We start from the raw sequence: 57,059 nt of genomic DNA, 5'->3' as shown, positions 1-57,059 counted from the left end.
GTTCTCCGCCAGGTTGACGAGGCCCCGGGAGAACACGTTGTTCGGGTCGTAGAGCCGCTTCGCCCTGGCGAGACGGTCGTACTTGTCGCCGTAGACGGAGCGGGCCATCTCCTCGTCACCCGCCACCGAGGTGAAGTTGATGTAGGTGCCGTTTCGGTAGGGCTCCAGCTCGTTGTCGAACCTGCGGGCCCAGTCGACGAGTGGGGCCTTCTCCGACGGGTACCGCCAGTCCGCGCCGATGTTGACGCTGAGCACCGACTCGATGCCCGCGGTCGAGTCGTTCGGGCGAGGCCGCGGCTGGTGGGTGCCGGCGATGAGCTCGAACGGGCAGAGCAGCTGGTGCGCGATGTGGGCACTCGAGTTGAGGCTGCGGCCCGGGTACTCGTCGACGAACCTCAGCACCACGTCGATGCCCTCGTCGTCGAAGTTGTCGAGCGAGGTGTGCTTCCAGTAATGGCCCAGCCCGTAACGGAACTCGTCGTCGGTGCTGTGCTGGAGCGTGACGTGCGGGATCGTCCGCAGGCTGGTGTGGATCGGGTCGGCCAGGGCGAACATCGGCGCCGTGGCCTCGGCCTCCCCCGCCGGGTCACCGTAGAAGATCGTGGCCACCGAGATGATCTGCTTGCCGCGATGCTCGGCGGGAATCTGTGACCAGTACTCCGGCGCCCGTAGCAGGCGGATGTAGGTCCCCATGTTGCCCGGAGCCGCCGGTCCCCATTCGTGGAAGAACCGCAGGATCGCGCGCCGGTCCGAGGCGCCGAAGAGCTGCTGTCGGATGGTGACCAGGCCCGGGAGGGCAATCGTGCGGAAAACGAAGCGGGTCACGATTCCGAAGTTGTGGCCGGCACCCCGCAGCGCCCAGAACAGCTCCGGATGGTCCTGCTCGGTGACGGTCAGGATTCGCCCGTCGGCCACGACGACCTCGATCTGCTCGACGTGGTCCACGGTCGCGCCGAACATCCGGGACAGGTAGCCGAGACCGCCGCCGAGCGTGAGCCCGGCGACCCCGGTGTGCGAGACGACGCCCGCGGGCACGGCCAGGCCGTGGCCGGCCAGCGCCTGGTCGACGTCGCCCCAGCGGCAGCCGGCACCGACGGAAACCCGTCCGGTCCGCTCGTCCAGCTCGACCGACCGCAGCAGACCCGTGTCGATCATGACGGCGCCGTCCAGGACGGCGGTGCCCGCGAGATTGTGCCCGCCGCCTCGAACGGTGATCGGAAGGCCGGCCGCCACACATTGTTGGAGGGCGGCGACGACGTCCGTCGCGGACGTGGCGCGGACGATGGCGAGTGGGTGGCGGTCGATGTCGGCGTTCCAGACCCGGCGCAGCACGTCGTACCCGGCATCGCCCTCGGCGATGACGTCACAACCGACGGCGCGGCGCAGGTCGGCGACTCGTGCGTCCATGGTGGTGGGGGCAGCGGCGCTCACGCGCATTCCTTTCGTAAGACAGGCACGCACCTGGCGGGGCGGGGTCAGGTGGTACTTCCTGCACGCTCGGCGGTCGGTCAGGCGCTGAGGTCGATCTCGCGGCCGACGCCTTCGGCGCGGGCGCGGTCGATCAGGAGGCGGGCGGTCGCGGTGTCCTGCAGCGCGAGCCCGATCGAGTTGAACAGGGTGATCTGGTCGGGCGATGTGCGACCCAGGGTGCGGCCGTCGATGACGTCGCCGAGCTCGCGCAGGGCCTCCTCGGCCTTGATCGCGCCGTCTCGGATCGCCAACGCCGTGTCACCGGACTTGGCGAGGCTCTCGTCGGCCGAGTCGACGACCACGTAGGCCCGAGCCATGGCCTCGTTGTCGACCTCGCGGTGGTCGGCGCGTGGCGGGGCCCCGACGACGTTGACGTGCAGGCCGGGGGTGAACCAGGCTCCATGGACGAGTGGCTCGCGAGACGGCGTCAAGGTGCACAGGACGTCGGCCGCACGGGTGACGGCCTCGGGCGACGAAAGCGCTCGCACCGCGAACCCCAGCGCCTTCGCCTGCTCGGTGAAGGCATCGACGGTCGACGCGGAACGCGACCAGACGACGACGTCCTCGACCGGCAGCACGTGCGCCAGCGCGCGTAGGTGTTCGATCGCGAGCCGGCCCGCGCCCACCAGCCCAAGCGTGCGGCTGGACGCTCGGGCCAGGTACTTCGTCGCGACGGCGCTGGTCGCCGCGGTGCGCACCGCGGTGATCAGCCGGCCGTCCAAGAGCGCCTCGCACTCGCCGGTCACCGTCGAGCAGACCAGGAGCGTGGTGCGCTGCACCTTGCCGCCGACGCCCACGAGGTCCGCGAGGAACTTCACGGTCGCGGTCCGCAGGCGCTCGTCGACGGCGAGCATCGGGAGAAACACCGCGTCGCCAACCATGACGGCGGACGCTCTGCCATTGGCGGCCTGGCCCGCGGCCAGACCACGGTGCGCGTCCTCGACCGCGCCGATGACCGCGGTCCTGTCGATGAGCGACTCGATCTCCGAGCGGCTGAGCAGGAGCGTCATCGCGGCCCGGGCTTCCCGGACCGCGCGATCAGCCGGCCACTGGAAGCGACCGAGAGATCGTCGGCGGCGCCTGCGATCCATGCCATGGGCTGTGACCTTCCTTCCGGGCGCGGGACGTGCGACGACGCGCCGAGCAACTGGGCATGCCGGCGGGAACCGTGACGGATCAGGGCGCGGTTCGGACAGCCCACGTCAGACCGATCGCGGGACGGGGCGGTGCCGGTCGCCAGCGGGTCAGGCCTGGCCGGCCGATCGGAGGGCGGGCGTGCGCTGGAGGACGCGCGTCGGGCCGCGCGAATTACCCGGCCGCGCCGCGGCGGCGAGTCCGCACCGAGGTCACGGCGCCGCACTCAACGGACGGGTCGAGTACGTGGACTCAGCCGCAATCCGCCGTTGGACGTGATGGGTCTGGTCAGGTCCTCAGCCAGCGGCGGGGAGGATGGAACGCAGCGCCTCGATCGAATAGGAACGTCCCCGCTCGACGTGCGCGATGGCTATGGCCGCGGCGTACTCGGCGTTGCCGTCCCAGATCGCCTGGCAGAGGTCCTGGTGCTCCCGACAGAGCGCGCCGGCGTCCCGCTCGGCGGTAAGCCGGAACAACCAGCGGACTCGACCGTTGATCGGCCGCATCAGGTTCGCCAGGGTCCTGTTACCGCTGAGCGCCACTATCTCCTCGTGCAGAGAGGCATTCGCCGTTGTGATCGCCATCGTGTTGCCATTCGCCGTCGCCGCCTCAGCAAGGACGAGCGCCCGGTGCAGGCGGTCGGTCGCGCCCCTGCCCGACTGACGGGCGGCGAGCCGGGCGGCGAGCGACTCCAGGCTGGTGCGTACGTCGAAGAGCTCCTCGACATCGCGGAGCGTCAACTGGGTCACCACCGAGCCGCGACGGGGCTCGGAGACGATGAACCCCTCCGCTTCCAGCTGAGGGAACGCCTCTCGCACCGGGATCCGGGAGACGTCCAACGCGAGCGCGATCTCTCGCTCCCGCAGCCTGGTTCCCGGCGCCAGCTCACCGTTGATGATGCGTTCACGGATGTTCTCGTAGATCTGCTGGACCAGTGACCGGTCGGCGACGCCCAGGGGTTCGGGGGCGAGCCGGCTCGGCGGGTCGAGCGACGTGATCTCTACCTGGTCGGCTGACCCAGGCGTCGTCATCGCCCCACCCCCGTGTCGATCTCCGTGGCCGCCACGATCGTACGGAAGCCCACGCGCCTGCAGCCTGAGACGCTCGCAGCCGGCACGACTGAGTCCTCCTGACGCTTCGTGACACCAATTTCGGACCGTCTGGTATACCGCGTGCGCCTGTCTGGCGCAGTCCGAACCCGGTTCGACTCGACCGCTCGATCCGGCACCCGACCGGACCTCTGAGCTTCGTCGCGCCGGCCCATGAGCTCTTCGTTACGGATCGCGGCACCACAACAGCTGTCGCGGCGGGCACCGTTGGGCCCGACTCGACTCACGCCAAGGCAACCTGCGCCTAGGAATCGATCTTCATCTGCTGCCCTCCGAGGAGATCGAGTTGCCTGTTGTCGTTCCGAACGTTCCCGACATCAGGCATACAATCTTCCAAATGTTGCGATCGAATGAACGCTGCCGTCCGACTTCGTTACGGGGCTCAGGCAGCCCACTAGTGCCTTGCTACCAGGGAGAATGGTCGCGATCTCGAGCCCTGGTCGCCGGGGCGGCTCCGACCGCCGATCGCCACTTGGCATACCAAGAGGCAGATGATCTCGCCGTCGGAGGCAGACCTGAGCCCGTTGACGAGCAGGCGACGAGACGGAGATCCTTCTCCGACCTTCGCGGTCTATGGCATGCCACCTGTCCCCCAGGCACGTAGACACCGGTTGATCGCCGCGACGGTGCAGGGTGGCATGGTGCGGCGACGACTACCGTGACTGGGACGGACATGACGGAGACCAACCTTGATCCCGAGGACGGCCGCGCGCCGACCGGCCGCGGCCGGGGCCGGCCGCGCGGGCTGTCCGAACGGGTGCGCCGCGACGTGTTCGGCGCGGTCCGTTCGATGCTCGCGACCTCCGGCTACGAGGCGCTGCGGCTCGACGACGTCGCCGCGGCCGCCGGCGTCCACAAGACCACGCTCTACCGGCAGTGGTCCAGCAAGGCCGACCTCGTGCGCGACGTGCTGATCGCCGCGGAGTCCGCCGCGCTTCCGCGCCCCGACGAGGGCAGCTGGGAGCGAGACCTAGAGAAGCTCCGCGAGGGCCTGCTCCTGCTCTTCAACCATCCCACGACCATCGCCCTGATCAGGACGAGAGCCACCGCGAACGACGACGTCCTGACCGGTGGCCTGCGGCTCGCGAGCCAGGAGATGGCGTTCCTGCGGCTCCCGTTCGAGCGGGCCGTCGCCCGGGGCGAGATCGACCCCGACGCGGATGTCTCGATGCTCGTCGAATGCCTGATGTCCGCGTTCACGACGCGGCTGTGCGTGACCAGGATTCCCATCGACGAGGCGTTCACCCGCAGGCTCATACGCCTGATCAAAGCCGCCGCCGGCGTGGGCCCGGCCGCCCCCGGGGCCGGCGGGACCGAGCGGTCCACCGGCTAGGACGCCCCTCAGTTTTCTGCTTCGATCTGTTGCAGAAAATCCGGGCATCGGGGTAACGTCCGGATCGCCGGCCCCCCACGGCGCACGGCACGCTCATCGGCGTCGATCTCAGGACCCAGGCGTGGCGGACGAGGAGTTCAGACTTGTATCCCGGATCTCACGCGACCACTCGCCCCGACAGGGCCGCCGTGGTGATGGCGGGCACCGGTGAGACGGTGACCTACCGCGAGCTGAACGAGCGTTCCCTGCGCCTCGCGCGGCTGCTGCGCGCACGCGGGTTCAACCAGGGCGACACCGTCGCGCTCATGGCCGAGAACCACCCGCGGTATCTCGAGGTCGTGTGGGCCGCGCTGCGCTCGGGCCTGTACCTGACCGCGATCAACTGGCATCTGTCGCCGAGCGAGGCGGCCTACCTCGTGGCCGACTCAGAGGCGAAGGCGCTGATCACCACCAGCCACCTCGCCGCGACGGCGGCGGAGGTCGCGAAGTTGAGCCCGGCCGGCTGCGGCGTGCGGCTGATGATGGACGGCGCGCAGGCAGGGTTCGAACCGTACGAGGCGGCTCTCGCCACGCAGACCGCTCAGCCGTTGGCCGACGAGCCCCGCGGCGAGGTCATGCTCTATTCCTCGGGGACGACGGGCCGGCCCAAAGGGATCCGGCGCCCATTGTCCGGCGAGTCGGTCGCCCAGCCGTCCGGCGGCGGTATCGCGACGATGGGCCGTTTCCTGTTCGGGATGGACGAGAACACGATCTACCTGTGCCCCACTCCCCTGTACCACGCGGCGGGCCTTCAGTGGTCGGCCGGCGTCCACCAGCTGGGGGCGACGCTGGTCGTCATGGAGAAGTTCGACGCCGAGGGCATGCTCGCCGTCCTGGAACGGGAGCGGATAACCCACGTCCAGGTGGTGCCGACCATGCTGGTGAGGCTGCTGAAACTGCCGGCCGACGTCCGCTCGAAATACGACCTGTCGAGCCTGCGCCGCCTCGTGCACGCCGCGGGTCCCTGCCCGGCGGACGTGAAGCGCGCGACGATCGACTGGCTCGGTCCGGTAGTGGACGAGTACTACTCGGGGACCGAGGGGTGCGGCCTGACCTACATCGGGTCCGCCGACTGGCTGGCGCACCCGGGCTCCGTCGGCCGTCCCCTGATCGGGACGCCGCACATCTGCGACGAGGCCGGACGGGAGCTGCCGACCGGCGAGGCGGGACTGCTGTACTTCGAACGCGACGAGCCGCCGTTCGAATACCACCGGGACCCTGGAAAGACGAAGGACAGCCGCCACCCCGACCACGCCAACTGGACGACCTGCGGCGATCTCGGCTATCTGGACGGCGAGGGGTACCTCTATCTGACCGGCCGAAAGAACTTCACCATCATCTCGGGCGGGGTGAACATCTACCCGGCCGAGATCGAGGCCGCGCTCATCACGCACCCGCTGGTCGCCGATGTCGCCGTCTTCGGACTGCCCGACCACGAGATGGGCGAGTACGTACACGCGGTCATCCAGCCCGTCGACGCCGATACGGGCACCCCGGAGCTCGCCGACGAGCTGCGCCGTCACGCCCGGGCCAGCCTCGCCGGCTACAAGGTCCCCCGGGTCATCACCTTCCGCCCAGAGCTGCCACGTATGCCCACCGGCAAACTCGCGACGGCGGCGCTGCGCGCCGAATACCTCGCTCCGCGCACTGATCAGCCGGCCGTCCCGACGCCGCGGCTCTGATCCCGGTCCTCGTCCAGTCGCCACGTTCGCGAACGTATATTGTATCAAGTATCTCATTGTGGATGTGACTTGACCCCATTCCGTTCCCCAGGACCGTCCCCAAGGCCGGTCCGGCTGCTGAAGGAGATACCGATATGAGGCATCCCGGCCGGGTTGCTCTGGTCTTATCCGTCGCCTGCGCCGTCGGTGTAGCTGGTTGCTCCACCAGTTCGAGCGGCGGCGCGGGTTCCGGCACGGTCACGGTCAATCCGGCGTTGAGCAAGCTCGGGCCGGACCACGGCTGGAGCCAGACCAACGTCACCGTCGATCCCGCCAAACTCGCCTGCGGCTCCAAGGCGCCGGATCCGAACCGCGGTATCACCGCGACCTCGATAAAGATCGGCTCACTCGCCACCGTCACCAGCCCCGGCGGGGTCGCGTTCGGCGACTTCCCCACCGGCGCCAAGATCCGCCTCGACGCGGCGAACGCCGCCGGCGGCGTCGCCGGACGCCAGTTCGACCTCGCCAGCACCCGCGACGACGGCGCCGACCCAGGCCGCGACGCCGACCAGGCCAAGGCCATCGTCCAACAGGACCAGGCCTTCGCCACCCTGGTCGGGACCACCAACGGCAGCTACATCGACGCGTTCTGCACCGCCGAGATGCCGTTCTTCGGCTGGGGCAACAACACCGGCTTCTGCGGCAACGCCATCGGCTTCGGCATCACCGGCTGCCAGACCCCCAAGACCGGCGACCCGCGGGCCTACGACACCGGCGGCGCACTGACCATCGCCAACGCCCTCCCGGCGGGCACCGCCAAGACCGCCGCACTGATCGGCCTCGACAACGACGCCGCCCGACAGGGAATCATCACCGTCGGCCAGGGCCTCCAGTCAGCCGGCTTCAAGATCGTTTATAACAAGTCGACCATTCCGGTGTCCGGCCTGACCGACGCCACCGCGATCGTCAACGCCGTCATGACCGCCGACTCCGGCAAACCCCCCGCCGTCGTCTTCTACGTCGCCCAGTTCGGCGACGCGGTCAAGCTGTCCGGATCCCTCAAGGCCGCCGGCTTCAAGGGCGCGCTCGTCTCGCCCATCTACGACCCACGCGTCTCGACCGTGCCCGAGCTCGAAGGCACCTACGCACTCCTGCAGTGGCAGGGCGGCTTCGCCACCGACATCCCCGCCGTCGCGCAGATGGCCGCCGACTTCGAGAAGTACGCCCCCGGCACCGCGCTCAGCCTCACCTCGATGGCCGGCTACTGGTCCGCCGACATGCTCGTCAAAGCACTCGAGAAGACCGGCCAGAACCTCACGGTCGACACCTTCCTGAAGACCCTCAACACCGACTACACGAACTACGTCGCCGCGGCCGTGCCCGAAACCCGCTGGCCGCTCAACCACATCGCACCAGCACCGTGCGAAACCCTCGCCCACCTGACCAACGGCAAATGGAGCGCTCCCGCTCTCCAGTGCGGCGCCATCGCCAAGGCGTCCTGACCCACGTACCGGGCCCGGCCAGTCAGTTCGGCCGGGCCCGGTACCTCGCCCGCCGCCCGTCCGCCCCGCCCGGAGGACCGCATGTCCGTGCTGCCGACCATCGACGTCTATGACCCGGTCCGCTATGAGTCCGGCATTCCGCATGACGACTTCCGCGTGCTGCGCGCGCAGGCTCCCGTGTTCCGCCACCCCGACCACGAGCGGCCGGACGGCCTTTGGGCTGTCACCCGGCATGCGGACGTGATGCGGGTTTCACGCAGCCCGGAGCTGTTCTCGTCGAGCCGGTGCACCGCGATCCTGGCCGAGATGACCGAGGAACAGCACGCCCAGCAACGGCTGATGATGCTCAACATGGACCCGCCGGAGCACAGCCGCCTGCGCAGCCTGGTGAACCGGGGCTTCACCCCGAAGGTGGTCAGCCGCATGGCCGAGCGCCTTCAGGACGCCTGCGACACGATCGTCGACTCGGCGCTGGCCGTCGGCACGGGTGACTTCATCGATCTCTGCGCGGCCGACCTTCCGCTGATCGTCATCGCCGAGCTGATGGGTGTGCCGATCGAGGACCGGCACAAGCTTTTCGACTGGTCGAACCGGCTCGCCTCCGCGACCGATGGGCGGATGGACCAGAACGGCGACGCGGCGGTCGCCGTCATTGAGGCCTACTCCTACGCGAACGACCTCGGCGCGGCCAAACGAGCCTGCCCCGCCGACGACATCGTCAGCCGCCTGATCGCCAGGGACGACGAGGGCGAGGAACTCTCCGAGCTGGAGTTCGACCTGTTCTTCCTCCTGCTGATGTTCGCCGGCAACGAGACGACGCGCAATGCCATCGCCGGCGGCATGCAGGCGATGATCGACCACCCCGACCAGTGGGAACGGCTCCGCGCGGACCCCGACCTCGCCCCCCAGGCCGCGGACGAGATCGTCCGCTGGGTCAGCCCGGTCAACGGGTTCCGCCGCACGGCCACCCGCGATGTCGAACTCGGCGGCGAGCTCATCCGCGAGAACGACAAGGTCGTCATCTTCTACGCCTCCGCGAACTTCGACGAGTCCGTCTTCGAGGACCCGTACACGTTCGACATCGGCAGAAGCCCGAACCCCCACCTCGGCTTCGGCGGCGGCGGCCCACACTTCTGCCTCGGGCGCCACCTCGCCATGCTCGAGATCGAGCTGATGTACCGCACCCTGGCCGCCCGAGTACGCCGGGTCGAACCCCTGCGCCCACCCAGCCGGCTCCGCTCCAACTTCGTCAACGGCGTCACCTCGATGCCGGTCCGCCTCATCCCCGCCTGACAGGGGGCCGCGGCCTCGCCGATCCTGCTCCGGACCGCTGCCCGATCACGGCTTTCTGTCATTTCCCGGGCGTGGGTGCTGGCGCGAACAGCAGCGTGACACGGTCTTCAACAGGCTCGAAACCGAGCCGTTGATACACGCCGTTGCTTGTCGGATTAGCTAGATCGGCGAACAGCAGAACCTCCTGCGTTCCCCCGTCCAGCGCGGCCTGGCTCACCGCCGCCGTGACAGCCCCCGCATAGCCCGTTCGCCGGAGACCTGAAGGCGTGTACACGGGCGCGATACGTGCCATCCCACCCACCGGACGGGTAATTCCCGCCACGGAGACCGGCTCCCCGTCAACCTCCCACAGGGTGAAGCCGTCATGGCTGAGGCGATCGTCGACCCGTCCCGCGGCAGCGCGGTGGGCCATAGCCGGGACCGTAACCTTCGACCCGACTCAAAGGTCAAGGCCGCCGACCAGGCGGGCTGCACTGGCACGAGCGCGCCTGGTCCTGCGCCGAGGGTCTGCGGCGCCCGGCTTGTCGTAGCTGACTACAGGTCGGAACCCCCTTACCGCTGGACCATGGCGGTGATACGGGCGTAGCCGAGGACATGGCTGGACAGGGTAAAGGCCACGATCGCGGGCGGCGTGGCGCCCGGCAAGCCGAGGGTGGGAATGTCCAGGGCGTACACGGTGAGCTGGTAGCGGTGGGCGATGTCGCCGGCAGGCGGGCAGGGCCCGAGATAGCCGGCGACGCCCGCGTCGTCGGTGCCGGACACCGCGCCGGGCGGCGGCGTCGGGCCGAGCTGTCTGGCGGTGGCCGGAATGTCCCAGATCAGCCAGTGCCAGAAGCCGGACCCGGTGGGTGCGTCCGGGTCGAACATGGTGACCGCGTAGCCGCGGGTACCCGCCGGTGCCCCGGTCCAGGTAAGCCGCACGGGCTGGTTGGGGGCGTCGCAGCCGAATCCGTTCGCCCAATGGCTGGCCGGGAGTGCGCCGCCGTCGCGTACGTCCGGGCTGCTGGCCAGGAAACGGACCGCCTTGTCCGGGATGTCGCGGCGGACGACCGTGTACCCGTAGCCGTCAGTGTGAGCGGGGCTTGGGGCCGCGGCGGCCGTGGTGACCATTCCCGCGGCGCAGAGTGCCGCGAGCGCGACAGCAGTCGCGACGCGAACCGGTGATCTCATCGGTGCCTCCCGCTCGGTGGTGTGCGCGGACCACGATGCGGGCGCCGGCGCGGGCTCGGGAAGGCGTCGCGCATGCTGGCATCCGGAATACCAGGGTCGCCGCTGGAACCTGTCCCGACGGAGGTCGATCATGGGGACATGGCGCACCGGCGAACGATGCGACGCCCGGAACTGGCGCGGTTCCTGCGCGCGAAGCGGGCACAGCTGCGGCCGGAGGACGTGGGCCTGCCCTCCGGCGACCGTCGCCGCACGCCGGGCCTGCGGCGGCAGGAGGTCGCGCAGCTGGCGACGGTCAGCGTCGACTGGTACATCCGACTGGAACAGGGTCACGTGGGCACCCCGGGCGCCGAGGTGCTCGACGCGATCGCCCGCGCTTTGCTCCTGTCGCCGTCCGAGCGCCGCCACCTGCACCTGATCGGCCGCGGCGAGGAACCGATCGACGCGGATGTGCCCACCCCGGGCAGCGGCTCGCTGCTGACCCTGCTTGACCGTATGCCGCTGGTGCCCGCCTACCTCATGGACTTCCGCTGCGACGTCCTCGCCCGCAACGCCGCCGCGGCGGCGCTGTTCGGTGAGGATTTCGGCATCGGCGAGGCGGCCAACAATGCCTACCAGCTTTTCCTGGACCCGAGGACCCGGGAAAGGCAGCTCGACTGGACACGTATCGCGCGGGAGACCGTCGGGAACCTGCGCGCCGATCTCGCGCGTCACCGCGATGACGCGCGGCTCGGGGCAGTCGTCGCGCGCCTGCGCCGGGACAGCGTCGAATTCGCCGCCTGGTGGGATGACCACACGGTGAAGGAGCGCTCCCATGGCGTCAAGCGCATCCGTCACCCGGTGGCCGGTGAGATGACCGTTGCCTATGACATTCTCGCCACCTTTGACGGCTCCCACCAGCGCCTGTTCGCCATCACTCCGGTCGACGCGGCGACCGACCGCGCGCTGCGCGGGCTGATCACGGACCGCGGCCAGATCATGACCGGCAGGCCACGCCGTTTCACCCAGGAGCCAGCAGCCGACTGGGTCACCCAGCAGGCCAGAAACCTGACCCACCAGCTCGACGAGGCGGGCCGTACAAGTTCGGCGCGCGGGCCTCGCGGCCGAAGTTCGACCTTGTGATGCAACTGCCGGGCGCCGGCGCGTACCGCCCGGTTCGGGCGACTGGTTGGCGGTATGCGCTGGTCAACGGCGCTGGCGCAGGGCGGTCAGGCGGTCGCGTAGCGCGGGCTCGTCGGCCGGCGACGTGACGATCTCCACGAGTTTCGTGCGGCTCGTGGCGCCGTGTACGAGGGACACATCGGCACGGCGCAGGCCGAGCGCGTCAGCGAGTGCGCGCAGGGCCGCCTCGGTCGCCTTCCCGTCGACCGCCCGCGCTGAGACACGCACCACCAGGCTCGGCTCACCGTCCGGGCCGCCCAGCTCACCGCCGACGGCGGTCCTGCTGGCCCCTGGTCGCACTCTGATCGTCACCCGCACGCACCCCATCGTCGACGGTGCAGCCCCCGGCCGGGAACGCGCCACCGCCGCGCCAGGACTTCGATGAGTTTCGCGGGACCCAAGGGTCTAAGTGATCGTGAGTGTCCGCAAGACGCGCTGGACAGCAGGAGGATCAGGCCATGAACTCGACGGCACGCCGGATGTTCGAACTGGTCGAGCCGATCGGTGTCATCCCCTACGCGGCCGACGAACCCAATGAGGCGATGTTCGCCCTGGGGTTCACCAACTACTGGGATACCTACTTCGCCGGACGGGCGGCGCCCCTGGGTCTCGTCCCGGCGGAGGTGGTCGACGCGCTCTTCTACAACTTCGCTCCCGGCGAGGTCGCGCGCCACATCCCGAAGGTGTGGGACACGACCACGCCCGAAGCGGCGATCGCCGCTCGTCAGACGGGTTGCGTGAAGGCGTTGCGGCGGATCCTCGCCGATCACGTCGACTCGCCCACCTTCGCACGGGCCGCCGAACTGTTGCTCAGGGCCGCGACCAGCGCACCGTTCGAGGGCCGGCCCATGTACGCCGCGCTGCGCGCGATCCCGATCCCCGATGACGTGGTGGCTCGCCTCTTCCATGCGGCTTCCATGCTGCGCGAGCACCGCGGCGACGGGCACATCGCCGCCCTGATGACCGAAGGGGTCGGCGGCCTGGAGGCTCACGTCCTGCTCGCCCTCGACATGGGCATGCCCGCGCAGAAGTTCGGACGGATCCACCACCTCCCCCCAGCGCAGCTCGCCGCCGTGATCGACGGGATGCGCGATCGCGACCTGATCGGAGACGACGGTTGGCTCAGCGAAACGGGCCGCGCCATCAAGCAGCGAGTCGAACAGCTCACCGACGACCTCGCCGCGAAACCGTACGAGAGCCTCAAGCCCGACGAACTCGACGACCTCGCGACCGCCCTCGAACCACTCGCCAAACTGCTACTCGCCGACCAGGACTGGTAAACGGAAAGCGGCCGCTCTGACCAGGCCAGTCGTCTGCAAGATTTTTTCGGCTGCAATACCGCCCGTGTCGCAAGGGGGTTGGCGTCACATTCGTTGACGGTCCTGGCGTCGCGGCTGGTCACGCTAACCAGGTGGTTCGCAGTCGAGGCCGCTTCGAGATCGCGCTCTGGACCGCCGAAACCGGCGACACCGCCCGCGCCATCGAACTCTGGCAGGCCCTCATCACCGATGCCACCCGTGTCCTCGGACCAGCCCACGACCTGATCCGAGACAGCGAGGCCAACCTCACCGAACTACGCGGACAACCCGGCGACGCCACACCACCGGCGTAACAGCCGCAGACGCCAGCCACGCGTCACCCTGTGTGGTCGGCATTTCCCAGCAGCAGGCAGGCCAGCAGGAGGCGGAACAGGGCCGCGCCCGGCGCGTAGCGGACCCGGCCCGCCGATATAGCGGCCGGCCGTGGCCCGGAGGCCGACAGACGGACTAGTGAGGCATGCGCAACATTGGCTCAGGAGCCCGCGGGACCGAGGCCCCAGCCCGGTGTGGCGAGGGCGCCGGAGAGTTGGTCATGGGCACCGGGCGCGGGGGCCGACGGGTCGGTGCCAAGGTCGACGACGCGGTTGCGGGTGTCCACGTGTACGACCCGCGGATGGAACGTGCGGACCTCGCGCTCGTCGACCTGGCGAAACGCCATGATGATTACCAGGTCGCCCGGGGCGACGAGGCGGGCGGCCGCGCCGTTCATGCCGACGACACCCGATCCGAGGGTGGCCGCGATGGCGTAGGTGGTCAGGCGAGCGCCGTTGTTGATGTCGACGACCTGGACCTGTTCGCCTTCGACCAGGTCCGCCGCGATCATTAGTTCCTCGTCGATCGAGATTGAACCGACGTAGTGCAGGTCCGCGTGGGTGACCGTGGCGCGATGGATCTTGCTTGACAGCAAGGTTCGGTACACGGGGATGGCTCCCTGGGTGAGGCGTTGCGCTGCCGTGCTCTATACCTACCGGTGGGTTAATGGATTGAGGCGCCCTCGTCCAGCCGCACATCGTGGCGGTAGAGCGCCACCGCACAGTAGCCGCTGCGACTTGCCGGTAGCGCGCCGTGTGACCGGCGTGATGCTGCATCCGTGCCGACGTGATCGTTTCAGATCACCTCGATGATCATTTCTGTGGCCGTGCCGCCGCTGGCGCACATCGAGACACAGCCGTGGGTGGCGCCGCGGCGGCATAGTTCGCCGGTCATGGTGACGACATGCGGGCACCGGTGGCAGCGATGGGGTGGCCGAGGCTTTGCGCCGCTGCCGCTGCCGTTGACGATGACGATCTCGGGCTTGATGCCGAGCGTGTCAGCCGTTCCGCAACCGGGTCTCGCTGTCGCCCCGCGCGACATTGGATGGCACGACGTGCCACTCATGTCATGTCTTGACAGTCGCGGCGTGACATCTTACGGTTCCGTTTCATCCACGTTTCGTTCGCGAGTGGCAACGGCAGCACCGGCCATCCCGCGTTGGTCGTCGCCGCTCTCGGTACATGCAGCACAACCAAGGAGCGCGGTCGGATGAGGAAACGTCGTCGGGTCGTCTTATCAGTGATTCTCACTTCGTTGGCGACGGCGCTCGCCGTGGTGCCGGTCGCCTTGTTCGGCACGGCCGCGGCGTCAGCCGCAGGGCCGAGCCCGACCGTGAGCGGCCCGGTCGCGGGGGGCACTCCGTCCGAGTTCATGTTCTCGACAAACTTCGACCTGGCCACCATCGGCTACCGGGAGTCGGAGTTCTTCCTCTCCGGCAACGCGAGCAGCTACACATCCGCCAACCCGCTGACCAGCGACGGCAAATGGTCGGTGACGCCGAACGGAACCGCGCCTTATACGACCCGAGCGGTCGTCCGGCGGCCCATCGACCCCAAGAAATTCAACGGCACCGTCATCGTCGAGTGGCTCAACGTCAGTGGCGGCGTCGACGCCGCGCCGGACTGGACGATGACTCACAACGAGCTGGTCCGGGAAGGTTTCGCCTGGGTTGGTGTCACGGCGCAGTGGATCGGCGTCAACACCGCCAAGGGCGGCAACCCGACGCTGCTGCCGGGGAACCCCGTGCGCTACGCGCCGCTGTCCCATCCCGGTGACAGCTACTCGTACGACATCTATTCGCAGGCCGGCCGGGCGGTCCGCGACAACTCCGCGCAGATGCTGGGCGGTCTGAAGCCGCGCGAGCTGATCGCCGCCGGCGAGTCACAGTCGGCGGCCCGACTGATCACCTACATCGACGCGGTACACCCGCTCGCGCGGGTCTACGACGGGTTCCTCGTGCACAGCCGCGCCGCCACCGGTTCAGCCCTCTCGCAGGTGGCCCCGCCCGCCGCGACACCCATCGTGCCCGCGCCCGCGACGGCCCTGATCCGCGACGACCTCACCGTCCCCGTCTTCGTCTTCCAGACCGAGACGGACGTCGTTTTCAGCAACCTCGCCGCGCGCCAGCCTGACACGAAACGGTTCCGCACGTGGGAGGTCACGGGCACGGCGCACTTCGACGACTACGGGCTGCAGATCGGACCCGCCGACACCGGTGACGGGCAGGGCGCGGTTCAGAGCCTCGCCGCCATGCAGAACCCGCCGACCAACACGTCGGCCGGCGTGTGCGACCTGGCGGTCAACACCGGTGGAGCGCACTGGGTGCTCGACGCGGCCGTCTACTGGTTGAACCAGTGGGTAACGAACCGGGTGGAACCGCCGCGCGGGCAACCCTTGCAGACAACGAGCGCGTCGCCGGTGGTATTCGCCAAGGACGTCAACGGCAACACGCTCGGTGGCGTGCGGTCCCCGCAGGTCGACGCGCCCATCGCGGCGCTCGGCGGGATCGGGAACTCTCCCGCGACCTGCATTCTGTTCGGAACGACCGTGCCATTCAGTGCCGACCAGATCGCTGGCCTCTACAAGAACCACGGCGCCTTCGTCGCGCAGTGGAGCAAGGCGGCGGTGTCCGGCGTTGCCCACGGCTACCTGCGCCCCGCTGACGCGGCGGAGCTGGTGAACGCCGCGGCGCGTTCGCGGATCGGAGGGTAGGAGGCGGAACGTGCTGGAGCCGGGCGCGTCGGCGCGTCCCGCTCCAGCACGTCCTCCCGCTGCCGACGTGCATGGCCACCCGACCCTGACAGCCGGCGACCCGTCCGCGTGATCAATCGAGGAGCGCGTCGGCTGGTCTCCCCTGTCAGGTAACTTGGACCGGCTTCCGGCGCCGTCGCGGCTCGCGAGCACGCGGCGAGCCATGCGCGGGAGGTGACGGGAGGCAGGCGGTGGCATCCGATTCGCTCGCGCTGCGGCTGAGCGAGAAACGCTCCGAGATGATGAGTTCCGAGCTGGAGGACGTCGCGCTCAGACTCTTCGAGCAACGCGGGTTCCACGAGACTACGGTCGAAGAGATCGCCGTGGGGGCGCGGATCTCGGTTCGGACCTTCTATCGCTACTTCCCGTCGAAGGAAGACGTCCTGCAGCTGAGCATCGAGCGGCGCAGCAAGTCGCTCCAGGCCCGGCTCGCGGCCCGTCCCGCCGACGAGCCCCCGCTGCGCTCGTTGCGCGTCGCGCTGACGGAAGAGTTCCGCGCCCAGGACGCCGACCTGCTCAGGCGCTGGATAGCGGTCATCGCGGCCACTCCATCTCTCGTGCGCGGAGTGCTCGGCGGGATCCAGCTCAACACGCACCGGGTGGTTGCGGACTTCCTCCGCTCCCGGCTGGACTTGCCCGCCGACGCTCTGCTCCCCACGATTCTGGCCGGAGCGGCGGGCGGCGTCATCCAGGCGGCCCAGACGAACTGGTTCCTAAACGGCGGCGACCTGTCGCGCGCGATCTCCGAGGGCCTCGAAGTACTCGAGAACGGAATGAACGCCCACCCGACCCTCGGGGCCGCAGGAAAAGACACGAATCCCGCCCCGGACATCGACTGAACGGCGCTTGAACCGGCGCGGTCACACCTCGCGGCCTCGGCGACGACCGGCGGCGTCGGGCGACGTCCAACCACGACCTGGACGCATCAGGACCCCGCTGGGGTCTCCCAGACTGTGCGCAGGGTGCGGTCGAGGGTGGCATGCGTTTCCCAGTCCGCGCGGACGGCACGGGTAAGCAGCTTTCGGGAGCTGACAAAGGGCAACTGGGCGAAGACGAGGCCCCAGATCCGTTCGCCTACCTGGCGGAGGATCTCCTCGGCTCCGAAGCCCGCCAGCGCTCCCAGCGCGGCGCCGAGCGGTCCGAATAGTCCGGCGATGGGAGAAGCTCGCCATTCCCGTGATCCGTCCGCTCCCGCAGAACGTCGAGCGCGGCTGACTTCGAGGCCGTGTACGCCGCGAAGGTGACCTCGACCTGGTCGATGATCGGGACCCGCCGGTTCACCACATCGAACACCGGGTCTCCGCTGTCGAAGCCACCGGGAAAGGTCACCGCGTAGTTGAACGCAGGCAGGCGGTCGTGCAACACGAGGAGGTCGAAGAACGAGACGAGCCCGCCGAGGTCCCGGGACACGTGTTCCCAGATCCAATCCCCCTGCCCGCCCTGGAGGAAGAGCTCGCCGAGCCGATAGATGAGCGGGTCCACGATCACCTCTGGCCGAAGCGCCGCCCAATCCGTCGGGTTCGCGATCGTGTAGTCGGCCACCAGCCCCGCTCCCGTCACCGCTCGGGTCCTCGTTGGCACTATCCCACCCGCCGAAGCCCTCAGCGGGGCCCAGCCTCCCGGCGTTCAAGGGACCTATCAGGCCCGCTGAGGGCACAGCCCAGCTTCAGCCAGGCCACCCTCTCGGCTAGGTCTCACACGCGCCCGAGCCCGCGGCGCTCAGAGGGCGAGTTCGATGAATGCTCGCGCGAGCCGGTGGTGGGGTTCGGCCGTCGGCGTTCCCGTTCCTCGCCGACAGGTCCGTGAACGCTGCTATCGTCGCCGACGGCGATCTGGCAGGCGGTGGCAGCGGGTTCGCCTCTACCGCCCAGAGGGTCGCCATGTTGATCAGGGGGATCGGCGCAGGTTCCCGGTCGTGGGGGGGGGGGGGGCCCCCCGCCCCCGGCGGGGGGGGGGGGGGGGCGGGGCCCGGGGCCGGGGGCGGGCGGGGCGGCCCCCGCCCGCGCGGCGCACGGCCCGGGGACGATCGCAGCCATGGCGTGCCCGCGTGCGCGACCTCCCAGAGCGTCAGATGACGGAGGTCGGAAGTGCCCATCAACGTCAACGAGATGATCAGCCTTCTTCTGGAGGGAGTCGCGCTCCCCCTGATTGACGTGCGGGATCGGCAGAAGACCCTCGATCGTCTCCACACGCGTTTCTTCCTGGAAGAGTTCGCAGCGCGGTATCCGCAGCACCAACACAACAACCCCGCCGTGTCGGAAGCCTTCATCACGAGGGCGATCGCGGCAATCAACCAGAATCCGCGGATCACGCCGGCCGTCGTCGCGGCCGCGGTGGGCACCGCCGAGGGCGCGCTCGGGCTGGCACACACGGCGCGGCCAGCCCCGCCCGCCCCACAGACCCCGGCCGAACACCTCGTCGCCTGGCTCGACCAGCGCCAGGGAAACTTCACCTGGCAGGGCGAGCCCGAACAGAACGCGCAGAGCAAGCTCGGCGTGGTGAGCGACTTCCGCACCTGGCTCGGCAATCCCGGCCCGCTCGCCAACCCACCAGGCGCCAACACCAGGATGATCTGCTGGGAGGTCGTGCTGCTCGCGGCCGCGAGCGTCCAGATCTACACCGTCGCTCAGCTGCAAACGGCCTACGCCGGCAACCTGCTCAACGGTGTGTTCACGCTGTTCACGACCCACGGCGTACAGCAGATCAACAGGCATGCCCAGTCTGGTTTCAACGTGCCCAACCAGATACCTCGCGGGAACATCATCATGATTCAGTCGACCGCCGCGAACATCGATCACGTCGTCGTCGTCGCCACGCCGAACCCCGCGAACATCTCCCAGATCGAGGTTCTCTCGCTGTGGAACACAGGCACCGGAGGTGTCCTCGGCCGCACCCCGCTGGATCCGCTGCTGTTCGAGGCCAAGACGATCCGCTACGCCACGCTCTGACCTCAGCGCCGGGTGGTTTCTCCACGTATCGGCAGCCCTGCTCGGCTGTCGGTTTGGCTGTCACGTCAGGGGATCAGCGGCCGCTGCCGGATGCGAACCAGACGGTCGGTGAGTACAACCATGCTCCCGATCTTGAGCGCATCGGCGAGTTGGTCGAGGTTGGCCAGCAGGAGGCGCAGCTGTTCCGCGGGACGTCGTCCCCCGTCACGACGGAACAGGATGACTGACGGGCCGCCCGCGCCGCTCTGCGCCAAGATGCCGCCGAAGTCGGTGTCAGCGGAGATCGGAGTCCGGTCTTCTTCTCGCGCAAGGAGAGAACGGTGTTGTCGTCCGTTGCGCCGAGGGCGACGTCTCGTACATGCAGGACATCGTGGCCAGCTTGGCGTAGACCTTCGGCCAGGCTGTCGGACAGGTTGTTGTCGAGCAGGAAACGCATGCCGGGGTCAGGCAGGGATGACGAGCGGGAGCTGGCGCTCGAGTGGTCGATCCGACGGGCCCGAACGCGTCCCTCTTCCTGAAGATCGATTCCTGCATGGGCAATACCGTCGGCACTCCGTCGGCCGTCGCAAGCGGGCCTCGTCTGATCCAGCAGTCAGGCCAGGCCGTCACCAGCGTCAATTCGCAAGTGGAGATCGTGACCCCTGAGCAACGCGCCGGTCACGTCAAGGAGCTGCGGGATCAGCGCCTGACCGGCTGCCTCGGGCAGCCGACACACGGCACGACTGTGACATGTGGCCTACACCGGCCGTAGCGAGAGCCAAGGGGTCATGGTCGAGGTCAATCTGCACATCGTCTTTGTCGACACCGGCCGGGTGGAGACTCAGCTCATCTTCGTCACGGCGAACCGCGAGACGGACGCCGCGCTGATCACGTCGGCGACCGCCCGCGTCGTCCAGCAGATGGACAACCAGTGAGCCGGCAGTCGCGAATCTGGCCAGCCTACGGCGCCATGGGTAACCGGCCAGACAACAGCTGTCGCGGGCGCCACCGGGGGCGATGCCGCGCCCGCCGCGGCCGACGCCAGCTGATCCAGAGCAGGGGTAGACGGAGATAATGGTGCGGCGGGCGCGCGCCGTCGGTGCAGCGCGACGAAATCCAGGCGCTGACGGCACAGCAGGCCCGTCAAATCCTCAAGGTCGCGGCCGGCGACGGCGACCAGGACGAGCGGGGGTCCTGAATCCGGGCTGTTCGCCGGGCTGGACTGCTCGGTGTCGGCAGTCCCTGACCGTGACGTCGGCCGCCGCAGCAGGCACGCATGCTGATCGGGTTGGGACGTGAAAGGGTCGATCGGTGGCGCTTCGCATGATGGTCGACCGTGACTCCCTCACGCTCGACCGGATCTCGCCGCTCTTCGTCGGCGGCAGAGTCTGGCTCCAGGCGGGGAACACGGCCTTCCCCTGTCATGGCTGGACAGACGAGCCGCTCTCGGTCATCGGTTCGATGGGCACCGCCATCGACAGCATCCGCTCGGGCGAGGAAGAGGAATGGGACTTCTACTTCTTCGATGGCTCCTACTTCGTCAAGCTACTGCCTGATACTGCGGAGGATGGCTCTGTTCAGGTCGTCCGGGTCGTGGGACTCGACGACCACGACGAGGACAACCCCGTCATCGGTGTGGACGTCCGGGTCCCGTTGGTCGACCTTCAGACCGCATTCGCCCAAGCCGTCCGGACGCTGCGGGACTGGGCCGACAGCACCGGCTCTCCTGAGCTCATCGCCGCCGTCGCTCGCACAGGCTCGCCGCTGGACGGATGGGGATCGGACGTCGGATGACCGCATGGAACTGACCACGATCACACGACACACGGGCTGCCGCATCCGTGCGGGTGGCTGGTCTCGGGCATCACGTCGCGCATCCGAGCGGTCAACCTGACCCGTCGGAAGGTCTTCAGGCGGTCCTTTTTGTGATCGACCGCGGTTTCTGAGGACGCGAGCGCGCGTGGTCGTGCGCCGAGGTTCTGTGCCGCCCGGCTTGGTGTCTCTGCCTATGGGCGGTCGGTCCAGGGGTTGACGAGTGGGACCTGCATCGGCGCGAAGTCGGACTCGTTGCGGGTGACCAGCGTAAGGCCGTGGACGTGGGCGGTGGCGGCGATGAGTGCGTCGTGGGCCGGGCGCCGGTCGGGCACGTGAAGACGTGCTGCCGAGTCGGCGACGGCTTGGTCGACGTCGAGCAGGCGCCCCACATATGCCGGGAGGACGTTCTGATCGAGCCACGAGTCCAGGACCGCGGCTTGTCTGGCGTCGTGCCGTCGCTTGTTCTCGATGCCAGCCCGCAGCTCCAGCAGGGTGATGACGGAGAGATAGGTGTCCGAGGGCGACAGGGAATCGGACCAGGCGTTGAATCGGTCATCTCGACGTTTCGCGGGCTTGCGGAGCTCGGAGATGATGTTGGTGTCGAGCAGGAAGTTCACAGGTCGACCTCGCGCAGGGAGTCCTGCGGACGCACAGGCTCGAAGTCGATCTCCTCTTCCAGGACGAACGCGTCTCCCAGGCTGCCCGCGGTTCCAGTGAGCCGCTGATACTCGGCGAACGAGAGCAGCACATGTGACGGTCGTCCGTGATCTGTGATGATCACGGGACCGCTGGCGGCGGCGCGCTTGACCGCGCTCACGTCCCGGTTGAACTCTCGCGACGAGACCATCGTCATCGCGACCACCTCCCCGGTAGGTACGTACCTACACTACCCGCTGCGGGGTTACCCCACTCGGTGGTACGTGGCGATCGCGTCCACCGACCGACCGCGTCAGCTCAGCCTGTGGGGCAGAGGAGGCTAATACGAACGCCACGAGACTCCGACCGAGAGCGATGGTCGGGAGCTATCCGGCCAGCGCACGAAGTCGTTCCAACGTGGCCTCGTCGGTGTGGACGAGTCCAACCGTGGGGTGTCTCGGCAGTCGCGGGCCACGGGTCGCCAACGTGACCGCGGTCGCCGCTGCCCGGCGAACGGTCTCCTCGTTGCCGACCATCTGCGCGTAGCGAATAAGGTTTAGATGCCACCGGAACAGATGGTTGTCGAATTTAAGCCCGGCGCGATCGATCCACGAACTCAAAAGTGCGAACGCCTCGTCTGCGGCTTCCTCGAAACCCTTGTCGAGCAGGAGTTCAGCCAAAGCGATCTCAATAGTTCCTGTCGTTCCAGACGACGATGGCTGCTCCGCTTGAACGCGCCGGTACAGCCGCTCGGCCAGCTCCCGCTCGCCGCGCTCGACAGCAAGCTCGGCCAGTTCCTCCCAAGCGCTCGCCTTCTCGCCCAGGGACCCGCCGGGAAAGTCGGCGACCCGCTCGAACAACGCGCGAGCCGCTTCGGCGTTGCCGGCCCTACGCAGGCACACGGCCTTGATCCGAAGGTACTGCGGCCGACTGTACTCGCGAGCACGCGCCAACCGCGTCTCGAAGGCCGCCTGCGCCGAGTCATCCCACTCCGCACCCCGGAACCAGTCTCGATCCACACCCGCATCGTCCCAGGCCAGGACAGAACCCGGACAGAGCGGCCACAACGACCCAGGCCTAAGAGCCCGGTTGTCGCCGCGACCACCGGAAACGATCAAGGCCCGCCGGCTCTGACCCACATCGGTCCGTTGGGCCGCAACTTGCGAGTCCCCCGCCGTACAGGCGCTGTCCAGAGACGCACCGCATCCTGCCTGATGGCGGCACGTGCAAGCCTCGAAGCCACCGACGGAGACTGGCTGCCAACCGGCCGCCCGAGCCGGTCTCCGGCCGACGAACTGATCCATATCAGACGTGCTGACCTGCGGAAACATCAGAAGTGAGCGTGGACCATGTGTACCAGCATCCGAACCGTTTGATCTTGGTTGCTGGTCCTGAAATTGCCGTCCGACCGGTCGCTACCCGCGCCCTGACCAGGGACGATGCCCAGTGACCGCTCGGGCTACGGCTCGGCGTGCCGATATGGGTGGCGCCGCTCGTCGCGCCCGCGGTCGACCTGTCGGTCGTCGGTCTGCTACTCGGCAGCCGGCAGCTCGCTGTGAACGGTGGCTCGGTGGAAGTGCTGCGCTCGGCGCGAAGGCTCCTCCTCTTCGCGAGCACGGTAACGCTCGCCTTGAACATCGCGGAACCCCTGATCGCCGGCCGCTACGGCAAGCAGCCTTCGACGCCGTCGGACCACTGCTCCTTATCGGCTGGGCGGAAATTGACCCGAGTCTCCCATCCTGAGCCGCTGAAGCGGCGCGCGCATTGGGACGGCGTCTACGGCCGATCGGCGGTGAGCGACGTCAGCTGGTTCCCGAGCCGGCCTGCTCGCTTGACCTGGTCGCAACCGCGGGACCAGCGCCGAGCGATCCGATCGTGGATGTCGGCGCCGGCGCCTCGGTCCTCGGCGACCGGCTGCTGGAGCGCGGCTTCCAGGACGTCATCGTGCCGACGGCCGCGATCCGGCTGGTTCACGCCCGCCCGGCCGGATCACGAGGGTTGTTCAGGTGGTGTCGAAGCAGCCGTCGAAATCGAAGACCGGGTTGGTGACGTTCATGCCGTTGGCGGCGCGGATCGTGATCGGGCCGATGACTTTGGTGGGTCCGCCGGCTTCGTAGCAGCCGTTCGGGTGGATGGTCAGTTCGAACTTTCCGGTCGTGGCCTTGCGGTGGATGTCGGTCCAGGTGACCTGGCAGATCCAGTCGCTGCCGGCGCCCTTGTTGTGGGCGGCGGGGTTGGTCCGCGAGCAGGTGGTGCGTGGTGCGACGGCGGCTGCTGTCAGGCCCGGGTGGCCGAGCAGGGTCTGCTGCTGGACATAGAGGTTGGCGAACGTCGGGCCGAGCGCGCGCTCGACGCGGGGTGTGGTCACGTCCGTGGAGCAGCCGCCGAGGAGCCCGGCGAGCGCGCCGGCTGCGCCGAGCGCGACGAGGGCCGCGCGGGCAGCGCGGGGTCGGGTTCGGGGTCGCATGGGTCAGCCTCCGGTGATGTCGCGGCGACGCAGCACGAGGTGGGCGACGGTCAGGCAGACGACGACGTAGCCGGCGCTGACGAGCGCGCCCTGCCACAGCGGCCCGTAGTAGGGGTGGTCTCGGGCGAGGCCGTGCCAGGCGTCGAACGGCGTGACGAGCAGCAGGTGGCGCACGCCGTCGGGGCCGTTGAGGAAGGTGTAGACCTGCATGACCAGCCCGATCACGAGCGGTCCGGCGATACCGACGGCGCTGTTGCGGCTCAGGACCGACAGCATGATCCCGAGCGCGGTGAAGCCGAGGAGCGGTGGCAGCGTGGTGGCCCAGGCCGCCAGGACCAGGTCGGCGGCGCGACCTGAGGGCAGCACGGTCCCGGACAGCCCTTCCAGCGGCTGGTGCCCGACCAGCAGCAAGCCGGCGGCCAGGGTCGCGAGCCCGAGGACGACGATGACGAGCACCGCGAACGTGGCAGCGGCGAGGGTCTTCGCGAGGAAGATCTGCGTCCGGCTATGGGAGCGGGTCAGGATTGTCTTCCAGGTGCCGTACTGGTCCTCGCTGGAGAAGATGTCGCCGGCGACGATGCTCGTCAGCAGCGGGAATACCCACTGGCTGGCGAAGCCGAGGATGAACAGCGGGGTGGCGAAACCGCTGGCATGGATCCATCGGCCGAACAGCGTGTCCTTGGGTACCTGGCTTTGCTGGTCGAGCAGGACGACGAATACGAACGGCGCGACCAGGCAGATCGTGAGGGTCGCGCGGGTGCGGGCCTGCGCGACCAGCTTCGCGGCCTCCCAGCGGTAGGCGGCCCAGACCCGCCCACGGGCCTCGGCAGCCCTGGTGGGGGCGTCGGCCGTGACGGTGGCGGTCATGAGCGCGCTCCGATCGGATGGGCTGGTGCCGGCACCGCGGGGAGCGGCGCAGCCGGGCCGGTGTGGTCGGGGTCGGTGAGCATGAAGAACAGCGACTCCAGCGGTGCCACCTCCAACGCGAGCGCGCGCACGGCGACGCCGGCCTGTCCGAGGGCGATCAGGTAGGCGTCGGTGCCGTCGAGCTGGGCGCGCAGCGCGAGCGCCCCGTCCGGCCGGCGGGTCACGGTGACGTCGCGATGTGCCGCGGCCAGGGCGAACGCCCGCTCGTCGTCGGAGGTCACGAGGCGGTGGGCCGGGTCTGGCGCCTGGGAGCGCAGCGTGTCGATCGAGCCGTGGAACGCGACCCGACCGGTCCGCATGATCGTGACGTTGTCGCAGATCTCCTCGACCTCGTCCATGTTGTGGCTACTCAGCAGCACCGTCAGCCCGCTACCGGCCAGGCGCTTCACCAGCGCGCGCATGTCACGGATACCCGCCGGGTCCAGCCCGTTCGCCGGCTCGTCGAGCACGAGCAGGCGCGGGTCGCGCAGCAGCGACGCGCCGACACCGAGCCGCTGACGCATCCCGAACGAGTAGCCACCGACCTTGTCACCCGCCCGCCCAGCCAGATCCACGACGTCGAGCACCCGGTCGACCGCCTCAGGACCCGCGCCGGCGCCGTCGAGCCCGGCCAACAGCTCCAGATTGCGACGACCAGACAGGTACGGGTAGAAGCGCGGGCTCTCGATGAACCCCGCGACCCCTTCCAACGCCGCCGGCCCGTCGTCCGCCCAGCCGCGGCCGAACAGCCGCAGCCGGCCGGCATCCGGCCGGATCAACCCGAACAGCATCCGCAGGAACGTCGTCTTCCCGGCGCCGTTCGGGCCGAGGAGCCCATAGACCTCCCCGACCTCGACCCGCAGGTCCACATGATCCACAGCCGCCAGGCCGCCGAACCGCTTGACCAGGCCCGTCGCCTCCACCGCCGGCGTCGCTGCCATAGGCCCTCCCACCCCAGCCTCGATCTACTATTGGGCGAATAGTAGACGAGGGTTCCTGTGAGAACGCAAGGACGCCCGGCCGGCTGGACGTGGCGGTACGTGAAGCCGTGGGCGTATGGGAGGCGCGGTACTACTATCGGCTTGATAGTAGGAGGTGGCGTCGAGAGTGTCGGGGCAAGCTCACCGCGGGTCGGGAGCGCTGGAGCGGGAGCTGTTCGCCGCGCTCGCGGCGGCTGGCCGGCCGTTGACCCCGGCCGAGGCGCTGGCGGCGCTCGGCCGGCCCTTGGCCTACACCACGGTGATGACCACGCTCGCCCGGCTGCAGGAGAAAGGAGCGCTCGTCCGGACGCCCGCCGGCCGTTCGTTCACCTACGCGCTCGCGGTCGCGCCGGACACGCTCGACGCGACGCTCACCGCCCGCCAGATGGCGCGCGTCCTGGACCGCGGCACCAACCGCGCCGAAGCGCTCGCCCGGTTCGTCGCTGACCTCGGCCCCGACGATGAACGTCTGCTCGCCGAGCTGCTGCGCGCCCAAGCCGGCCCGAACGACCACGTCACGAGCAACGACGCCGACAGCGTCGGCACCCCCACCGCCGGAACTACCGTCCTCGGTTCCGAGTCCGCGGAGACCTCGCCATGACCCTCGTCGCGCTCGTGCCGTTCGTCTCCAGCGTGCTGCTCGCGGGATTCGGGCCGCGGGCCGGCCGGCGGCTGCCCCCCGCGAGCGCAGCCTGGCTGCTGACCATCGCCTGCCTGACCACCGCGCTGGCGATGGGCTTCGTGCTCGCCGTCGCCGGGTTCGTGCTGCTGGCACGGCTGCCCGCGTTCGTCGCCGTGGGGCACTGGTCGGCCGGCGTCGTCCGTGGCGGCGACCCGCTACCGGCGAGCGCCGGCCTCCTGCCCGCGGCGGCGATGGTCTTCCTGCTGGCCGCGGCGCTCTGGCAGGCGGTCGGCATCGGGCGTGACCTCGCCGGCGCCGAGCGGGCCTGCCGGCGGCTCGGACCGGCTCCCACTGGCCTCATCGTCATCGACGACGAGCACCCCGACGCCTACACGCTGCCCGGCCTCACCGGGCGCATCGTCGTCTCGACCGCCATGCTGCGCGCCCTACCCGCCGACGAGCGACGCGTCCTGCTCGCCCACGAGGACTCGCACCTGCGCCACCGCCACCACCTTTTCACCCAGCTCGCCGACCTCGCCGCCACGGCGAACCCTCTGCTGCGTGGACCAGCCCGCGCCGTGCGCCTCGCCGCCGAACGCTGGGCCGACGAAGACGCCGCCACCGGCACCGGCGACCGAACCGTCGCCGCCCGCGCCCTCGCCCGCGCTGGCCTCGCCCGCGCCGCCGCCGCCCGCGGCCACGGCGTCCTCGCCGCCGTCGACACCGAAGTCGGCCACCGCACTCGCGCACTTCTCCAGCCAGCGCCGCCGCCTCGCCGCATCCTCGCCGCGGGGGTCACCGCCCTGATCGTGGTAACGGTCCTCGCCGCCATCGACACCGAACACCGCACCGAACGCCGCTTCGAACACGCCCGCACCGAATACGCCCGCCAGCGCTGACGCGCGTCCGATACCGCCCATCCTTCCGGCCAGCCAGCCCGCGTACTGCAACATCAGCGTGGGAGGCATGCATGGTCGCCCACGCGCATGGAATGCTCCTCTAGTCGTCGTCGGGAGTGGCTGGGCTGGAAGCCGCAGGTGACCCTCCAGGGTCTATCTGTCCCGATGGGCAGGCGGCAGCGAGCGGGTTGACCCGGTGGCCTCGGCCCGTCCAGCACCTGCGCTCCAGCGCGAGTCGCCGCATCCTGAAAGGAGGGAGTGCGGAACGGGCCCCAATTCGGCCGTCCGTCCGCTCGCCTCGGGAGGTGACCGTGATGATGTACTGGCACTATGGCCATGGCATGGGGGGCTGGGGCTGGCTCGCCATGTCTTTGGGCATGTTGGTGTTCTGGGCCGTGCTCATCGTCGGGGCGGTACTGGTGGTACGTGCGCTGACCAACGCCGGCGATCGGGGTCGTTCCGAGATGCGGCCACCCGCCGCGCCTTCAGCCACCGATGGGCCTGTCCGCCCGTCGCCCGAGCAGGTACTCGCCGATCGCTTCGCCCGGGGTGAGATCGACGAGAAGGAGTACCGCGACCGCCTCGCCACCCTCCGCGAGACAGCCGACCAGCTTGTCAAACACTGACGGCCAACTGAGGCGCTGACCGGTTGCGGCACGGCCCACCATCCAGGGGCGTGATCGGCGTGCCAGTCAGCCCCTCTGCGGGTCGGACGTGCCTCCCGCTTACGCGGGATGGCGAGCTGAACCTCGCTCGGCGGGCTCACCGGCCGTTCTCGGTAGGGCGGGCCGCCAGGCGGAGTCCGCCAGCAGGCGTAGCCCGTTGAGGCCGACGATGACGGTGGAGCCTTCGTGTCCGGCGACGCCCACCGGCAGCGGCAAGGTGCCGGTCAGGTCCCAGATGACGAGTCCGGTGATGAACAGGGCGGCGATCAGCAGGTTCTGTGCGACTAGGCGGCGGGGATCGCGGTGAGTTCGTCGCGGACGATGACCGCGTCAGCTGTCTCCAGGGCGAGGTCGGAGCCGGCGCGGCCCATTGCGATGCCAGCGTGGGCGGCGGCGAGCGATGTCGGGCAGTGGGCGGTGTGGTCGACGAATGCGGGGACGGTCGGTAGAGCGATGGGTAGGAACAGGAGGGTGATGGCGCCGGCGGCGGCGAGGTAACGGCCGGCGGGGCCGAGCGGTGGGTGCGGAGTGAGCAGGCGGCGCACTCGTTCGGCCGTGCCGACGCCGGCCATCGCGAGCAGGGGCGCGGGTGGCTGGCCGGCGACCAGGTCGAGTAGTGCGCGGGCGACAGTGTCCGGCGTGGAGCGGCGGGCGGCACTGTCGTCGGCGGCCATCTCGACCAGGCGGTGGATCTCGTCTTCTGCCGCGGTGAACAGTGGCAGTCTCGGGAAGGCTCGGGCGAGAACTGCGCTGACGGTGGTGATGAGGTAGTGGTGTCCGCGCAGGTGGGCGTGCTCGTGGGCGATGACAGCGTCGAGCAGCGGTGGGTCGAGCAGCGACAGGGCGCCTTCGGAGACGACGACGAGCCGGCCTCGGGCGGGTAGGCAGTAGACCGCTGGGACAGGGTGCGCAACGACGAGGACACCGTCGTGGCTGGGATGGTGGCGGCCGAGCAGGCGCAGCGTGGTGGCGTGTTGTCGGCGCAGCCGCCGTCTGGGTAGCGCGACGGTGGCTGTCGCGTACAGCAGGCGGGCGGCGACGGCCGCCAGCGCGCTGGCTCCGGCCGCGTCCATCGCCAGCGAGGCCGCGGTTCGGGACACATGGTGCAGGGAGATCGCGCACGTCAGGACCAGCGAGATGATCGCGTGGCCGACGGTCGTCACCGGTAGGACCAGCACGACGCCGGCGAGGCAGAAAGCCGCGATGGTGGACAGGCAGGCTGCGAGCCACAGGCCGATGCCGAGCCGGGGTGCCCGGCGCGTCCAGGAGGCGCCCCGCAGTAGCCGCGGCGTGAGGAACAGCATGGTGAGCAGGTAGCCCAGGAGCAGGGGGGTCACCACGTCAGCGGGTGCCCTTTTCCTGCGCTCGCCAGCGCAGTGCGTCGCTGAGCGCTTCGGCCTCGGCGGTGTCCATCGCCCGGACGAAGTGCAGGAGCGCCATACCGCGGTTGTCGGTGGTGGAGAGCACCTCGCTCAGCTGCCGGGCCGTGTATTCGCTGCGCGAGAGGGTCGTGGTGTAGGCGTACCCCCGGCCGGCGCGTTCGCGGGTCAGCCAGCCCTTCTGAAAGAGCCGGTCCATCACGGTCATGACGGTGGTGTACGCGAGTGGGCGGACCGGCTGCAGTTCCCCGAGGATGTCGCGCACGGTGGCGGGCTCGATCCGTGCCCACATCCGGTCCATCACCTCGGCCTCCAGATCGCCGAGCAGCTCCATCCCACCTCCATGCCACCGCCCGGGTGCACCTGACGAAATCCCCGGCCCGAGGCCGCCAGGTCCGCGCTCACTACCGACCGTTTTTACTATTTTCCATAGTAGGTCGATCTGCGAGGAAAGATGCGCCCAGGCGGCGGGCCGCTCTGCCGAGAAGGCCCACCGCCTGGGCGACGCGGTCAGTTCTTCTGGAGGAGCGTCTGCATGGTGGCGATCTCGGCGGTCTGGCTGGTGGCGATCGAGGTGGCCAGCTGCTTGGCCGGGCCGTAGCGGCCGTCGCGCTGCTCGGTGGTCGCCATGGTGATCGCGCCCCGATGGTGCTGGATCATCATGGTGAGGAACATCCGGTCGAAGTCACGGCCCGCGGCGTCGCGCAGCTTGGCCAGGTCTTCGTCGCTCATCATCCCGCCCATCGACATGCCACCGATCGACGCGGCCGAGGTGGCCATGGGCATCGAAGCCATGGGCATCGAGGGCATGGGCGTCATGGGCATGGATGGCATACCGCTGTGGGGCATGTTCATGCCGCCGCTGTGGCTGGGCGCGGCGGTCGGTTCGCCCCAGCTGGTCAGCCAGCCGGTCATCGTGGTGATCTCCGGGGCCTGGGCTTCGCGGATCTTGTGTGCCAGCGTCTTCACAGCCGGTGAGGACGCCCGGGTGTCAGCGAGGTCGGCCATCTCGATGGCCTGCTCGTGGTGGGCGATCATGTCCTGCGTGAAGGTCACATCGGCGGCGTTGTGGTCCGCGCCGGCGGTCCCGCTGCCCATGGTGGTCGTGGCGGCGTTGGCGGTGTTGCCGGTCGAGGTGCCGCCGCAGGCGGCGAGCACGACGGCGGCCAGCACGCCGCCGAACAGGAGAACGAGTCGTTTCATGAATTCCTCGCAAGAGGTCGTCTGGGTGTCCGTTGGCCGGACGGGACGCGTCGTCGCCCGCGCGTATACGGCGCCAGCCGCCCGGCGTGAGCGCCAGGAATCTGGTCATGCGGAATGTGCGAGGCGCCAGTTTGAGGGCACGTCAGCCGGGAGGCGTCGCTGAGTCCGAACGGATCCCGGAGGTCCGGGGACCGTGTAAGGGCAACGCGTCGGGGGGCTTTGGCGCGGGCGTGCGCGTCGGTTTACAGACGGAGCACGCAGAGAGAGGACAGTAACGGCGCGTTCGCTCGCGGCGGGTGCGAAGGCGGGTTGTGGCCGACCGCAGAAGGTCTCCCCGTCGCTTCGCCGCACCGCCTGACGGTAGAGAGCAGAAGGACCGTCAGGCCTGCGAGCAGCGCCAGGGAACGCAGTACGCCCAGGCACATCTCGCCGACGTGACCGTCACAGCCCGCAAAGGCCCTCAGTGCCGCAGGCAGGCCCGTCGGGAAGGCTGGCAGTCGCGCCATGCCCTGCTCCGGCATCGCTGCTGGCCTAGCCATGCCCACGGCGCCACGTGATCCCGGCGCCCCGGATGCCGGTTTCATCATCATGCCGGCACCGGTGTGGATGCCCAGCCCGCCGTGCATCAGCAGGATGCCGAGCAGGACCGCACTGACCAGCACCAGACCGCCGACCCCGCCATGGGGAGCGGCCAGGCCGCGACGGCGGCTGGCTGGGCTGGTCACGGCGTCATCCTTCCAGATTCGCGGTCGCGCGCGGACCGTCGCGCCCGTCCCGTCTGCAGATACGCCGGGATGTCACTCATGCGGATCTAGAGCACTCGGCCGACGTAGTACCGGCTGGTGTAGATCGGCTCCAGCTTGACCACGTCGCCGGTCTGGGGGGCCGCCCACATGTAGCCGTTACCGGCGTAGATACCCATGTGATAAATGTTGTTCGGCGTCCCGAAGAAGATCAGGTCACCCGGCTGCTTGGCGGACTGGGGCACCCGCAAGGTCGCGTTGAACTGCTGCTGGGCGGTCCGGGGCAGGTAGCGGCCGAGCTGTTTGAAGATGTACTGCGAGAAGCCGGAACAATCGAACGCGTACGGACCGGTGGCACCCCAGACGTACGGCTTGCCCTTCTGCAACGACGCCAGATAGACCGCTCTGGCCCCGATGGTGCTCCCCGGGATCGCCGACACATTGCCGCTTGCGCTTCCCGCGATGGTGGAGCTGGTCACGGTGACGGTGGTGGCGTTCGCCACCGAGGGGCGCAGCGCGACCGAGCCGTCGAAGACGGCGGTCACCGTGGTCGTCGAGAGCAGCCGTGCGCCGATCTGCGCGGCCCCATGCTCGTCGGTCCGCAGCGTCGCGCTCGTCGTCCAGCGCGTTCCAGTCACGACGACGACGTTCACGTCCTCATCCACGACCGGCCTGCCCGACAACGCGTCGCGGACGGTAATGGTGAACCGCGCCTCGGCGTTCGGGCTGATGGTGGACTTGGCGGCCTCGATCGTGGTGCTGGTGAAGTCGGGCGTCGGGTTGGCGAGCGCCTCGGCGAGCGAGGCGGCCGGGTGCGTCGAGACCGGGGTTGCGGCACCTGCGAAGGTCGACGCCTGGGTGACCGTGCCGGCGTCGGCCGGGCTGCTGTCGCTCCCGGCGCCGGCGGTCGAGGTCGTCGCGGCGAAGCCCGCGGTCGACACCGCGAGGCTGCTCGTGGCCAGGGCGACAACCGTGGCCACCTGCCGTCGTCCCGTGAAGCGTGGCCGCCAGCTCGCGGTCGGGCGTACGCCGTCGGCTGACGGGCGCCGGGGCGACTGGCCCCGCCTGGGCCACGCCGTGTCGACCGGCAGCTGATCTCTGTGGAGAGCAGGCAACGCGCTTCCTTCCGTGAGCCCGCCGCCCAGCTCGCCCGCCGGGTCGGCGTCGGCTCTTCCGGGAGCCGAAGCCGCCGAGCGCCGCGAGGCCAGCCCAGCGCTGGCACGGCGGTCCCGCCTGGCCGCGATGGTTGGAGACGCTGGACTTGGGGGCGGGACTGACGGGGTCCAGCGTCGCGTGCCAGGTCACCTTAAACCACTATGGCGTGTAGTAGATAGAGGTGGTCCATTTCGCGGTACCGACGTTGGCGGGCGCCGCCCTTACGGTCGCGCGTAGTAGATAACAGTGCGGTGATGATCGGTCGTCAGGTCTTGCCGGGCTCGTCGAGGCCGTTCTCGTAGACGAAGGTCACGGCCTGGATGCGGTCGCGGAGGCCGTGCTCGGCCAGGACCCGCTTGGCGTGAGTGCGGACGGTGGACTCCTCGACGACCGGCTGTCGCGCGATCTCGCGGTTGGACAGGCCGCGGGCCATCAGGTCGAGGACCTCGCGCTCGCAAGACGGCGCTCACCCACCGGGTGGAGACGATCGGCGCCCGGGAAGGACTGGGACTGACCTGTAGAGCGGGCGCGGCCACCACCGGGCCGTTCCGTCGGCGCCTACCGCCCAGCGCGGTCTTCGTCACCGGCGTCGGGATTGTCGGCACTGCTCTCGTGCGCCGCCGGGCCGGCCTGGTGCCCACCGCTCTCGTGACCCTTGTGCTGCGCGTCGTGATCGTGGCCGGCCATGTCGTTGGGGCCGCCGCCCATCATCGCGAGCATGGCCGTCCCGCCGGTACGCACGAAACGCACGACGAGGGCGGCGGCGAGCGCCAGGAACGCGATGTTGAGGAACGTCGTGTAGTTCCACGACAGGTGCGCCATCTCGACCCTCGCGTGACGTCCCGACGGGATGAGACCGGCGACGCCGAAGAGGATCTCGACGAGGTAGCCCGCGATGACCATGGAGGCGTAGAAGGTGACGGCCAGGAATGCCGTCATGCGGACGCCGTAGTACCTCCGGTAGATCGTCAGGATCGGGAGGATCAGCAGGTCAGCGAAGATGAAGCTCGCGACCCCGCCGAAGCTGATCCCGCCGTTCCACAGCACCGCGGCCAATGGCACATTGCCGATCGAGCAGACGAAGCTGACGACCGCGACGAGCGGGCCGACGAGCGGGCCCCAGATCTTGGCCAGCAGCGGATGGTCGGTCAGGAAGAAGTGCTGCCAGAAGCTGTCGGGCACCCAGGCGCCGATCGCGCCGGCGATGAGCAGGCCGATCACGATGTCTCGCAGCACCGCCGCCCATTCCATGACGAAGATGTGGCTGACCGCGGTGCGTCCCCCGGGCGACGAGAGCCGCCGCCAGAACGAGCCCTGCTCCTGGACGCTCATGTCCATCGCGGCGTGGCCCTCCATCGACCCGGCCAGCCCGCGGTCCGCCTGCCGGCGGGCCTGGGCGACCAGCGCCGGCCGGAGGAACAGACGGAACAACGCCGCCAGGGCGACGATCATGATCGGGCCGCCGACGAACTCGCCGAGGGTGAACTGCCAGCCGAGCAGCAGCGCCAGGATGATGCCCAGCTCGATCACCAGGTTCGTCGAGGCGATCTCGAAGGCCATCGCGGCGGTGAAGTTCGCGCCCTTGCGAAACAGCGAGCGCGCCAGGGCCACCGCCGCGTAGGAGCACGACGACGACGCCGCGCCCAGCCCAGCCGCGACGGTCAGGGTCCTGGGCCGGTCGTCGCCGAGCAGGCCGGTGATGGTCTGTCGACGGACCAGGGCCTGGACCGCGGCGGACAGGAAGAACCCGAGGACAAGCGCCCAGGTGATCTCCCACGTCATCGCGAACGCCAGCTCTAGCGCGTGACCGAGTGCGGCTAGAAGAGCCATCAGTTGCCGCCTCCGCGGGTCGGGCTGGCCGCTGTCAGCCGCGTCGCATCAGCCGTGCGACGGAGGCCATGAGCTCGTCGGTCTTGTCGACCCGGTCGGCACCATCGGCGCCCATCACGCAGTGGCGAGCGTGATCGTCGAGCAGGCCGAGGGCGACCTTGTCGAGAGCGGCCTGAATGGCGCTGATCTGGGTCAGCACGTCGATGCAGTAGCGATCGTCGGCGACCATGCCCAGCACGCCGCGGACCTGCCCCTCGATCCGCTTCAGCCGCGCCAGCAGCCCCTCTTTCGTGGCGCTGTAGCCCCGCGCCGGGGTGCTGGCTGGGGCGGTCTCGCTGGTCGACATCGCAGTTCTCCTCATCGGCAGTCGAGGCCCGACTATACCCTCCCCCCGTATGGTACCTTCGCTCCACAGATACCCCCACCAGGTATGAAGGAGATCAGGATGACGGTGCCGAGCGAGGCCGGTCAGACCCGCGACTACACAGTGCGGGGCATGACCTGCGGCCACTGCGTGGCCTCGGTGCGCGAGGAGGTCGGGGAGGTGTCCGGCGTCGGCGCCGTGGAGGTCGATCTGGCGTCCGGCCGGATGACCGTCTCCGGTGACAGCTTCGACGACGACGCGGTACGTGCAGCGGTAGCTGCGGCTGGCTACGAGGTTTCGGGGGCAGTGCTGTGACGATGGCTCCCGGGTCGGCCACAGCGCACGTCGAGCTTCCGGTCAGCGGGATGACCTGTGCGTCGTGCGCCAACCGCATCGAACGCAAGCTCAACAAGCTCGCCGGTGTCACCGCGACGGTGAACTACGCGACCGAGAGGGCCAGCGTCGACTACGACGCCGCAACGGTCGGGCCGACCGAGCTCGTCGCCGTCGTCGAGGCCGCCGGCTACCGGGCCGTCCTGCCGTCCGCGGCGCCGAAACCCTCGGCGGCCAGCACCGACGATGGCGAGGCCGCCGAAACCGCGTCGCTACGGCAACGGCTGCTGATTTCACTGACGCTGATGCTGCCGGTTCTCGCGTTGGCCATGATTGCGCCGTTGCAGTTCGAGGACTGGCAGTGGCTGTCCCTCACGCTGGCGGCGCCGGTCGCGGTCTGGGGCGCGTGGCCGTTCCACCGGGCCGCCTGGGCGAACCTCAGGCACGCGACGGCGACGATGGACACGCTGATCAGTGTCGGGGTGCTGGCCGCGTTCGGCTGGTCGCTGTACGCACTGTTCCTGGGGGACGCCGGGAAGCCCGGCATGCGGATGCATTTCGAGCTCATTCCCGAGCGGGGCGCGGGTGGTGAGGAGATCTACCTGGAGGTCGCCGCCGCGGTGACCGTGTTCATCCTCGCCGGCCGGTACTTCGAGGTGCGGGCCAAGCGCCGCGCCGGCGCCGCGCTGACCGCGCTGCTGGAGCTCGGCGCCAAGGATGTCGCCGTCCTCGACGCGGCCGGCGCCGAGCGTCGCATCCCGGTGGAGCGGCTGGCGGCCGGCGACCGGTTCGTCGTCCGCCCCGGCGAGAAGGTCGCCGCCGACGGCCTTGTCGAGTCCGGCACCAGCGCCGTCGACCAGTCGCTGCTGACGGGCGAGTCGATTCCGGTGGAAAAGCGGCCGGGCGACGAGGTCACGGGTGGCGCCGTCAACGTCGGCGGCCGGCTGGTCGTGCGCGCCACCAAGGTCGGCGCCGACACCGCGCTCGCGCAGATCGCCAGGCTTGTCACCGCCGCCCAGACCGGCAAGGCGCCCGTGCAGCGACTCGCCGACCGCGTCTCCGGCGTGTTCGTCCCGGTCGTCATCGTCCTGGCCCTGGCCACCCTGGCCTTCTGGCTCGCCGTCGGCGCGGACACGACGTTCGCGTTCACCGCTGCGGTCGCGGTCCTGATCATCGCCTGCCCCTGTGCGCTGGGGCTCGCGACACCGACGGCACTCCTGGTCGGCACCGGTCGTGGAGCGCAGCTCGGGCTGCTGATCAAGGGCCCGGAAATCCTGGAGTCCACCCGCCGGGTCGACACGATCGTGCTCGACAAGACCGGCACCGTCACCACCGGCCGGATGAGCCTCGTCGACATCGCCCTCGCCGACGGCCAGACCCGCGGGGAGGTGCTGCGCCTGGCCGGGGCGGTGGAGGACGCCTCCGAACACCCGATCGCGCGGGCCATCGCCCGCGCCGCCCGCACCGAACTCGGCACGCTGCCCCCACTGGACGGCTTCGCCAACCGGGAAGGCCTCGGCGTCGAGGGCGTCGTCGATGGCCACGGCATGCAGGTCGGCCGCCCCTCACTGATGGCCGCCTGGAGCCTCACCGTCCCCGCCGACCTCGACGCAGCCCGTCAGACGGCCGAGGCAGCTGGCCGCACCGCCGTACTCGTCGCCTGGGATGGCGCGGTCCGCGGCGTGATGGTCGTCGCCGATACGGTCAAACCCACCTCGGCCGACGCCATCGCGTCGCTGCGGGCGCTCGGGCTGCGGCCGGTGCTGCTCACCGGCGACAACCACACGACGGCGCGGGCGGTCGCCGCGGAGGTCGGCATCGACGAGGTCATCGCCGAGGTCCTACCCGCCGACAAAGCCAACGTCGTCCGCCAGCTTCAGGCCGAGGGACGGGTCGTCGCGATGGTCGGCGACGGTGTCAACGACGCCCCCGCCCTCGCCCAGGCCGACCTGGGCATGGCGATCGGCACCGGCACCGACGTCGCCATGGAAGCCAGCGACCTGACCCTCATCTCCGGCGACCTACGGGCCGCCGCCGACGCGATCCAGCTGTCCCGAGCGACGCTGCGCACCATCAAGCAGAACCTCGCCTGGGCGTTCGCCTACAACATCGCCGCACTGCCACTCGCCGCCGCCGGGCTCCTCAACCCGCTCCTCGCCGGGCTCGCGATGGCGTTCTCCAGCGTCTCCGTCGTCACCAACGCACTACGCCTGCGCCGTTACCACCCCCACCACCCAGCCGACCCCACACGCCACCCGAACCCGGCGACCGCGACCCCCGAGCCGGCGACGGTGTGAGCAGGCGCGATCCACGAACGGCCCGCCACGCCGCCCGATCCGGATCTTCCCGACTCGGCGGCTGAACATCCGCTCCGGCCGCACAGCCGGGCAGCGAAATCCACACCCAGATCGATCGCGCTATCGGCCTGGCCAGCGGTGAGCCTCGGGAGGCTGCTTGATCGACGGGAAGGCGGCGATCCTCGCGCGCGCGGAGCTTGGCGCCTCCGTCGTCGCGGGTGGCCGCTTCGCCGGCACGTCCGACGTTGGCTACTGGTTGTCGGCCCGTGAGTCGGCGGTGGCGGCGCGCAGGGCGACCAGGACGTGGTGGTCGGGCGGGCTGCCTTGCAGGCCGTCTGCCGTCCGGTAGACGCGGCATTGCAAGCCGTAGCCGGTGGCGCGCTCGGCGGTTGGGTCGACGTCTCGGCCGTTGATTCGTAGCGTCGGGGAGCCGAGGAACTTCTCCGTCTGCGCGGTGCGGTCGTCGTCGATCTGCTGTAGTCGTATCGGCTCGGACACTCCCATCGTGTCGAGCAGGCCGCGTAGATGGCCTGCTGGTGCAGGTAGTGCGCGCAGGGCAGGCAGATTCCGACCTCGGGATGGTTGCCCAGCCGCACCAGGTCAGGCTCGGGATAGCTGGTGTCGAGCAGGCGGGGCAGATGGTCCAGGAACTGGTCATGGCTCGGGCCGCCAGCCACTGATCTTGGCAGTCACGTCGACGGACCGCCGAGGCCCGACGACATCACACTGACTGGCCGGTTGTCGCTGAGGTCGGAAGGGCGCCGATGATCGCGACGCAACGACCGTAGGCTGTGTCGGCGCTGGCGCGGCTGATCGCAGTGAGAGCAGGCCGACAGCCCGCAATGTCAACTCTGCCAGGCGGACGGTTCGGTCCGCCCGAGCCCGCGACCTCGACGCCACTTCGCCTCGCGGGCCCCACGCTCACGGTCAGCCGACCGGTCCGCTCGACGCGGGTCCGAGCCTGGCGGGTCCGTTTGGCCGGCCCGCTGATCTTAGTGGGATAATGGGAGTCATGACCGAGGAGGTCGCGATGGACGAGCAGGATCGCCGACGGACCGAGGCGATGCTCCCCGACCTGGCAGGACTGCGTTGAATCTCTGGTACGTCGCTGCCGGCCTTTTCTTCGGCGCCGTTTTCGGAGCAGTCGCAGGATGGTTGACACCCCCGAGCCTGCCCGCCCGGGTCCTCTGGACGATAGCGGTTATCAGCCTCGCCGGGGCCATATTATTCGGGGTGCTCGCGGCTGTTCCTGCTCGTTCGAACACGAATGACGGCTCAGCGCGCTGCCCGAGCGGGACGACAGCGCAGAAGCCATCAACGGCTCCCATCGCCGACGTGCAGATAACGCCAATAAATTCGGTGGAGGTGTGCGTCTCCTGGGAGAACCCGGCCGATCCGATGGTCGCTGGTTTCATCATCACGGAGTACCCGCAGGACGCGACCAGTAATGCGACGCCGAGCGGCGCCCCATACCCTAACCCCAACCTGTCGGCGCAGCTCATCAACATCGAGCAGTTCGAAGCGTCGATGCGGCCGTCGCCCGGCGAGCACTGGAAGATGTGCGTGACCCCATTCGGACACGGTCTCGACCAGAACGGGCTCTACCCCGAGTTCGCCGCCCGCCAGGGCTGCTCCGCCGCCTTCACCTGGCCCTGATCGACTGACCGGGGACGCCTTGATCTCCAACGTGTCGAATCTTGGAGATCGTCCTGCGCCATCACCTGTGGGAGCCGGCGGCAGTCCGGTTCGTAGGGGCACCGCCGCGGACCTCGTCGGTTGGGTCGACCTTTTCGACGGGGCAGTGCGATGGCTTGTGGGTCAGTGGGGTGCCACCTCTTTCTCGGCTCGTCCTGACGTCGTGGACCGCCTGCGTGCCTGGCTCGATCGGGGTGCGGCCCGGGTCGCGCATGTCGACGGGAGGGTTGTTGGCCCTCGCGGTTGGCCCCGCGCCGGGATACGTGTCGGCCGCGGACCGGCCTGAGTTCTGCCTCGAAGCGTTCGTGACTTCCCGGTCGTATGCCGGCCGTGGGGTCGCGCGGCAGCTCTCGCCGCGGTCGTCCGTGAGGCGACCTCCGACGGCGCCGAACAAGTACGGGCTGACTGCCGCGTCGGCGGCGACGGACGACTCGTGCGCTACTACGAGCAGCAAGGCTTCACGCCGGCCGAGACCTTCCACATCGGCACCCGGTCCGAACAGCTACTTGCACTCCCGCTCGCCCCACAGCCATGACCAGCGTGGCGCCGAACCGATCGAGACGATCCGCGAGGCGTTGAGAGGTCAGATCGCGTCGGCGGGACCCGCACGAGAAACACTCGCTGATCGCACGATGACCTCGACCCAGCGAACGTGGCGACACACCGTGCGCACCGGTCCCTTCTGGGCGGGCGACGTCGGGAGCGCCGCGATCTCGACAGATCACACCGTGGTCAGCCGTAGACGCCTGCCAGGCACATCGACACGACCTGCTACATCGGGCCCGCGTCGACGGCGTGCTCCGCGGCGCCAGCGGGCGGTCCGATGTCACGTACAGCAACCAAAGCGTGCGGTCGAGCGGAGACCAATTTTCCGTACGAACCGAATGATCATGCGACCTAGCTGTGCGTTTAGGTAGCAGTCGCCCGTCGCGGCGGGTAGGTGCAGCTTATTTGCCCAGGTCAGAGGCTATTTACTCTCCGTGGTGGGGCGGGTGGGGCTCGAACCCACGACCGGAGGATTATGAGATCTTCGGCCGGCTGTCCATGGACGTCCACCGGCGTCCACGGACGCAGGTCAACGGCGGTCGTGCTTCCATGAGCTTCCCCGCTCGTCCGCAGATGTCCATCGGCCTGGCTGCCAGCGTGGCTGCCACCGCTTCCAGGAGCCCCTCCCTGGTCCTCACCGGGCGACGTTACCGAACGTGACTGCCAGCCGAGGCGCGCTGAATTGGCGGACGTCGGTCGGCCATCGTCTCGGTTACCCCCGAAAGTGCCGAACACGATTGCGTGGGCAGCGAGCTGGGCCACCTACCGATACTGGACCGAGGCGACCTTCCTCTCGAACCACCTGGCCGACGAACCGACGAGATCCAGCTTTCCTCTCGATGAACAGCAGTAGGAAGCGCCATGTACCGGTGACAGCCAGGCAGAAGAGTGCGCTGCCGGCCCCTTAGGTGCGCTGTTCACGCATAGTCACTCGGTCCACACGGTCGGTTGCCTATCCTCTGTGTTCACTGAAGTCCACCGCTGTCCGCGGACGCCCGTCAGCACGTCTGGCCTTCCGGCCAAGCCGCTGACCAGGCGTGTCGAGGTCGAAGAAGCGCCTGATCCGCCATGGCAGCGGGAACAGTCGTCAGGGTCGAGACATCTCCGGGCAGAGGGGACGCACGGTGCGGTTGATCGGGTGGCCAAACCGCCTACTTTCCCACGGGCCACGACTCCCCGCATAGGGCACTGATGCTGGGACCACCATCGAGCTAAATCTGGCGCGAGTTCCACAAGACCGCAACCAGTCGCAAGCTGGCGGAGAGCCGGGTCATACACTGTGATCTCCGGTCCGGTCATCCATCGAGCGCAAGCTCACTCCGACGGGGCCGTGGGGATCACGATCTTGTTATAACGCCGGAGGGCGCCGTGGCTGAACCGTTGGACCCGACGAGCGGCACGACTGATCACATCCTTCGCCTCGCCGCGGTGCAATGGACGTACGTCCCTAACATTCGCACGCGGCAAGGTGAATACTGGCTTCCAGACGAGCCACTTCTAACATCGGATTTCGTGTCTGGGGGCGCGGGCGACACGGCCCTCACAGACCTCGATCTTGGTGATGAGTTCGAGCAGCAGACCGACGACGCGCTGGCATCTGCTAGCCGAGATCGAATACGGTCTTCCGAGCTCAAATTGAAGCAGACTCTTGAATTTTGCGCCGACCACACGATCGACATTGCCGTCTTTCCTGAGTGCTCGGTCTCTACAGACCTAGTGAAGGTACTGATAGGCTACCGCAACCGGTTAGCTATTTTTGCAGGCGTTGGACAGCTCCGTGACCGCGACGCGACAGAACTTGAGTCGCAAGGTTTCGTAGGTGCCGAAGAGATGGTCGGCTGTAACTGCGCAGTCTTCGTCTCCGACGTCGCACTTCTTCTAGTGGCAAAGAGAGACCCGGCCGCCGGCGAGAACATCACTCGAGGCAGCGGGCCCGTGCGGACAGAGTTCAGAAAGGGGCGGCGCGCGTACGAGCTCGGCCTCGCAATCTGCATGGACTATGTCAACTCTCGCCGAGACTTTGACGGCGCTGATCGTGCGCCCGACGTCGTCCTTGTCAGCGCCCTGACTCGTCCGACCGAAGACTTTCTCAAACGACCACGCAATTTCGCGACCGTATTCGCAAATCATTCCGCCCGGGGCGGAAGTTCAGTTATTGCTCCTGACGTTGCGGGCATATTTGTTGATTACGACCTGGGAACTGAGCCCCTGCCTCCCGGGGAGGCTATTGTAGCGGCCGACTACGCAGGCTTCGCAAGTAAGCCAACGGCCACCAAGACTCCGTCGAACCGGATTCATCTCCGTGCCGCTATTGTCTATGACGAGTCCGGCGCAAGCGACTCCTCAGGCACGGCGAGTGGCCTAGCTGGACCGATGAAAAGCTGGTCGCTCGACCAATACAACAGCGGTCGTTATAGCGAATTCCTTGCTACCGCGGAAAAGCGCCTCGCCGAAATGCGTCACTCGACGATCTTGCTTGATTCGATCAAAGTACTCCGGAAACGTCAGAAGGCGCAACTCATTCTGGAGTCAGAGTTTTCACTTCTCAAGACGCATCTTATTTTGTCTAACGTCGAGTCCGAAGACGAGTTACGCTATGCGGCTCTAAGCAAGCTATATGAACATTGGCATCCATTGCTTGGAAGCGCTGACGTAGACGGTCTCGGAACTCTGATTGACGAAGTAAACCGTATACGCCGCACACTTGAGCCGCATATCCGTTCCAGGTACCAGCGGATCACGCCTCCAACTCGGCTGGGTAGCCAAACAGTCGGAGAGACGGCAGAATTTACCACATTCTACTCGGCACGTCTGGGGCGCTACAGCGTCGAAAACGCGGTACAAAGTCTTCCACGCCAACTAGGCGTTCTCAGAACGCTGGCGTCCGTCGACGATCTGAGTGTCCGTGTTGTCTATAGACTCTCGACCGCGCGACAGACGAGTGGGAATTTGATCCCTTTCTTCGACGTTTTGGGAGTAACCGAAAGTACCGATCCGGGTGTTATCGATGACCTTTCTGAAGGGGTAGGCCAACAACTAGGTGTAGCATTTAGCCCGAGCTGGGAAATTTCTTCGACTCCGACCCACGGTGTTTTGGATTCGCCTTTCATCGTAGAATTCAGGCCACGGACGCAAGGCGTGCCGCTCGTCCAAGAAGACTGGGGTGAGCTCATTGACTATCTGCGCGCGTTGAGACCTCAGGTTACAGTCCAGATGACCTGCCGGCGAGTGCCTGAGGAAGAGCGAGTTGCAACGCTCGTTACTCCCGCTATTGAGACAGGCTTCTTCACCTCGCAGGATCGCGACGCCGCGTCGTTTCTCGCGCGCGCAGGAAGCGAGAGCGTCGACCCAGCGAGTCTCTCAATTCAGATTCATGTCGGGTCTGACGAAAAACTCGGAAGCTCGGTGCTACGTGGCATCGGCCTTTGGTTGTTCAAAGGCGTGCCATTCGAAATCATAGATGCTGAGGCAGCTCGATCGACACTCTTGCCTGGGAGTGCAGTGCCGTCAACGAGCGTCGTGCTTACCCCAGCGGAAGCACTTAGGATCTTCCACCCGCCTCATGGCAGGATGGAAGGTCGAGGACTAGTAGACCGAGTACCACAGTCGATTCCGCTCCCGGCAATCTCTCTCCCCGTAGACGGGATCGGTTTGGGGACCGCTAGATCGACACAAGGCCGGAGCGATCAACGAGTCGACGTACGATTGGATGATAACGCTAGGCGACGCCATACATATATCGTCGGGCGTACGGGCTCGGGTAAGACAAATATGCTCAAACTCATGGCAAGGCAGGATATTCGTGAGGGCCGATGCGTCGTCGTAATAGACCCCCACGGCGACCTCGTTGATTATCTTCTCGGGCACACAGCAGGGCGTGAGGACGAAGTCCTGCTTCTAGATTTTGGCGATCCTGACTATCTTCCTGTCCTGAACCCGCTCGACTTGGACGTGAAAGGGAAGGCGGACCTAGAACTCGCAATCTCGGAATTCATTCAGCTCCTCATTCGTCAATCCTACCATGAATTCTACGGTCCTCGCTTCGAGGAGATCGTTCGTCTCACCCTTGAGTCAATCACTAACGATCGGTATCCGATTAAGCCGCCCGGCGTGATCGATTTGGTGCGAGTTCTTCGTAGTAAGGAGCGAAGGACCTGGATCAGAAACCTTCTAACTGATTCCGACCTAAAGGAAAGATGGGCAATTTTCGAGCAGCAGCCTGATACGGCAATCGGTGAGGTCCTGCACTGGGCGCTGTCGAAATTCAGCGAGATGCAACAGGACGGCGTCTTGGGACAGGTTCTATCTGGTGGGGCTTCAACGATCTCAATCGCTGACTGCATCGCTGACAGTGGGATTCTGCTGGTAAAGCTCCCCGAGTGGGAAATGAGCCGCCCTGCCGCGGCCTTTCTCGGTTCCTTCGTCCAGGAACGTGTTCGGAATGCCGTCTATGCGCGGTGGCGGCAAGACGGTCGTCGCTCGAGCACTGTTCACATGTATGTAGATGAATTCCAAGCGTTTGCGGTGACAGGCTTCGACGAATTGGTAGCTGAGGCCAGGAAATTTGGGCTCGCTCTGGTGCTGGCGCACCAAAACACTGCCCAACTGCACGCCTTTTCTCGATTTACTGGTTCAACATCGGATAATCTTCTTTCGGCGATCTTGGGTAACGTCGGAAATCGTATGGTTTTTGGTGTCTCGCAGCGAGACGCAAAGGTCCTTTCGGAAGAGCTCGATGTGGCTCCGGCGCAGCTGCGCAGCCCTGGCGCGTTTCAAGCTGTGGCTCAGATCCTTCAGGATGGCGACGCTCACACGTTCACCCTGCAGCCACCTAATGCGGACTCCGACACTGGTCTCCCGATCGATCGGGTCGCCGTCCGACGCCTCATGATCGAGAAGCGGATTTGGCGGTCTCGGCAAGAACTACGCGCGGAGGACGAGCTAAGGGAGGCGAGAACGAAGGCGGCAGTTCAAGAGAGCAATGATGCGAGGCGTTCACGTAATGGTCCGGTCCGCACGCCACCGACCTCGCCGCAAGATCATTTGCCCCGCCACTCAGACTTCCTGGATTCGTGGCTTAGTAGACAAAGAGAGGGCGCTCGTTCCAAGGTCACGGACGATGACGAGGCCGGCGATGAGGCGCGTCGAGCTGCCTTGCAGAAGGTAGCTCGTGCGCTGCACTCCCCGCTAGCTAACGCGGACCTTGCCTTTCGGGATTTGATGAAGATTAGATCGACGCCTTCATCGGGGTCGCCGTCCATAAAGTTGGCTAACCGTAAAGACAGCATGTTGAACGTTGGGGATATCTTGATTCACGCTGGGATTGATGATCTACCATCTTCCGATCGACGATCCTTGCTTGACTATCTTTATGAGACGCTTGAGGTACGCGTGGGGGAGCGGATAGTCGATCTTTTGACTGAAGAAGAGTTTGATGAGATGGAAGATATGATGGAAAATCATACTGAATCGGAGGCAATGGAATGGCTTGAGGCGAGCGTGCCGAGCTATAAGGGCATTGTGCGGGAAGAGTTTTTGAAACTCCAATCGGAAGTTGAACAAAACTCTGAAAGAATCAGGACCGCGGTAGTCCGACCACTTATATCAGAGTCTTGAAGACCGAATGTCGGCCTGACGGGTCGATCGGTGTTTGTGAGCGCGGAATGATACTGTTGCGTAGCGGCACAACTAGGGCTTTACGCTGGCGGACGGCCACGGATATTCCGTACTAAAGCTGACCGCAGACGTCTCTCTTACGCGCGTAGCCGAGCGGCAAATCGTTCGGCGTAAGGATAGGGACGAAAACCACGGACGGACTCCACATGATCGATATATGGTAAGGCGGCGTAGACGGCGGTCGCGAATGAGCGCCCCATGCTGCGCGCAATCAATGCCTCGTCAACGTATCCAACCTCAGTACAGATAGCGATTGTGTTCATTACGGCGAGCGTATAGCCGATAGAAGATAGAGTCTCGCGAGGAATGTCTGTGATTATCACGTGATCGTTACCAGCGATGGCTGTGTGAATTAGGCGGCGGCCGACGCGAACCGGCTCGGATAGGTAGCGTTCTTGTAGATCAAAAAACATACGCAAGCGCTCGGAGCGGCTCGATGACCTGAAACCCCACACCGCGACCACTACCGCGACGAGGACTGATACTAGGCTGATGATCAGCGAGAGAAGTTGCATGGCCTCATGTCTTCCGTAAACGGGACTCATCTGCCGGTATTGTGCGGCTATCTAGTCGGTCAGGTTGCAGCAGGCGAGGCGTTGTCGATGTTCTGAGTTGCGGTACCTGCAGTACTGGCTGCGGCGCTGCGGTGGCGGACAGGGTACGTTCCTTATTCACACGGAGCTGGGTTTCATACGATAGTCGGGATATGATATCCGAGGTTGGTAAGTGTTTGAATACTCGCTGTCGGATTTCGACGCGACGCGCCGGCGAGCACGGCGTGCCAGCGCCGCGCGCAGCCGTTGCGCGGCGCCGTGCTTGATCTCAAATCGGGCAATTCGGCAGAGCGCGAGCTTTGGAGCCGGCTAGCGGGCCTGTTCGTAGCGGGTGCGCCAGGCGGTGCAGCGTTCGACGTAGGCCGTGAGGTGCTCTCGGGCGAAACCGTCGGGGCTCCACGTGGCCTGGTCAGCGAGTTCTGGTGAGTCGGTGCAGGTGTAGGCCCAGCCGTGTCCGCCGTCGGTGAGGGCCAGCCGGTCGAGGGTGTAGATGTCGGCTTCGAACGCGTCGAGGGTCTCCCACTCGGTAGGCGTGAGGCCGGTCAGAAGGTGCCCCGCGGCCGTGGCCTGCGGCTCTGGGATGAGCGCGGGGTAGACGCGTTCCGGCAACGTGATGACACGCCAGCCGTGGGCCTGGGCGTGTTCGCGGGTGGGGTCGCGGTCGATGAGGACGCGCAGGACGTCAGGGACCAGGAGGCTTCCGTAGACGAACAGGGGCGCCGGGTCCGCCGATACTCGGGCCACTCGGCCAGAGGCTGGTGAGGTCGTGTGGGGTGAGGGGCTGGGTGTATGCGGCACGGAAGACCTTCCCCACAGTGTCGGCGTCAGCGTTGTCGGCGAGGTTGACGAACCAGTCGATGCCCGCGGGGTACGCCCAGAGGTAGCTGCGTAGCTGCGGGTCGGCTGAGCGGTCGGTAAGCATGTCGCCGATGGCGTTGTCGGTCCAGAACGGCACGCGGGATCGGGCGTGGGCGGCGCAGTCGGTGGCGGTGGCGCCGGTGTTGATGGCGCGGTGTAGCTCGGTGCGGACGAGCTGGAGGTAGTGGTCGAGGCGGACGCGCGCGATCAGGGCCGCGTCGTCGGGCGCGATGAACAGGGGCATGGCCTGGGCAAGTCCCTCGCACAGCACCTGATGGGGAAGGTGGACGGCGAGCAGGCGGGGCCAGGTGACGTTGCCTTGGGCGGCGTAGGTCGCGTACTGGAGCGCGTGTCCGAGGATCTCGTGTTGGGCGAACTGGCGAATCCGGACCTTGGTGAAGGCGGCGTTGCGCAGGTTGAACCGTAGCCGCACGTCTGGGCCGGCACCGTCGAGCCAGTACGCCCAGTAGGCGTCGACCTCGGCAGTCTCGATCGTTAGGTTGTAAGGCGTGCTCGTACCGGTCAGCGCACGGACCTTCGATTCCATCTCGCCGGCGGCGGCACGGATCAGCTCGGGTGCGTCGGCTCCGTCGACTGGCCCCTCGATCTCGTCGAGGCGTTCGGCGGTGGCCGCATCCCAGCCGAGGTCGAGATCACCCAGCGCATGGCGGGCGCGGTCGCCGATCTCGGTGATGTAGTCCTCGGACCATCCGGCGGTGGGGCATCCCTGCGTCGCGGCGACGTAGTCGGTCAGCGGGGCGCGTTCACCGAGCAGGGCGCCGAGATAGGCAAGGTGCGCGCGCACCTGGTCAACACACGCCTGGTCACCGTTCCGCTCGGCTTCGGCATGTAGGTCGGTCAGGCGACCGAGCACCTCCAGGCGGCTCGACGCAGCGTCAGCTGCGGGAGCGGGGGCGCAGTCGTAGTCGACGATCGGCGATGTTCCGCGGTCGCGCTCGTAGGCGTCCCACGCCCGGATCGTCTGCTCAATGGCGTCACGAAGGCGCATGCGCGCGGTCCCACCTCAAGGTCACGGCCTGGTTGGCGCGCAGGTTGCGTCGCGTTAGCTCGATGAGTGCTAGCGTCCACCTGTTGACCGGCCCAGCCAGCAACCCCGGGGAGACGGCCTGGCATGACCAGCGACCGCCCGCGCCGCCACTGTTCCCGCTGCGGCCACCGCCTCGCAGCCGACAACCGGGCGGCGACCTGCAGCGCCTGTCAGAGCCCGGCGACCAGCGATCGCGGCCACCCGCCCGACGTCCCGAATGATTTCTGGCAGGCGGCCGAGATACGGGAGGCCCTCGCGACTTGGCACATGGGCCGCGTGATCTACGCCTATCGCTACCACCCGTGGCACGGCCAAGCCCTGCCGCAGGAGCTCGTCGCCGGCTGGCTCGGACTCACCTAGGCGCAGCTGAGCCGCATCGAGAACGGCCGCGCACCAGAGGAACTGAGCAAGCTGGTCCGCTACAGCCAGATCCTCGGCATCCCCGCCGACCTCCTCTGGTTCGACCGCCCCGGCGAACCGCGCCAGCGACAGCCCGCCGATCCACCGCGCTCCAGGGGATCCGACACGGAACTCCGCGGCGTTGCGGCGGCGGACGGCGGGGCAGGTCCTTACCGGGTCCTCGCCGAGGTAGGAGAGGTGATCATCGTGGCGGTCGACCGGCGGACGTTCCTCGCGGGCAGCGGTGCGGGGCTCCTCGTCGGTGGGAAGGCCGTACCGGTGGAATCGCCGGGGCAGGTCGCGGGACAGGTCGTCGACCACCTGACCGGCCAGATCGACAGCTTCTACGCCGCCGAAGCCGTCTACGGCCCTCGCGCCGTCATCCCGTCCGTCCTGGTCCAACAGGAGCTGACCCGTCAGCTGGTCGGCGCCTCCCGCGGCGCGACTCGCCAGGACCTATTGCGTACCAGCGCCGCTTACACCGGCCTGCTGACCTGGCTGCACCAGGACGCCGGTGACTTCGCCACCGCGGCGCAGTGGGCCAATGAAACCTTGGAACTGTCGCACCGGGTCGGCGACGCCCAGCTCATCCGCCACGCCCTGGTGAACAAGGCGATGATCTGCACCGACCAGCGCGACGGCGCGGGAACGCTCGACCTGACAGGCGCGGCACTCGCCGACGAGGCGGTGCTCTGCGCGAAGGTCCGCGTCCAGGCCCTCCAGCAGTCCGCCCACGGCCATGCCCTGCTCGGCGACCGCACCGCGACCGACACCGCCCTCGACCAGGCGACCGCGCTGCTGGCCCGGGTCGACGACGAATACCCCTGGTACAACGCCTGCCGCCGGACTCCGAACTATCTGGAGGCCCAACGCGCCACCTGTTACAACCGCCTCGGCCTCGGCACCGAGGCACGGACGCTGTGGGAGCAGGTCATCGGCGCCTTGCCGCCGGGTGCCCGCCGCGACGCGGGCGTCTACCAGGCCCGGCTCGCTTTGTCCTACGCCCAGGCCGGGCAGTCGGGCGAGGCAGTCGGCGCGATCGACGACGCCGTCACGATCGCCGCGAGACCGGCTCGGCCCGACTACGCCAGGAACTTCACGACGTCTGGCACCAGCTCACGCCCTGGCACGACACCCAGCCAGGACGCGAGGCCAAGCAACTGCTCGCGACCCTGTAGGAGGAGCTCAGAAATGGGACTGCGAGACCCGCTGCCAGCCGATGAAGTCGCCCGCCGGCTCGCCCAGCTCGACGGCTGGGAGAAGGCGCCCGACCGCGAAGAGATCCACAAGACGTTCCGCCTGGACTACTACACCTCCGTCAAAGCCCTCAACGACGTCATGATCCCCGCCCAGGAACTCCAGCACCACCCCGACATCGACCTGCGCTGGGAGACCCTGCATTTCAGCCTCACCACCTACACCGCCGGCCAGAAAATCACCGAACTCGACTTCCTCCTCGTCGAGAGGATCGAGCAGGTGCTGGCGAAATACACGCCGGCCACGGATTAGATCCTTCGCTGGATCTGGCGGGTGTCGCTGACCTCAGCAGTTTTTGATCTGGGGCGTGGGAACGGCGAACGAGGCCAAGACGGCGATATTGGAAGCGGCGAGGATCTCGTCATGCGGAAACCCGTTAGCCTGGATAGATGCGCTGGCAGTGCGCTCCTGTGCCAGCCGCTGCGCGTCGGTGTTAGTCATGAGGACGAAGTAGTAGTACCCCTTGATGCCGGTCGCGCAGCGGTAACCGAGGTCACGTACCGGCTGCGACCAGCATCCGGCGCTGGTCGTGGCGATAGGTTCGGGACTAAGGAAGACCCCGGTTATTCCAGGATAGTGTTTCGGTGTCGAGTCGTACGTGTTGGGATCGGCGTTGCGGGCGAGGTAGACGCTCTCGCCGTCGTTGACGTGGCCTGTGATGCGACCAGCCAGCGCAATCTGCAACTGCGGGCCAACGCTGAGGTCGTAGGAGGCATCGGCAACAGCCGCGTCCGACGCGGAAGGGCCGCTCCCACCCGGCGTGAGGTCGGCCCGTGTGGAGAGTTGGTGGCAGGCTGGTGCTGTCGTGGTCACGGGCGCTGATGTTTGCCTGACCCCGGTTGTTCCGGTTGACTGCGGCCCGGTCTGTGAGGCCGACGAGTCGCCAATGGTGTTTACGAGCGTGAGGATGCCGATCGCGAGGGCGACCAGCGTCGCGGGCACTCCACCGACGAGCGCGGTTCTCTCGCGGCTGGTTCGCCGACCCCACCACGAGTTGATGCCCCCTGGACCATCGGTGGCCCCGCCAATGGAGGTGGAGCCAGGAGGAGGAGTGGCTGGCGGGTCTCCGGTACCGGGGAACGGCGCAGGATCCAATGCCGCCGGGACCGGAACCGAGGCGGCACCGGGCCAGACCACCGGATCCGTCGGTGCATGAGGACCTCCGAGCCCAGACAGCAGTCGTTCGGCGGCCTGCGTCTCGTCACAGCCAACCAGATCAATATAGGAAAGTAGGCTGACCAGCGGCGGTAGGACACAGCGTTCCACCAAAACCGGAACCAGGAAACCGTCACGCTCGTGAGCCCGGATCAGCGCCGCTTCCCGCTCCGCCCGCCCGTACGTGTCCACCGCGAAATACTCGGGCGCTAGTACCGCCACCATCCGGTCGGCGCCTGCCAATGCCTGTTCCATCCGACCGACGAAACTGCTTCCGGCCGGCCAGGACCATTCGTCGTACTCGACCTCGTACCCGGCCGCCATCAACCGTTGCGCGATCCACCTCGCCCACGGCCGATCCGGCCCCGCCACGCTGATAAACAGCCGCTCCATCGTAGAGCCCCCGCTCCCCATACACCCAGCGTCCCAAAGCCCACGGAGACGGAACAGGTACTCGTCTCGTCATGTCCCCGACAGGCGCCTCCGCGTCCCTCGCCCGCTCCGGCATAACAGCCGCGACGGAAGCTCCACTAACCGGATTGGGATGGGGTGATCAGGAGGTCGGTGCGGGTGGTGACCCGCCGGCAACCTCCTGGCCTGTCCGCCATCTGATCGTCGCAAGCTGATTGAGGGCGTCGTCCCGGGCCTGTTCGGCGGCTTGGCGGGCGGCGTCGGCGTGGGCGGCGCGGTCGATGGCGTCGCGTGCCTCGGCTCGGGCGGCGTTCAGGTGTGCGACGGCCTGGTCGGCTCGGGCCTGCTGCGCGGCGGAGGTCTCGCGGGCGGCGGCAAGCAACTCCTCGGTCGTGGTGGCGCGCAGCTGGGCGAGTTCGGCGGCCTGGCGCGCGGCCGTCTCGTCTTCGCGGGCCACGGCGAGTTGGCGGTCGGCGTCCATGCGTGCCCGGTGCGCGCGGTCGCGGCCGGCTTCGGTGGCCGTGACTCGTTCCATGGCCCGGTCGAGGTCGGTCCGCAGGTGCGCGGCCTCCGTCTCGCCGATCTCGGCGCGGTGGACGGCGGCCTCGGCCGCGCGCTGCGCCTGGTCGCGACCGGCCTCAGCGGCGGTGCGTGCGCCGTCGGCGACTTGCGCGCTGCGGACGGCTTCCGCGGCGCGGTCATCGGCCGACTGTGCGCGTTGTGATTGCTGTGCGGCCTGCGCGGCTGCCGTGGCAGCCTCCTGTCGAGCTTCGGCGGCGTCTGCGCGGGCACGCTCCAGCTCGGCCTGCATCTCGGTCGCGGCGTCCTCGGCGGTCAGCCGGGCCTGCTGTTCCGCAGCCAGGCTCACTTCCGCGTCGGCAACGGTCTTCAACGCCTCGGCGCGCACGGCTGCGAGTTCGGCGGTCACGGCTTCCGGGTCGGTCGCGGTTCCCAGCAGTTCTCGTGCCGCCCCGGAGGCGGCCTCGAACTCGGCCAGCAATTCGGCGAGCCGGTCGACAGTGACCCGCAGAGACGCGCCCGCGAGGCTCGCCGGCCGTTCGCCGGCCTCGGCCGGGTCGGGCTGCGCGACGGCGGGCTTGCGGGCGCGGCGCGCGCGGAACGCCGTCTGCGCGGTGTGGTCCGGCCGGACGCAGTACCGGGGCGCCGGCCCGCCGGTCGCCGGCGGCGGCGCGGCCGGCTCGCCGCAGCCCGGGTAGCCACAGACCGTTCGCCGATCGACCACATCCGTTCGTTCGTTCATACCGCCACGATATATACGAATGGTCCGAGCCGCGTTAGTTATCCACAGCCCACTCCCTGACGGGCCCGCGGCTATCTGGTCTCGTGAGATCCGGCCGTTCTCACTGGATCAGTGTCATGGGCCATTTCACCTGGCACCGACCGGACTGGCAGAGTCGGGTATTCGACCGACCTGTATTCCAGTGGTCAGGCCGACGGTCGTCGCTGACGGTGAGGTGTGACGCGGTGATCTGGGTACCGCTGGTCGTGTTCGGCGCGATCGTCCTCGCCTTCAGCCTGCTCGGCGCCATGGACGTGGGCTCCTACAGGCATTTCCTGCGCCACGGCGTCCGGACCGTCGCTGTCGCTCGGAGTCGCCGGGAGGTGGTCGTCCGGCGCAACGGCATACCCGCGCTCGACGTCCGGCGGACTGAGACCGTCTGCGTCTACGCCGATGCCGATGGCGGGACGCACGAGATCATCGCCAAGCGGGCGCTGCCGATCGGCTACCAGCTCACGGTCCTCTATCTGCCTCGCACACCCGGCTACTCGGTAGAGATGCGCGGCGAACGCCCGCCATCCTGGCTACGCAGCTACCTGCTCGTCGGGATTGGTGTCGGAGCGGCAGCCGCGCTGCTGGTCGCGTTCCTGTACGGCCTTGGGATCCAGTGGTGAGGCAGACACCCCAGCTCGGCAGACACGGCGGCAGGACAGATCAATTGGGCAGGCTGACGCGGCGGCCTTCCATCGCGATGTCCCGCGTGGTGACCGAGTTTGACGCGATGACGGCCGTGAGGTCCTCGCTGAGGGCCGTTGTGATGCTCAGCCGTACTCGGTCGTGCCATCGGCGGGTTGGCGCGATGACCGTGTCGAGCGTGGTGTCGTTCGCGGTGACGTTCGTGGTGTCCCTGGCAGTGATAGCGCCAGGGAGCATGCAGGGCCGGTCCGGTGTCCCTGCGGGCCGGCCCTGGCCGGGGCGACCGGTCCTCGGCGCTCGGAGACCCGGATGCCCCACCACCTCCACCCCTTGGCCGGCCGTCGCCGGGCCGATCGACGGCACGCCGGGTTGCGAGCGACACCGTGATCGCGACGGCGAAGGTCCTGCGGGTACGGGCTCGCAATCCTGGCGCGATCGCTGACGCCGCGGTGGCGGTGGTCGCATATGTGCAGGGCGGGCAGCCGGAGAGCGGCGCCGGATTGGCCGGCTACGACGGCCGGGGCCAAGCCCGCGGCCGAGCCCGCGGGTTGGGCGCCGATCTGGTGGGTCTGCGCGGCGACGTGCCGAGCGAGGCCCTGGCCCGGCTGCTGCGTGGTGAGCATGCCGTGACCGGCCGGCCGCTGCTGGCCGCGGTCGGGAAGGGCTCAGCCGGCCGGGTCTCGCGCGTCGCCACTGCCGATGACGCCAGCAGCGGGGCCACGGCTGGAAGGACAGCCGACGTGGCCGGTGGTGCCGGCCGGCTCAAGAACGGCGCCGGCCCAGCTGAGCCGCGCGGCGCGGAGCAGCTGACGTTGGCGGAGGCGTCGACGTTTGTCGGGGTGCGCGCGACCTACCTACGTCGGCTCGTCCGCCGCGCGGCCGAAGCCGCCGCCGCCCGGGCTGGCAGCGCCGATCCAGGCAACGAAGCGACCAACGACAAGCGACACCAGGCGGACTCCGACGCGGCGACCGCGGTCGGCGCCGGCAGTGCGTCCGCGTCCGGCTCCCGGCCGGGAGAGTCGCCGAAGGCCGATGAGCTCGTCGGCGAGCGTGGGGCGGACGGCCGTTGGCGGGTGCGCCGCGACGAGCTGGATGGCTGGTCGGCGCAGCGCACGCCGCCGGCGACGGTGCTCGGCTACGACGTGGTGTGTGCGGCGCCGAAGTCGGTGAGCCTGCTGTGGGCGTTCGGGGATGAGGCGCTGCGCGCGGACGTCGCGGCCTCGGTGGACGCTGCGGTCGACGCGGTCATCGGCTATCTGGAGCGCCATGCGGCGTTCGGGATGGTCGGTGGGGTGAGCCGGCAGGCAATGGGCCTGGCTGTCGCCTCCTATCTGCATGACGTCTCTCGCAGCACAGAGGCCCACCTGCACACCCACATCATCATCAATGCCGTCGCCGTCCCCACCGAGCCCGACAACCCCGACCTCGCCGAAGCCGCCCGGGAGGAGGCGGGATCGGCTGGTGGCCGGTCTCGGCGGGCGGGCGGATGGGACTGGCGGGCGATCGACGGGGAGGTGCTGCTCGGCCACGTCAAGACGGCCGGCTACCTCGGCGCTGCGGTCCTGCGCCACGAGCTGTCCGTGCGGCGGGGCGTGCAGTGGGGACCGGTCCGGAGCGGGGTCGCGGAGCTCGCGGCGTTCCCGGCCGAGCTGCTGTCCGCGTTCTCGACGCGGCATGGCGAGGTGATGGAGGAGTTCGCCCAGCTCGTCGCCGACGGCTTCGAACCGTCGGGGGCGACCGCGGCCGCGGCCCAGCGAGGTTCGCGGGCACCGAAGAGAGTCCTAGCCGACGACGCCGTGCAGGCGTTGCAGGTCGAACGGCTGACGGCCGCCGGCTGGACCCCTGTCGGAGTCTGTGCGCTCGCCACGTCGACCGAGCATCGCCCACGGCCGCCGGACGAGCGGGACTTGGCTGACCTGCACGACCTGCTCGCAGGCCCGCTCGGGCTGACCGAGCGGGCCACGACGTTCCTGCGCCGCGACATCGTGCAGCGCATCGCCGCCTGGGCCGCTGACCGGCTGGACGCCGAGGCGATCGAGCGGCTGACCGACCGGTTCCTCGCCGACCCGCGGGTCGTGGTCCTGCACACCACCGTCACCGGTCCTGGCCATCGCCGCCGCAACGAGCCCGAACCCCCGTACACCGTCGAAGATCTTCTGCGAGCCGAAGACACCCTGTTCGCCCTCTGCCGCCAAGGCCAGGTCGCGACCGGCGCGGTTCCTCGCCGGCTGGTCGACCCGGCACGCCTCGACCAGAACCTTGCAGCCATCACCGCCACGGCCACACCGGTCGGCGGAGGCGGCACGGACCGCGGTGAGTCCAGCGCAGATCAGCGCGACGCGCCCGAGCTGTCGGCCGAGCAGGTCGAGCTGGTGCGCCGGCTGCTGGCCAGCCAGGACCTGGTCCGCCCCGCCGTCGGACCGGCGGGAACCGGCAAGACGGAGGCGATGCGTGCCCTCACCGCGATCCTGCACGCGGCCGGCCGACGGGTGTTCGCCACCGCGCACGGCGGCCGACAGGCCGAGGAACTCGCCGACCGGATCGGAATCTCCGCCCGCGTCGTCGCCGGCTGGCTCACGCTGCTCGACCACACCGACGACCCGGCCGACGTATGGCCACCCGGCTCGGTGCTAATCATCGACGAGGCCACCCAGATCGGCACTCGCGAAGCCGAACGGCTGCTGCGCTACGCCGCCCGAACCGGCACGGTCGTCATCCTGCTCGGCGACCCCGCCCAGCTCGGCTCCGTCGGCGCCGGCGGCTGGTTCACCCACCTGGCTGCCCACACGCCCGACATCCCGGCGCTGGCCACGGTCCACCGCCAGGCCGGCCCGGACCTCGCGCCGGTCCGCGCCGCGCTCGGCGCGCTGCGCACCCCCGCCGACTCGGCGGCGCGCGCACCACTCGGCGCGGCCGGCGCGGACAGCGCCCCAGCGACCCGCGCCGCCTTGCAACGCCTCGCCGCCGACGGCCGCCTACACCTGGCCGACAACGCCGACGCGCTCCTCGAACGCGCTGTCGACGACTGGTACGCCGAACGCCAAGGGCACGCCCGCACCGGCGCCGGCGGAGCCAGGCCGGCTCGGCCGGCGAAGGTCCGGATGATGGCCGAGAAGCACCGGGACGTCGAGACACTCAACCGGGCGGCCCGCGAACGCCTCACCGTCGACGGCACGCTGACCGGCCCAGTGCTGCGCACGGCCGGCCGGGAGTTCCAGGCTGCGACGAGGTCATCACCTTGACCCAGGGCGGCCACACCCTCGTACCCGACGGTCGCCGACAATCGGCCTACATCCGCACTGGCACGGTCGGGGTGATCACCGCCGTCCATGCCGACCCCGAGAACCCGGAGACGCAGTCCGTCACGGTGTACTTCCCGAGCAAGGGCACGGTCCAGGTGCCGTGGGAGTACCTGACCCACCGCTTCGACGACGGCCGTGACGGAGGCCTCGGCCACGCCTACGCGATCACCGCGGCGAAGGCGCAGGGCGCGACGATGGAGACCGCCCGCGCCGTCGTCGCCGATGACACGAGCCGTGCCGGGTTGTACGTCATGCTCTCGCGCGCCCGCACCGACGTCGCCGCCTACGTGCTGCACCGCGCCGACCTCGACGACCGTGACGACGACGAGTCCTGGCTGCCACCCATCACCGAAGCGGGCGACCAGCTGGACCGGCTCGCCGACCGGCTTGAGCGCTCGCGTACTGAACGGCTCGCCACCGATCACGACCCCTTGGCCGCCGCCGCGCACGAGCTGCGCGGCCGGTACACCCTTCGGGAGCTGGCGACGCTGCGCCGAGCCGGCGCTCGCCGGCTTGCATCCGCGCCGAACGAAGCGAGCCGCCTCCCTGCCCACCGAGCCGAAACGAGGCGCACCCGCGCCGACGGCGTGTCGGCAGCCATCCCCTCCACGGCTCGGCCCGAGTCCCCGCCCCCGCCCGCCCGCGCCGGCGGCCCCCGGGCCCCGCGCGGCCGCGGGGCGCTGGTCGACGGCCGGTCGGCGCTCCGGACGTCGAGATCGTTCACCGGGCGACCGGGATGTTCCGGGAGCT

At 68.4% G+C, this 57,059-nt stretch carries 51 protein-coding genes and 6 pseudogenes (1 of these 57 running past the window's edge); 26 read left to right on the top strand and 31 right to left on the bottom strand.

Features of this window, described 5'->3' with window-relative positions; genetic code table 11:
* From I6A60_RS15735 to I6A60_RS15725, 3 genes are all read right to left on the bottom strand, one after another.
* Positions 1-1,431, bottom strand: the 5' portion of a protein-coding gene (locus tag I6A60_RS15735; RefSeq protein WP_203023114.1) for an FAD-binding oxidoreductase. The gene continues 24 nt to the left of window position 1, outside the view; 1,431 of the gene's 1,455 nt are visible here — the first part of the coding sequence; its start codon is at positions 1,429-1,431; its stop codon lies off the left edge, out of view.
* 77 nt (positions 1,432-1,508) lie between these two features.
* Entirely contained in the window at positions 1,509-2,480 is a 972-nt protein-coding gene (locus I6A60_RS15730; RefSeq protein ID WP_203023113.1) for an ornithine cyclodeaminase family protein, read from the bottom strand.
* Between the two features lie 420 nt (positions 2,481-2,900).
* Positions 2,901-3,635, bottom strand: a complete 735-nt coding sequence (locus I6A60_RS15725; protein ID WP_203023112.1) for a GntR family transcriptional regulator — start codon at positions 3,633-3,635, stop codon at positions 2,901-2,903.
* 751 nt (positions 3,636-4,386) lie between these two features.
* Between I6A60_RS15725 and I6A60_RS15720 the strand changes: the two genes are divergently transcribed.
* From I6A60_RS15720 to I6A60_RS15705, 4 genes are all read left to right on the top strand, one after another.
* Entirely contained in the window at positions 4,387-5,046 is a 660-nt protein-coding gene (locus I6A60_RS15720) for a TetR/AcrR family transcriptional regulator (protein WP_203023111.1), read from the top strand.
* Positions 5,047-5,189: 143 nt separating this feature from the next.
* Complete coding sequence (locus tag I6A60_RS15715; RefSeq protein ID WP_203023110.1) at positions 5,190-6,767, top strand: acyl-CoA synthetase; 1,578 nt, start codon at positions 5,190-5,192, stop codon at positions 6,765-6,767.
* A gap of 254 nt (positions 6,768-7,021) precedes the next feature.
* Positions 7,022-8,248: an ABC transporter substrate-binding protein gene (locus tag I6A60_RS15710; protein WP_238435515.1), complete on the top strand. Its 1,227-nt coding sequence runs from the start codon at positions 7,022-7,024 to the stop codon at positions 8,246-8,248.
* Between the two features lie 81 nt (positions 8,249-8,329).
* Positions 8,330-9,541, top strand: coding sequence for a cytochrome P450 (locus I6A60_RS15705; protein ID WP_203023108.1), 1,212 nt, complete (start codon positions 8,330-8,332; stop codon positions 9,539-9,541).
* Between the two features lie 58 nt (positions 9,542-9,599).
* On the opposite strand, the gene I6A60_RS15700 is transcribed toward I6A60_RS15705, so the two are convergent.
* Positions 9,600-9,953, bottom strand: a complete 354-nt coding sequence (locus I6A60_RS15700; RefSeq protein WP_238435514.1) for a GNAT family N-acetyltransferase — start codon at positions 9,951-9,953, stop codon at positions 9,600-9,602.
* A gap of 140 nt (positions 9,954-10,093) precedes the next feature.
* Positions 10,094-10,711 carry a YbhB/YbcL family Raf kinase inhibitor-like protein gene (locus tag I6A60_RS15695; protein WP_203023107.1) on the bottom strand — a complete coding sequence of 206 codons (618 nt, stop codon included), beginning with the start codon at positions 10,709-10,711 and terminating at the stop codon, positions 10,094-10,096.
* Positions 10,712-10,783: 72 nt separating this feature from the next.
* Between I6A60_RS15695 and I6A60_RS15690 the strand changes: the two genes are divergently transcribed.
* Entirely contained in the window at positions 10,784-11,830 is a 1,047-nt protein-coding gene (locus I6A60_RS15690) for a helix-turn-helix transcriptional regulator (RefSeq protein ID WP_307873701.1), read from the top strand.
* Between the two features lie 63 nt (positions 11,831-11,893).
* Here I6A60_RS15690 and I6A60_RS15685 read toward each other — a convergent pair whose 3' ends face one another.
* Entirely contained in the window at positions 11,894-12,187 is a 294-nt protein-coding gene (locus tag I6A60_RS15685; RefSeq protein WP_307873700.1) for a DUF167 domain-containing protein, read from the bottom strand.
* 140 nt (positions 12,188-12,327) lie between these two features.
* Between I6A60_RS15685 and I6A60_RS15680 the strand changes: the two genes are divergently transcribed.
* Both I6A60_RS15680 and I6A60_RS15675 read left to right on the top strand, forming a co-directional pair.
* Positions 12,328-13,149, top strand: coding sequence for a MarR family transcriptional regulator (locus I6A60_RS15680; protein WP_203023104.1), 822 nt, complete (start codon positions 12,328-12,330; stop codon positions 13,147-13,149).
* 131 nt (positions 13,150-13,280) lie between these two features.
* Positions 13,281-13,481 (top strand): hypothetical protein, encoded by a 201-nt coding sequence (locus tag I6A60_RS15675; protein WP_203023103.1) that lies wholly within the window; start codon positions 13,281-13,283, stop codon positions 13,479-13,481.
* 179 nt (positions 13,482-13,660) lie between these two features.
* Here the strand turns inward: I6A60_RS15675 and panD are convergent, their stop codons facing one another.
* Positions 13,661-14,107, bottom strand: a complete 447-nt coding sequence (gene panD, locus I6A60_RS15670) for an aspartate 1-decarboxylase (RefSeq protein ID WP_203023102.1) — start codon at positions 14,105-14,107, stop codon at positions 13,661-13,663.
* A gap of 602 nt (positions 14,108-14,709) precedes the next feature.
* Between panD and I6A60_RS15660 the strand changes: the two genes are divergently transcribed.
* Together I6A60_RS15660 and I6A60_RS15655 are read left to right on the top strand one after the other, a co-directional pair.
* A complete protein-coding gene (locus tag I6A60_RS15660; protein WP_203023101.1) occupies positions 14,710-16,212 on the top strand; it encodes an alpha/beta hydrolase domain-containing protein in 1,503 nt (500 codons plus the stop codon).
* Positions 16,213-16,442: 230 nt separating this feature from the next.
* A complete protein-coding gene (locus I6A60_RS15655; RefSeq protein ID WP_203023261.1) occupies positions 16,443-17,090 on the top strand; it encodes a TetR family transcriptional regulator in 648 nt (215 codons plus the stop codon).
* Positions 17,091-17,325: 235 nt separating this feature from the next.
* Here I6A60_RS15655 and I6A60_RS15650 read toward each other — a convergent pair whose 3' ends face one another.
* Positions 17,326-17,811: a hypothetical protein gene (locus I6A60_RS15650; protein ID WP_203023262.1), complete on the bottom strand. Its 486-nt coding sequence runs from the start codon at positions 17,809-17,811 to the stop codon at positions 17,326-17,328.
* 527 nt (positions 17,812-18,338) lie between these two features.
* Here I6A60_RS15650 and I6A60_RS15645 point away from each other — a divergent pair.
* Positions 18,339-19,199 (top strand): hypothetical protein, encoded by an 861-nt coding sequence (locus tag I6A60_RS15645; RefSeq protein ID WP_203023263.1) that lies wholly within the window; start codon positions 18,339-18,341, stop codon positions 19,197-19,199.
* Between the two features lie 65 nt (positions 19,200-19,264).
* Here I6A60_RS15645 and I6A60_RS44035 read toward each other — a convergent pair.
* Positions 19,265-19,635: pseudogene (locus I6A60_RS44035) on the bottom strand (DUF5615 family PIN-like protein).
* A 42-nt stretch (positions 19,636-19,677) separates the two neighbouring features.
* Here I6A60_RS44035 and I6A60_RS15635 point away from each other — a divergent pair.
* From I6A60_RS15635 to I6A60_RS15625, 3 genes are all read left to right on the top strand, one after another.
* Positions 19,678-19,950: a hypothetical protein gene (locus I6A60_RS15635; RefSeq protein ID WP_203023264.1), complete on the top strand. Its 273-nt coding sequence runs from the start codon at positions 19,678-19,680 to the stop codon at positions 19,948-19,950.
* A gap of 16 nt (positions 19,951-19,966) precedes the next feature.
* Entirely contained in the window at positions 19,967-20,113 is a 147-nt protein-coding gene (locus I6A60_RS15630; protein WP_203023265.1) for a hypothetical protein, read from the top strand.
* 388 nt (positions 20,114-20,501) lie between these two features.
* Positions 20,502-20,972 (top strand): hypothetical protein, encoded by a 471-nt coding sequence (locus I6A60_RS15625; RefSeq protein ID WP_238435513.1) that lies wholly within the window; start codon positions 20,502-20,504, stop codon positions 20,970-20,972.
* Between the two features lie 212 nt (positions 20,973-21,184).
* Here I6A60_RS15625 and I6A60_RS15620 read toward each other — a convergent pair whose 3' ends face one another.
* The 3 genes from I6A60_RS15620 to I6A60_RS15610 all read right to left on the bottom strand — a co-directional run bounded on the left by I6A60_RS15620 (position 21,185) and on the right by I6A60_RS15610 (position 22,648).
* Positions 21,185-21,610, bottom strand: coding sequence for a type II toxin-antitoxin system VapC family toxin (locus I6A60_RS15620; RefSeq protein WP_203023267.1), 426 nt, complete (start codon positions 21,608-21,610; stop codon positions 21,185-21,187).
* The gene (locus I6A60_RS15615) at positions 21,607-21,846 is read right to left on the bottom strand and encodes a type II toxin-antitoxin system Phd/YefM family antitoxin (RefSeq protein WP_238435512.1); all 240 of its coding nucleotides are present in this window, start codon (positions 21,844-21,846) and stop codon (positions 21,607-21,609) included. Before I6A60_RS15615 ends, I6A60_RS15620 begins: the two co-directional genes overlap by 4 nt.
* 169 nt (positions 21,847-22,015) lie before the next feature.
* On the bottom strand, positions 22,016-22,648 hold the full coding sequence (locus I6A60_RS15610) for a lipopolysaccharide assembly protein LapB (RefSeq protein ID WP_203023268.1): 633 nt from the start codon (positions 22,646-22,648) through the stop codon (positions 22,016-22,018).
* A gap of 434 nt (positions 22,649-23,082) precedes the next feature.
* On the opposite strand from I6A60_RS15610, the pseudogene I6A60_RS41645 reads away from it, so the two are divergent.
* Positions 23,083-23,363 (top strand): annotated as a pseudogene (locus tag I6A60_RS41645) (hypothetical protein); the annotation flags it as partial.
* Positions 23,364-23,631: 268 nt separating this feature from the next.
* Here the strand turns inward: I6A60_RS41645 and I6A60_RS15605 are convergent.
* Genes I6A60_RS15605 through I6A60_RS15595 form a run of 3 tightly spaced genes read right to left on the bottom strand, consistent with a single transcriptional unit; the run spans position 23,632 to position 25,943 of the window.
* Positions 23,632-24,096 carry a hypothetical protein gene (locus I6A60_RS15605; RefSeq protein ID WP_203023269.1) on the bottom strand — a complete coding sequence of 155 codons (465 nt, stop codon included), beginning with the start codon at positions 24,094-24,096 and terminating at the stop codon, positions 23,632-23,634.
* A gap of 3 nt (positions 24,097-24,099) precedes the next feature.
* The gene (locus I6A60_RS15600) at positions 24,100-24,963 is read right to left on the bottom strand and encodes an ABC transporter permease (RefSeq protein WP_203023270.1); all 864 of its coding nucleotides are present in this window, start codon (positions 24,961-24,963) and stop codon (positions 24,100-24,102) included.
* Positions 24,960-25,943, bottom strand: coding sequence for an ABC transporter ATP-binding protein (locus I6A60_RS15595; protein ID WP_203023271.1), 984 nt, complete (start codon positions 25,941-25,943; stop codon positions 24,960-24,962). The genes I6A60_RS15600 and I6A60_RS15595 overlap by 4 nt, the downstream gene beginning before the upstream one ends.
* Before the next feature lie 166 nt (positions 25,944-26,109).
* On the opposite strand from I6A60_RS15595, the gene I6A60_RS15590 reads away from it, so the two are divergent.
* From I6A60_RS15590 to I6A60_RS15580, 3 genes are all read left to right on the top strand, one after another.
* Positions 26,110-26,583: a BlaI/MecI/CopY family transcriptional regulator gene (locus I6A60_RS15590; protein WP_203023272.1), complete on the top strand. Its 474-nt coding sequence runs from the start codon at positions 26,110-26,112 to the stop codon at positions 26,581-26,583.
* The gene (locus tag I6A60_RS15585; RefSeq protein ID WP_203023273.1) at positions 26,580-27,503 is read left to right on the top strand and encodes a M56 family metallopeptidase; all 924 of its coding nucleotides are present in this window, start codon (positions 26,580-26,582) and stop codon (positions 27,501-27,503) included. The genes I6A60_RS15590 and I6A60_RS15585 overlap by 4 nt, the downstream gene beginning before the upstream one ends.
* 314 nt (positions 27,504-27,817) lie before the next feature.
* A complete protein-coding gene (locus I6A60_RS15580; RefSeq protein ID WP_203023293.1) occupies positions 27,818-28,129 on the top strand; it encodes an SHOCT domain-containing protein in 312 nt (103 codons plus the stop codon).
* A gap of 99 nt (positions 28,130-28,228) precedes the next feature.
* On the opposite strand, the pseudogene I6A60_RS44030 reads toward I6A60_RS15580, so the two are convergent.
* From I6A60_RS44030 to I6A60_RS15540, 9 genes and pseudogenes are all read right to left on the bottom strand, one after another.
* Positions 28,229-28,569, bottom strand: a pseudogene (locus I6A60_RS44030) (heavy metal translocating P-type ATPase); the annotation flags it as partial.
* A 360-nt stretch (positions 28,570-28,929) separates the two neighbouring features.
* Positions 28,930-29,241: pseudogene (locus tag I6A60_RS44025) on the bottom strand (M48 family metalloprotease); the annotation flags it as partial.
* A 268-nt stretch (positions 29,242-29,509) separates the two neighbouring features.
* Entirely contained in the window at positions 29,510-29,881 is a 372-nt protein-coding gene (locus I6A60_RS15570; protein ID WP_203023274.1) for a BlaI/MecI/CopY family transcriptional regulator, read from the bottom strand.
* Between the two features lie 176 nt (positions 29,882-30,057).
* Positions 30,058-30,750: a DUF305 domain-containing protein gene (locus I6A60_RS15565; protein ID WP_203023275.1), complete on the bottom strand. Its 693-nt coding sequence runs from the start codon at positions 30,748-30,750 to the stop codon at positions 30,058-30,060.
* A 242-nt stretch (positions 30,751-30,992) separates the two neighbouring features.
* Entirely contained in the window at positions 30,993-31,475 is a 483-nt protein-coding gene (locus tag I6A60_RS15560) for a hypothetical protein (protein ID WP_307873698.1), read from the bottom strand.
* Positions 31,476-31,561: 86 nt separating this feature from the next.
* Positions 31,562-32,473, bottom strand: coding sequence for a C40 family peptidase (locus tag I6A60_RS15555; protein ID WP_203023276.1), 912 nt, complete (start codon positions 32,471-32,473; stop codon positions 31,562-31,564).
* Positions 32,474-32,913: 440 nt separating this feature from the next.
* A pseudogene (locus I6A60_RS15550) lies at positions 32,914-33,102 on the bottom strand (response regulator transcription factor); the annotation flags it as partial.
* A gap of 104 nt (positions 33,103-33,206) precedes the next feature.
* On the bottom strand, positions 33,207-34,478 hold the full coding sequence (locus I6A60_RS15545; RefSeq protein ID WP_203023277.1) for a permease: 1,272 nt from the start codon (positions 34,476-34,478) through the stop codon (positions 33,207-33,209).
* A gap of 34 nt (positions 34,479-34,512) precedes the next feature.
* Positions 34,513-34,824, bottom strand: a complete 312-nt coding sequence (locus I6A60_RS15540) for a metal-sensitive transcriptional regulator (RefSeq protein WP_203023278.1) — start codon at positions 34,822-34,824, stop codon at positions 34,513-34,515.
* A 99-nt stretch (positions 34,825-34,923) separates the two neighbouring features.
* Between I6A60_RS15540 and I6A60_RS15535 the strand changes: the two genes are divergently transcribed.
* Positions 34,924-35,157, top strand: coding sequence for a heavy-metal-associated domain-containing protein (locus tag I6A60_RS15535; RefSeq protein WP_203023279.1), 234 nt, complete (start codon positions 34,924-34,926; stop codon positions 35,155-35,157).
* A 50-nt stretch (positions 35,158-35,207) separates the two neighbouring features.
* Positions 35,208-37,472, top strand: a complete 2,265-nt coding sequence (locus tag I6A60_RS15530; RefSeq protein ID WP_374113356.1) for a heavy metal translocating P-type ATPase — start codon at positions 35,208-35,210, stop codon at positions 37,470-37,472.
* Between the two features lie 249 nt (positions 37,473-37,721).
* Here I6A60_RS15530 and I6A60_RS15525 read toward each other — a convergent pair whose 3' ends face one another.
* Positions 37,722-37,976: a hypothetical protein gene (locus I6A60_RS15525; protein ID WP_203023281.1), complete on the bottom strand. Its 255-nt coding sequence runs from the start codon at positions 37,974-37,976 to the stop codon at positions 37,722-37,724.
* A gap of 831 nt (positions 37,977-38,807) precedes the next feature.
* On the opposite strand from I6A60_RS15525, the gene I6A60_RS15520 reads away from it, so the two are divergent.
* Both I6A60_RS15520 and I6A60_RS43545 read left to right on the top strand, forming a co-directional pair.
* Entirely contained in the window at positions 38,808-39,128 is a 321-nt protein-coding gene (locus I6A60_RS15520; RefSeq protein WP_203023282.1) for a hypothetical protein, read from the top strand.
* Positions 39,129-41,225: 2,097 nt separating this feature from the next.
* Positions 41,226-45,329 carry a DUF5663 domain-containing protein gene (locus tag I6A60_RS43545; RefSeq protein WP_203023283.1) on the top strand — a complete coding sequence of 1,368 codons (4,104 nt, stop codon included), beginning with the start codon at positions 41,226-41,228 and terminating at the stop codon, positions 45,327-45,329.
* 137 nt (positions 45,330-45,466) lie between these two features.
* Here I6A60_RS43545 and I6A60_RS15510 read toward each other — a convergent pair whose 3' ends face one another.
* The 3 genes from I6A60_RS15510 to I6A60_RS15500 form a co-directional block, all read right to left on the bottom strand.
* The gene (locus I6A60_RS15510; protein ID WP_203023284.1) at positions 45,467-45,934 is read right to left on the bottom strand and encodes a hypothetical protein; all 468 of its coding nucleotides are present in this window, start codon (positions 45,932-45,934) and stop codon (positions 45,467-45,469) included.
* A gap of 318 nt (positions 45,935-46,252) precedes the next feature.
* Positions 46,253-46,687: a gamma-glutamylcyclotransferase family protein gene (locus tag I6A60_RS15505; RefSeq protein ID WP_307873697.1), complete on the bottom strand. Its 435-nt coding sequence runs from the start codon at positions 46,685-46,687 to the stop codon at positions 46,253-46,255.
* Positions 46,626-47,810, bottom strand: coding sequence for a hypothetical protein (locus I6A60_RS15500; protein WP_203023286.1), 1,185 nt, complete (start codon positions 47,808-47,810; stop codon positions 46,626-46,628). Before I6A60_RS15500 ends, I6A60_RS15505 begins: the two co-directional genes overlap by 62 nt.
* A 123-nt stretch (positions 47,811-47,933) precedes the next feature.
* Between I6A60_RS15500 and I6A60_RS41625 the strand changes: the two genes are divergently transcribed.
* Both I6A60_RS41625 and I6A60_RS43540 read left to right on the top strand, forming a co-directional pair.
* Positions 47,934-48,209 carry a hypothetical protein gene (locus tag I6A60_RS41625; RefSeq protein WP_238435510.1) on the top strand — a complete coding sequence of 92 codons (276 nt, stop codon included), beginning with the start codon at positions 47,934-47,936 and terminating at the stop codon, positions 48,207-48,209.
* 237 nt (positions 48,210-48,446) lie between these two features.
* Positions 48,447-49,757, top strand: coding sequence for a 4a-hydroxytetrahydrobiopterin dehydratase (locus tag I6A60_RS43540; protein WP_307873696.1), 1,311 nt, complete (start codon positions 48,447-48,449; stop codon positions 49,755-49,757).
* Between the two features lie 33 nt (positions 49,758-49,790).
* On the opposite strand, the gene I6A60_RS15485 is transcribed toward I6A60_RS43540, so the two are convergent.
* A complete protein-coding gene (locus tag I6A60_RS15485; RefSeq protein WP_203023288.1) occupies positions 49,791-51,053 on the bottom strand; it encodes a toll/interleukin-1 receptor domain-containing protein in 1,263 nt (420 codons plus the stop codon).
* Positions 51,054-51,213: 160 nt separating this feature from the next.
* Positions 51,214-52,332, bottom strand: a complete 1,119-nt coding sequence (locus I6A60_RS15480; protein ID WP_203023289.1) for a hypothetical protein — start codon at positions 52,330-52,332, stop codon at positions 51,214-51,216.
* A 224-nt stretch (positions 52,333-52,556) separates the two neighbouring features.
* On the opposite strand from I6A60_RS15480, the gene I6A60_RS15475 reads away from it, so the two are divergent.
* Positions 52,557-52,985, top strand: a complete 429-nt coding sequence (locus I6A60_RS15475; protein WP_203023290.1) for a DUF3592 domain-containing protein — start codon at positions 52,557-52,559, stop codon at positions 52,983-52,985.
* 40 nt (positions 52,986-53,025) lie between these two features.
* Here the strand turns inward: I6A60_RS15475 and I6A60_RS15470 are convergent, their stop codons facing one another.
* The gene (locus tag I6A60_RS15470) at positions 53,026-53,244 is read right to left on the bottom strand and encodes a hypothetical protein (protein ID WP_203023291.1); all 219 of its coding nucleotides are present in this window, start codon (positions 53,242-53,244) and stop codon (positions 53,026-53,028) included.
* Between the two features lie 146 nt (positions 53,245-53,390).
* Here I6A60_RS15470 and mobF point away from each other — a divergent pair, with 146 nt between their 5' ends.
* Together mobF and I6A60_RS41620 are read left to right on the top strand one after the other, a co-directional pair.
* Complete coding sequence (gene mobF, locus I6A60_RS15465) at positions 53,391-56,249, top strand: MobF family relaxase (RefSeq protein ID WP_307873695.1); 2,859 nt, start codon at positions 53,391-53,393, stop codon at positions 56,247-56,249.
* Positions 56,246-57,059: pseudogene (locus I6A60_RS41620) on the top strand (TrwC relaxase); the annotation flags it as partial. The gene mobF and the pseudogene I6A60_RS41620, both read left to right, overlap by 4 nt.

Source organism: Frankia sp. AgB1.9 (assembly GCF_016786355.1).
Taxonomy (GTDB): domain Bacteria; phylum Actinomycetota; class Actinomycetes; order Frankiales; family Frankiaceae; genus Pseudofrankia.
This window is presented reverse-complemented; position numbering and strand designations above follow the sequence as displayed.

Excerpts from the sequence above, each read along its gene's own strand:
- I6A60_RS15730 (WP_203023113.1), bottom strand. The coding sequence starts at position 2,480 with ATGACGCTCCTGCTCAGCCGCTCGGAGATCGAGTCGCTCATCGACAGG.
- I6A60_RS15725 (WP_203023112.1), bottom strand. The coding sequence starts at position 3,635 with ATGACGACGCCTGGGTCAGCCGACCAGGTAGAGATCACGTCGCTCGAC.
- I6A60_RS15720 (WP_203023111.1), top strand. The coding sequence starts at position 4,387 with ATGACGGAGACCAACCTTGATCCCGAGGACGGCCGCGCGCCGACCGGC.
- I6A60_RS15705 (WP_203023108.1), top strand. The coding sequence starts at position 8,330 with ATGTCCGTGCTGCCGACCATCGACGTCTATGACCCGGTCCGCTATGAG.
- I6A60_RS15700 (WP_238435514.1), bottom strand. The coding sequence starts at position 9,953 with ATGGCCCACCGCGCTGCCGCGGGACGGGTCGACGATCGCCTCAGCCAT.
- I6A60_RS15695 (WP_203023107.1), bottom strand. The coding sequence starts at position 10,711 with ATGAGATCACCGGTTCGCGTCGCGACTGCTGTCGCGCTCGCGGCACTC.
- I6A60_RS15690 (WP_307873701.1), top strand. The coding sequence starts at position 10,784 with ATGCTGGCATCCGGAATACCAGGGTCGCCGCTGGAACCTGTCCCGACG.
- I6A60_RS15680 (WP_203023104.1), top strand. The coding sequence starts at position 12,328 with ATGAACTCGACGGCACGCCGGATGTTCGAACTGGTCGAGCCGATCGGT.
- I6A60_RS15660 (WP_203023101.1), top strand. The coding sequence starts at position 14,710 with ATGAGGAAACGTCGTCGGGTCGTCTTATCAGTGATTCTCACTTCGTTG.
- I6A60_RS15630 (WP_203023265.1), top strand. The coding sequence starts at position 19,967 with ATGGTCGAGGTCAATCTGCACATCGTCTTTGTCGACACCGGCCGGGTG.
- I6A60_RS15625 (WP_238435513.1), top strand. The coding sequence starts at position 20,502 with ATGATGGTCGACCGTGACTCCCTCACGCTCGACCGGATCTCGCCGCTC.
- I6A60_RS15615 (WP_238435512.1), bottom strand. The coding sequence starts at position 21,846 with ATGACGATGGTCTCGTCGCGAGAGTTCAACCGGGACGTGAGCGCGGTC.
- I6A60_RS15605 (WP_203023269.1), bottom strand. The coding sequence starts at position 24,096 with ATGCGACCCCGAACCCGACCCCGCGCTGCCCGCGCGGCCCTCGTCGCG.
- I6A60_RS15600 (WP_203023270.1), bottom strand. The coding sequence starts at position 24,963 with ATGACCGCCACCGTCACGGCCGACGCCCCCACCAGGGCTGCCGAGGCC.
- I6A60_RS15595 (WP_203023271.1), bottom strand. The coding sequence starts at position 25,943 with ATGGCAGCGACGCCGGCGGTGGAGGCGACGGGCCTGGTCAAGCGGTTC.
- I6A60_RS15585 (WP_203023273.1), top strand. The coding sequence starts at position 26,580 with ATGACCCTCGTCGCGCTCGTGCCGTTCGTCTCCAGCGTGCTGCTCGCG.
- I6A60_RS15580 (WP_203023293.1), top strand. The coding sequence starts at position 27,818 with ATGATGTACTGGCACTATGGCCATGGCATGGGGGGCTGGGGCTGGCTC.
- I6A60_RS15570 (WP_203023274.1), bottom strand. The coding sequence starts at position 29,881 with ATGGAGCTGCTCGGCGATCTGGAGGCCGAGGTGATGGACCGGATGTGG.
- I6A60_RS15565 (WP_203023275.1), bottom strand. The coding sequence starts at position 30,750 with ATGAAACGACTCGTTCTCCTGTTCGGCGGCGTGCTGGCCGCCGTCGTG.
- I6A60_RS15545 (WP_203023277.1), bottom strand. The coding sequence starts at position 34,478 with ATGGCTCTTCTAGCCGCACTCGGTCACGCGCTAGAGCTGGCGTTCGCG.
- I6A60_RS15540 (WP_203023278.1), bottom strand. The coding sequence starts at position 34,824 with ATGTCGACCAGCGAGACCGCCCCAGCCAGCACCCCGGCGCGGGGCTAC.
- I6A60_RS15535 (WP_203023279.1), top strand. The coding sequence starts at position 34,924 with ATGACGGTGCCGAGCGAGGCCGGTCAGACCCGCGACTACACAGTGCGG.
- I6A60_RS15530 (WP_374113356.1), top strand. The coding sequence starts at position 35,208 with ATGACCTGTGCGTCGTGCGCCAACCGCATCGAACGCAAGCTCAACAAG.
- I6A60_RS15525 (WP_203023281.1), bottom strand. The coding sequence starts at position 37,976 with ATGGGAGTGTCCGAGCCGATACGACTACAGCAGATCGACGACGACCGC.
- I6A60_RS15510 (WP_203023284.1), bottom strand. The coding sequence starts at position 45,934 with ATGAGTCCCGTTTACGGAAGACATGAGGCCATGCAACTTCTCTCGCTG.
- I6A60_RS15500 (WP_203023286.1), bottom strand. The coding sequence starts at position 47,810 with ATGCGCCTTCGTGACGCCATTGAGCAGACGATCCGGGCGTGGGACGCC.
- I6A60_RS41625 (WP_238435510.1), top strand. The coding sequence starts at position 47,934 with ATGACCAGCGACCGCCCGCGCCGCCACTGTTCCCGCTGCGGCCACCGC.
- I6A60_RS15485 (WP_203023288.1), bottom strand. The coding sequence starts at position 51,053 with ATGGAGCGGCTGTTTATCAGCGTGGCGGGGCCGGATCGGCCGTGGGCG.
- I6A60_RS15480 (WP_203023289.1), bottom strand. The coding sequence starts at position 52,332 with ATGAACGAACGAACGGATGTGGTCGATCGGCGAACGGTCTGTGGCTAC.
- I6A60_RS15470 (WP_203023291.1), bottom strand. The coding sequence starts at position 53,244 with ATGCTCCCTGGCGCTATCACTGCCAGGGACACCACGAACGTCACCGCG.